The sequence below is a fragment of the Sporosarcina sp. FSL K6-3508 genome, assembly GCF_038615825.1.
Classification (GTDB): Bacteria; Bacillota; Bacilli; order Bacillales_A; family Planococcaceae; genus Sporosarcina; species Sporosarcina newyorkensis.
This window is the reverse complement of the sequence record NZ_CP152016.1, coordinates 1,268,774-1,326,444: the sequence shown is the minus strand read 5'-3', so window position 1 is coordinate 1,326,444 and position 57,671 is coordinate 1,268,774. Positions and strand designations below refer to the sequence as shown.

Genomic DNA, 57,671 nt, shown 5'->3' with positions numbered 1-57,671 from the left:
CTGCTTTCTCTTTTTTTATGTAATTTGCACTTGCTATTACGCAGCTGTAAAATTATTAAGGTTTATGGATTGCCCTATTTCTTCTTTATTACGTACAATAAGATAAGGGAGGGATGTTTATGTTTAGTTTACCAAAAAACGTTACACTAATCGAGGTCGGACCGCGAGATGGTTTACAAAATGAAAAAAACAATATCCCGACAGAAGTGAAATTATCCTTTATCCAGGCGCTGCATGATGCTGGGATAAAGGAAATGGAACTTACCTCATTTGTGTCTCCGAAATGGGTACCGCAGATGAAGGATGCGCAAGAAATAGTACAGCGAGTAAGGAAGAATGGCCGGCAGCTCGTTCTGACTCCCAATAAAAAAGGTATTCACGCTGCAATCAATGCCGGTGCTGAAAGTTTGGCTGTCTTTGTTGGTGTCAGTGATACATTCAATCAGAAGAATATTAATTGCTCCACTAGCGAGAGTGTGACTGCGCTACGACCTTTAATTCAGCAAGTAAAGCAAGATGGGCATTATGTCAGGGCCTGCATCTCGACTGCGTTTCACTGTCCGTATGAGGGCTTCATACGACCTGAACAAACAGTCGCGCTATGTAGACAATTTGTTGAAATGGGTGTCGATGAATTGAGTGTGGCCGATACAGATGGGATGGCGAACCCGTTGGCTAGTCATTCATTATTCAGTAATCTGAAAACGCAGTTCCCTGAAGTACTGATCACTGCTCATTTTCACGATACGCGAAAAATGGGTATCGCGAATATTTATGCTTCTCTACAAGCAGGCGTTGACCGCTTTGATACGTCTGCGGGCGGGCTGGGTGGCTGTCCATTTTCTCCTGGAGCTACAGGTAATGTAGCGACTGAGGATGTTTTATATTTGCTGCAGTCTTTACACATCGAAACAGGGATAGATTTGACTGGAATTTGCTTAGCTGTAGATGAAGTAGCTCCCTATCTTTCACGGCCAATTGAAACGGCTATGTATCAATTATATAAAAGGGAACAGTTAGAAAGAAAGGAGTAATTTTGTTGAAACGGAGAGTCATGTACATTACAGGTATTGTCTCAAGCATTTTCACGGCCATCTTTACTGTTTTTGGCATCTTGGTAACCAACCGGATGATGTATCTCAAAATAAAAGATTCCGAATTCATTTTGCAGCGGGAAACGCTGGCAAAACGTTTTGACCGACAATGGTACGAAACCGTTCGGAAAGATGATATTTGGATCCCTTCGCCGAATGGCTACAATTTACGGGCAGTCTTCTTACGCCCTTTGGACACAACGAGAACTGTCGTAATTTGCCACGGCGTCACTGAAAACAAAGTAAATTCCATAAAATACGCTCGACTTTTTGAGCGTCTCGGTTTTAATTCGGTGATTTTTGATCATCGACGGCATGGCGATTCTGGAGGCAAGACGACTAGCTTTGGCTTTTATGAAAAAATTGATTTAAAGGAAGTAGTAGCTGCTGTACGAAAGCGCGTAGGCAAGCGTGCATTGGTCGGCATCCATGGTGAATCCATGGGTGCGGCAACGACTCTTTTATACGCTGGGACTTATGAGGATGAGGCAGATTTCTATATCTCCGATTGCCCTTTCTCAGATTTCTCTGAACAGCTATTGCATATCATTCGAACGGAATTACCTCTTAAAACAGCGATGAGTTTGCGTATTGCCAACCTATTCTTAAAAATACGCGACGGTTACACATCGGCTGCAGTATCGCCTCGAGAAGTCATGAAGTATATCGATAAACCCGTGTTATTTATACACAGTTTAGAAGATAAATTTATCCTCCCTCATATGACGGAAGAACTGTATGCGTTAAAAAAGGGCGATAAAATGATGAAACTATTTGAGAAAGGTGCACATGCGAAATCTTATAATGACAATCCTGAAGAATACTTGCGTGTTGTCCAGACATTCCTGAATCGTTTCCGACTTTCTTGACCGAACTTGAATCTTTCTCTTCATTCAGCGGTCGTTTGAACATCCACTGAGCAGAATATAAAACTACATTCAGCTCGCAACCTTTTGAGGTGGTCTTCTGCTGAATAAAAATAAAAAAACTCCGTATAAGAGGGCCATAGAGCCAGCAACGGAGTTTTTGCTTATTTTTTTTTATCAGGCTTGTCTTGTACTTTGTTCATTTGAGCCATCATTTGATTAATTTTCTTTTGTGAAGGTTTTTGTCCCATTTGCATCATCATCATACGTAGCATTTGTTCATTGATCGGTGGATTTTCCTTCAAATAATTCATCATATATTTACGAGCGATGAAAAAGCCGAGTGCTACCCCGCCTATCAATGCGACGACGATTAAGACAATCGCTAGTACTAAATTCATTGCTGCTATACCTCCTTCACTAAAAATAGTTCGATTACATACTACCAAGAAGGATTATACAACATAGCAGCAGTGAATAGCAATGACTCTTCATAAATTATGCGGAAATTTTTACATTACGACATCTTCTAAGAGCATACGCTCTGAATATTTAACCGGCTTCAGCCATCCACATTCCTCTTGCTCATTCATTACCGCGAAAAATCGATCCGTCGAACTAGAAAGCGCAACAAATAAATCTAAATCTAACATCCTGGAGCCTTGACAGTAAACCTGTATGCAGTGAGTGCCCATTTTAATGAAAACTTCGCCTTTAATTAGATGTGTCAATCGATATTCATTATGATAGGAGTCCAATTCATCGAAACTTTTTCCCAATTTACGTTGGATCAATTGATCCAGTTCCATTTCATTTAGCCGGTCACATAAATATTCAATCTCTTGATAGTTCGTCGAAGGACCCATGGCTAACAAATCAAACAATAAGCGTTCACGTCCCATTATGAAGGATTGATATTCTGCCTTAATCTTAAAAATTTCATATTTCCTCATAGCGAACACCTCCTAGAACCTATGATAGAGCTTGTCCCTTCAAAATCATGTCACATTGCGGAAAACTTCCTCACTATTATTGTCGGAAAGTTACGAATTGAATTTGGCGATATAAAACAAAAAACACATCTCTCAGTCAGATAACTAAGAGATGTGTGGAGTGCTTTACTTATTGATCTAGCAATTCTTTCATTCGCTTCACAACATTGTCAACAGTAAAGCCATATTTTTCAATAACTAGATCACCAGGTGCACTTGCGCCGAATGTATCGATTGCCAAAACGGAGCCTTCGTCGCCTGTATACTTATGCCATCCAAGGGAAGCTCCCATTTCGATAGCCAATCTTTTCTTCACTTGCTTTGGAAGCACGGAATCTTTATAAGCCTGATCTTGTTTCTCAAACAGATCCCAAGACGGCATGGAGACTACGCTGACGTCAATGTTTTGTTCTTTCAGCGCTTGCTGTGCTTCTGCCGCGAGGCTGACTTCGGAACCGCTCGCAATCAAAATACCGTCCGCTTGTTCTTTAGAAGCTGGCGATACGATGTATGCACCTTTTTGTACAGAGTCCATAGCCAGTTCTTTAGATTTTGGCAACACTTTCAGGTTTTGTCTAGATAGTACTAGAACCGTTGGTGTGTCTTTTGAAGAGACGGCTGCATACCAAGCTGCGGACGTTTCATTACCATCAGCAGGACGAATGATTGATAACCCTGGCATAGCGCGTAATGAAGCCAACTGCTCGACTGGTTCATGTGTAGGACCGTCTTCTCCTACCGCCACACTATCATGTGTGAAAACGTACGTTACGGGCAAGCCCATTAACGCAGACAGTCGAATTGCCGGTCTTACATAGTCACTAAATACGAAGAACGTACCACCAAAAACAGAAACTCCGCCGTGTAAAGCCATACCGTTCAATGCAGTTCCCATTGCAAATTCCCGAACACCAAACCAAATATTGCGACCTTCATAGTTCTCAGAAGAGAAGTCTCCTGCATTTTTGATAGATGTTTTATTTGATCCTGCAAGGTCCGCACTTCCGCCAAATAAAGATGGTAAAGTTGAAGCCAGCGCATTAATGGATTCTCCTGAAGCTGAACGAGTAGCTACGGAAGCTCCTGCCTCATAGATAGGCAAGCTTTCTTTCAAGTCAGCGGGAAGTTCATTGGCAATTGCTTTTTTCAACTGTGTTGCCAATTCCTTATGTTCGTTCTCATATTGATCAATCAATTCATTCCATTGTTGTTCTTGTTTAACACCCAGTTCTTCGGACGCTTCTTTGAAACGGTCATATACTTCTTCCGGAACATGGAAGTCTTGATCAAATGTCCATTTATAGTACTCTTTTGTTAATGCTAATTCATCTTCGCCAAGCGGCGCACCGTGCGCATCTGCTTTACCAGATTTATTCGGTGAACCATAGCCGATGACCGTTTTCACTTCGATAATTGTAGGACCGCCCGTTTTTCCTTTAGCTTCTTTAATGGCTTCAGATAGTGAATCGATGTCATTGCCATCATCCACACGCAAGTAATTCCAACCGTAGGATTCAAAGCGTTTCTTAATATTTTCAGAGAAGGACATACCTAAATCGCCGTCAAGAGAAATATCATTGCTATCATAAAGTACAATCAGCTTGTCTAATTGTAAGTGACCAGCTAATGAGATCGCTTCGGCAGCAACGCCTTCCATTAAATCACCATCTCCGCAAAGCGCATATGTGTAATGGTCAACAATATCAAAACCAGGTTTATTGTAAGTTGCGGCTAGATGTTTTTCCGCCATAGCCATTCCCACAGCCATTCCGATACCTTGACCTAATGGACCAGTAGTCGCTTCCACACCTACTGTATGGCCGTATTCTGGATGTCCAGGTGTTTTAGAATCCCATTGTCTGAAATTCTTAATGTCATTAATCGTTAAGCCATAGCCACTTAAATGCAGTAAACTATACAACAGCATAGAGCCGTGACCAGCAGATAGCACAAAGCGATCTCGGTTAAACCATTGCGGATTTGTTGGATTATGGTGTAAAAACTTTGTCCATAAGGTATAAGCCATTGGAGCCGCACCCATCGGTAATCCCGGGTGACCTGAATTTGCTTTTTCAATCGCATCGATTGATAATGTTCGGATTGTTGTTATTGCCAGTTGATCGATTTTTCCGGTCATTCTGTACATCCTTTCCGTCCTGTCTCATCTGATTATTTTTATAAGTATTCCTTCTATAGTGTAGTCAATTACTTAATGAATTACAATATTAATCAGCAGTTGAGACTTAATTTAACGGCTTTTGGTTCTCTCTTGCTTCCTTAACCTTTTCAGGAGTTACATCATTTCCTTCTGCGTCGATCACTTTTACAGATTCAATTGTTTCACGCATGCTTGAACGGAAAGTTTCCAAGTATTCTTTACGCAATTGAGTTTGTTCTTTTGCCTCTTCAATAGATAACCCTGTAGTCTTGGATTTATTTGCCAACTCATTAATACGCTTAATCTTTTTTTCAGATAACATCTTTACACCCTCCAAAATTTCTTCATTTACTAAAATGTAAACAACCTGAAGGAAAAGTGCAAACGATTAGTGTTCCTGCTCTTGAAACTCTTTATATCTTCTATGGACAGTTGCTTTGCTAACCGAATGGCCAAGTCCGTTCAATACTCTCGAAATCTCATCGAATGTCATTCCTTTGTTGCGCAACGCGACAATTTCTTCAATAGGCAATTCGAGTCGTTCTCTTCCTGGGCCCCGGTCGATATTATGCAAGTTACGGGAAGGGTCGTAACCTCTTTGAACCGCTCTTTTCATTCCTCTTCGTATTTTGGCATTATGGAGTTTCCGTTGGTATTCTTCTACAATCGCTAAAATCTCCAGCAGCATCGTATCCATTTCATTTAACTCCAGTGCTCCATTTGTATGGTTTGAAATAACAGCTGTGTTCGATTTAGCAATGACATGCAGGATGGCCACCCTCGCATTGCCTCTTCCTAATCTTGTCTCATCTTGAATAAAGACAGCATCGATTGGTTCTGCTTGTATACGATCCAATAAATTCAACAGACCTTCACGGTCCATATCATAACCGCTCTGGCGATCAGTGAATATACCTACACATCCATAAAACATTTCTGCCGCCAATATTTCCAGCTCTTCCTGCTGTCTGACAATGGATTGTTCTTGACTCTCCTTTTCGGTACTGACCCGACAATAAATTACACACTTTTTTTTATTCATCCGCTTCCTCCCCCATCTCAGCCACACGATGTTCAGCTTGTGGGTTCATTTTAACAGGAAGGCGTAATAATTCACCCGAATTAATTTGATCAGTCTGCAATTCATTTAATGATTTAACTTGTTCAATCCAATGGTGCGCAGGTGTTCCATCTGAATAGTTGGTTGCAAGCCCCCATAATGTGTCCCCGTCATTGATGACAATTTCTAGATAATTATCTTCTTCAGACAGTTTGTCCAATTGATAAGCTGCAACACTAAGAAAAACGATTAATAGTACGATAAAGTAATAATTTTCTTTAAGAAATTTCATGATAAATCCCCCTAGTAGTCTACTTTTTAGAATGCACGTTCGGAATGCTTGTTCTCTATTATAAGAGAACGTACGATTGGCTGTCAAGCAGAATTCGAACCTTTGTTTGATTACTAATCGAACACATGTTATACTATATTCAAAATACTTGAGCTGTATCTCTATTTATTAGTAAACAATTTGAAGAGGTGAATAGATTGAAGAAAATATCTAAAAGACAAGAAGAAATATTAGCTTTTATTAAAGATGAAGTACGGCTAAAAGGATATCCGCCATCCGTGCGTGAAATCGGGGAAGCAGTAGGACTGGCATCTAGCTCCACTGTACATGGTCACTTATCTCGATTGGAAAACAAGGGGTTTATTCGCCGGGACCCTACTAAGCCGCGTGCAATAGAAGTCTTAGACCCGGAAGGACTAGACGAATTAAAGAGCGGCGTCATGCATGTTCCTTTGATCGGTAAAGTTACAGCAGGGACTCCGATTACAACTGTAGAAAATATTGAAGAATATTTTCCATTACCAGATACGTTCGGTTCTTCAGATGATGAGATCTTCATGTTGGAAATCGTCGGTGACAGTATGATCGAGGCAGGTATTTTGAATGGCGACCGTGTCATCGTCAGACAAACACATACAGCTTCCAATGGAGAAATCGTGGTGGCGATGACAGAGGAAGATGAAGCTACTGTAAAACGTTTTTTTAAAGAGAAAGATTACTTCCGCTTACAGCCTGAAAATTCTTCCATGGATCCTATTATCGTGAATCATGTGTCCATACTTGGTAAAGTCGTCGGTGTTTACCGAATGATCCATTAAAAAAAGTGTATCAAGAACCCCTATAGGTTCTTGATACACTTTTTTCTTTAGATTAATTTTCGCTCTAATAATTGCTCCATGGAAGTGAGTACAGCTGTTTTTACATGCTCATACGTTAAACCGCCTTGAATGTAAGCGGTGTAAGGAGGTCGAATCGGACCGTCAGCTGTCAGCTCAATACTGGAGCCTTGTATAAATGTGCCTGCAGCCATGATGACATCATCCGAATAGCCGGGCATATAAGATGGTTCAGGAGCATAGTGCGCATTGATCGGTGAGTTATCCTGGATCATCTGACAAAACTTGATCATTTGTTCTGCTGATGAGAAGTTGACAGATTGAATGAGATCAGTTCTCCGTTCACTATAATGCGGTGTAGTATCCATTCCAAACTGCTCGAAAAATGCAGCTGTAAACAAAGCTCCTTTAACGGCCTGGCTGACTACGTGCGGCGCTAAAAAGAAACCTTGATACATTTCCAACAGCGTATCCAATGAAGCCCCTGCTTCTGCCCCTAGTCCCGGTGATGTCATGCGATATGCACATTTTTCAACGAGTTCTTTCCTGCCTGCAATATAGCCGCCCGTTCTAGCTAGTCCGCCGCCTGGATTTTTTATTAGTGAACCCGCCATCAGATCCGCCCCTACTTCAGTCGGTTCCTGTTTCTCGACGAATTCACCGTAGCAGTTGTCTACAAATATCACGACGTCTTCTTTTATTTTGCGGATTTCCTTGATGATTTCTTCTATTTCATGTATACGGAAGGATGGATTGCTCGAATAGCCTTTTGAGCGCTGAATCGCAACCACTTTGGTTTTTGATGAAATTGCTTGTTTAGCCTTGACATAGTCAACAGCACCGCCTTCCAGCAAGTCAATATGCTGATAGGAAATTTGATAATCTTCCAGTGATCCAGTATCTTTTCCGTTTCCTGACACGATGGAATCCAACGTGTCATAAGGCTTACCCGTAATATAAATTAACTCATCGCCCGGACGCAGAATCCCGAATAAACTGATCGTGATCGCATGGGTCCCAGAGATGATTTGATTCCTGACCAGACAGTCTTCAGCGCCGAAGACATCTGAGTATACCTGTTCCAGTACGTCACGGCCGCTATCGTCATACCCATAGCCCGTTGATCCAGATAAATGAAAATCACTGACACGGTTTTGCTTGAAAGCCTGAAGAACCTTTCGTTGATTGTAGAACGCAATGTCTTCTACTTCCTTTACATACGGTGCAATCAACTGCTCTGCTTCTTGAGATTTCATGAGTAATTCATCATTAATTGGTGCTATTTGCATTTGTAGTACCTCTTTTCAATTTGTTCATCATCTAGTTTAACAGAAGGACTGCAGTTGACCTACTAAAGACCACAAAAAAACAGGCAAGCGCCTGTTTATTGTTCATCTTTTAAAATTACGGGTTTCGCAGGAGCAAATGTTGAAATTGCATGTTTGTAAATGAGCTGCTGCTTGCCTTCCGATTCAAGTAAGACCGTATAATTATCATAGGATTTAATAAGGCCTTTCAGTTGAAAACCGTTTAACAAAAAAATTGTAACGAATGTATTGTTCTTGCGTAATGCATTCAAAAACGTATCTTGCATATTTCCTTGTGCCATTCAATTGCCTCCCTGTCTCTGTTATCTAGTTATTCCATACTCACTTCTGAAAATCCTCTATTATTTTAGAGGTTCTTCTGAAAATTTCATCATTCGATTGATTCGCTTCGACCCATTGGATAGGTAATTTATTGCGGAAGTATGTCAATTGCCTTTTAGCATAGTTCCGAGTGTTTTTTTTGACGGCTTCAATCGCCTGTTCCTTCGTTAGCTGTCCATTAAAATGCGCGATCAACTCTTTATAACCGATCGCCTGAACCGCTTGTGTATCCCTGATTCCGCGCTCCCATAAAGCATGGACTTCCGCATACAATCCCGCCTCCACCATCAAGTCAACGCGTCGGTCAATCCGTTCGTATAACTGTTCTCGAGGTAAATCCAACCCGATCAGCAACTCACGGTACATTGGCTGATTTCCCTGTTGCTGTTCGTGCTCTTGCTTTGTTCGGCCAGTGACCTCCACTATTTCAAGCGCACGAATTAATCGTCGATGATTATTCGGATGGATACTTTCTGCACTTTTCGGATCCAACATTCGCAGCCTGGCATATAAATCATCTGACCCGGACGATTCCAATTCCTCTTCCAACCTTTGACGAATTACTGGATCGGCTGCCTGCTCCGTGAAACGATAATCAAATAAGACTGCTTGTATATACATTCCGCTGCCACCTACGATAATTGGCAATTTTCCTCGTGACTGGATATCCGCAATCCACTCTCTAACGGCTTCTTGGTATTCCGCTACGGAAAAACTTTCTGTCGGTTCTTTCACATCAAAAAAATGATGTGGTACTCCTCTCATTTCAGAAGGGTGGATCTTTGCGGTTCCGATATTTAATTCTTTATAGACTTGCATCGCATCGCCATTGATGATTTCTCCATTAAGAGCAAGCGCAAGAGCTGTACTCAATGCAGTTTTACCGGATGCGGTCGGGCCTACCACTGCAATTACGTCAATTGATTCATTCATAGTGTTTCATCCATCCAATTATATTCTGGAATACTTCAAGGCGATTCGTTTCCTGAAGCATTTCGTGGCGTCCGCCTTCATATAGCTGAACAGTCACGTATTGCAGCCCCGCCTCGTTGAACTGCTTTGCCACTTTCCAAACACCTTTCGCTCGATCACCTACTGGATCGTCTGTACCGGATACCAATAAAATCGGCAGCTCCTTCGGGATATTTCGTACGGATTCTTGATCTTCAATTGTATTCAAACCTTCCAATAAAACGCGAAACAATTGTGAAGTGGGAACAAAACCACAAGCCTCATCCTGTTCATATCCTCTGACTGTTTCACGATCCCTTGATAACCAAGCAAATGATGAACCGTCTTCAGCGAATGGTTTCGAAAAGTTGCCGAAAACCAATTGATTCAAGAATTCATCCGGTTGTTTATTCGGCAAATGATCTTCTCTCCACTCAGCCAGCAGTTTTCCGGCGTAACTGATGATTTTCGAATTACTTCCAGTTCCGGATAAGATCACTTTATCCACTACATTTCCATACAACTGAATAAAACGTCTGGCTACAAATGACCCCATACTATGTCCAAAAAGAACTACTGGAAGGTCGGGATATTCGTGCTGATAAAACTGGATGACTTCAAACACATCATCAATTAAATGATCAAAAGAGACTTGATCGCCAAGATCACCGTATGGCAGCTTATTTTCTCCAGCTGTTTTGCCGTGGCCTCTTTGATCATGTATCACCACAACATAGCCCTGTTCTACTAAATAATTAATGAACTCTCCATATCGTCCGCTGTGCTCTGCAATTCCATGTATAAGATGTACACGTGCTTTTCCGGATTCAGCAGACTTATGGAAGCTACTATACAGTTTTGTCCCGTCTCTCGCCTCTATCCAATACTCTTCCAATTAGCGCCACTTCCTTTCGCTTCCGCAATTGCATTCATCAGATCATTTACATATACCGTTTTCTCATTATCCGTGTAATGCAGCAAATTTGCCATATAGTCGGTTACTTGCTCCGCAAAAGTCTCCACGACATCGATTTGGAAATACAAATCGCCTTTTCGGCGAATAAAGAAGTCACTTGGTGATGTGACCATTTCATAATGAATGCCATATAGAATTTCTGCCCGCAAACTAATTGGCAAGCTATTCGTTTCCGCAGAAATAGAGTGGGCAAACTGAAATACTTTATCACTATTTCTCCCATAAAATGAAGCAATCCGAGCACCTTGCTGTACAGTTAAACCGTAGTGTGGTGCACTCACCGATTGCTCATCGATATAGTGTTGCAGTGATTGATCGTCCACAAAATCACTTCCTGAGACGGCAATTTTTTTCGTTTGACACGGTAGAATATTAGGATGCTTCAGTTTTTCAGAAACCCTATCGACGACGACTTCTGCCATTTGACGGTATCCCGTCAGCTTCCCTCCAGCAATTGTCAGTAACCCCGGAACCATTTCCCATATTTCATCGCGTCTTGAAATTTCTGAAGCATCCTTTCCTTCTTGCGCAATTAATGGACGTAATCCTGCCCAAGTTGACTCGACAGCCCTACGCGTTAATTGCACGCTAGGAAAGACTTCATTAACTGCTCCAATGATGTATTGAATATCTTCTTCTGTAGCTGTTGGATGCTGTTTGTTCGCTGAATAAAATGTATCCGTCGTACCGACATACGTTTTATTTCCCCTTGGAATCGCGAAAAGCATTCGACCATCCGAATGATCAAAATAGATCGCTTGCTGTAAAGGAAATACAGATTGGTCTACTACAATATGGACACCTTTTGAGATATGAAGCTGTTTTTTCGGTTTGCTGCTGATTTTTTGCTGCAGATCGTCCACCCACGGACCGGTTGCATTGATGACCATAGACGCGGCAACCGAAAATTTTTCACCCGATATTTGATCTTTCAGCACCGCACCGACAACATCATCTTTTTCAAAATTAAACTGCTCGCATTTTGTATAATTAACACAAAGCGCTCCATATTCCGCAGCCTTTTTCAAAACTTCGATTGTCAGACGCGCATCGTCTGTCTGGTATTCCACATAGTGCCCGCCACCTTGTAACCGCTCTTTCTTAAGTAGCGGTTCCAGCTCCAGCGTCTCTTCATTATTCAACATTTCACGGCGTTCCGCATGTTTTACACCAGCCAAAAGATCATATGCCAACAGCCCGGCTGAGGTAGAGTATTTGCCAAATGTACCATCTTTATAAATCGGCAACAGCATCGGTCTCGGCTTCGTGATGTTCCGTGAATTCCGATAGACGATTTCACGTTCCCTCCCAGTTTCCGCGACTATTTTGACATCCAACTGTTTTAAGTAACGCAAACCGCCATGAATTAATTTCGTCGAACGGCTGGATGTTCCCGCCGCGAAATCTTGCATATCAATGAGAGCAACTGAAAATCCCCTAGTCGCTGCATCAAGCGCAATCCCCGCACCTGTTATTCCGCCACCTACTATTAACAGATCAAATGAAAATCTTTTTAAATCCTCAATACTGTCTGCTCTTTCAATAGTTGAAAACATCTGATTGCTCCTCTCTGATTTGCTACATCACTCGTTTAAACATTTTTTCCAATTCATACGTCGTAAAATGAATCAATACAGGACGGCCGTGCGGACATGTATATGGATTGTGACACTTTCCTAAGTCATCGAGTAACCGTTCCATATCGGCTTGAGTTAAATAATAATTCGCTTTAATGGAACGTTTACAACTCATTAGGATGGCACTCTCTTCTCTTAGTTTTTCTACATCTACCTTACGGCTATGCAGCACTTGCTCGATCATTTCCTCAATAATCGCAGTTGCTTGGCCGTCAGGGAACCACGCCGGATATTCTTTGACTGTGTACGTAGCGGGTCCAAATGCTTCTAAAAAAACCCCTACTCGTTCAAGTGCTTCTTTACATTCTTCAATTTTCACCTGCTCATCCGCAGAATAATGGAAAACAAGCGGCAATAAAAGCTGTTGTCGTTCATCCGCACTCACTTGACCTAATTTCTTTTTGAAATACTCATACTTAATACGTTCTTGCGCAGCATGCTGGTCAATCATATAAAAGCCATCCTCGTTTTGAGCAACAATATATGTACCATGTACTTGTCCGATCGGTACGATGGAAGGAAACAAACTGGTTTCCGTCTCTGTTTCATTGTGAATTGGCTCTTCTGTTGGCGGCTCTTCATGTTGTTCGAAAATAGCCTCTGGAAATTCAGGTTCGGTTATTTCTGAAAAAGGATTTTGAACAGGTTTTGCAGGGACGACAGGCTCTTGAACTTGTTGTTGACGAGCGGTAGCTTCTTGGCGACGGAACGAAGGCGACCAAATCGTTTGTTGCTCAGAATCTGTTTTCGTTAGTTTCTCTTTTTTAATTGCATCCGGAATAATCGAAGCTTTTTGGATCGCCTCTCTGATTGCCTCTTTTATTAAAGTAAACAATTCACTCTCCTTACTGATTCGAATATGGCGCTTAGCTGGATGGACGTTGACGTCGGTTAGGATTGGATCCGCCATGATATTTACAACCGCAATTGGAAAGCGGCCTATCGGCAAATACGTATGCAACGCATCGATCACAGCTTGAGTACCGGGGTAACTCTTTATCCACCGTCCATTCATCAGAAGTGAAACATAATTCTTCGATGCTCTGTTCAGTTCAGGTAATGTTATGAAACCATTAACCTTGAAATCTGCGTCTTCTTTTTCAAAAGGAATCATCTTGCGGGCAACCGATACTCCGTAAATATCAGACAGAACTCTCAATAAATCACCTGAACCTGAAGTCCGCAAAATTTGATGTTGATCATGCGTTAATGTAAAGGCGATATCCGGATGACTTAAAGCAAGCCGATTCAGTAAATCAATCGTATGGCCAAGTTCTGTCTGAATCGTCTTCATATACTTTAAGCGAGCCGGTGTATTGAAAAACAATTGTTGGATCGTGAAATCAGTACCTTTACGTAAAGCTCCCGGTTCATGCTTCAATACTTTACCGCCTTCGATTTCTACGACGGTTCCTTGGTCCTCACCATCGGATGTCCATAATGAAACTTTAGATACAGCAGCGATACTTGCCAGCGCTTCCCCACGAAATCCTAGTGTACGGATACGAAACAAATCATGTTCATTGGAAATCTTGCTCGTAGCATGTCGTTCAAAACAGCGAATCGCATCTTCTTCAGACATGCCTTTGCCGTTATCTGTTACACGTATGGATGTCAGTCCCGCTTCTTCAAGAGTCACTTCAATTTGGGTGCTTTGTGCATCGATCGCATTTTCCACTAATTCTTTGACGATGGAAGCAGGCCGCTCGACGACTTCTCCTGCTGCAATTTTATTGGCAAGTGTATCTTCCATAATATGAATGTGATTCATTCGCCTCAACCTTTCATTTCTGCGGATACACGTTCTTTCCATTCCGCAATTTTCTGCATCGCTTGGAGTGGTGTCATATTCAGTACATCTGCAGCTTTGATTTCATCCAGAAGTTTTTGTTGTTCTAAGGACGTCGCTGACTCAATTGAAGTATCAAATAGCGCCAATTGCTCAGACACGCTGGTGGATTCATTGGCAGCACTTTCTTCCTCAAATCGCTGCAATAGTTTTTTCGCCCGCTCTACTAATTCGGCCGGCAATCCTGCGAGTTCTGCCACATGTATTCCATAGCTTCGATCAGCAGCGCCAGGCAATACTTTATGTAGGAATACTACTTTGCCGTTTTGTTCTTTTGCGGCGACATGCACGTTTAATAAGCGTGCGAGTACATCTTCGAGCTTCGTCAATTCATGATAATGTGTAGAGAATAATGTATTCGCTCCGACCTGCTCATGTATATGCTCCATCATTGCCTGCGCAAGAGCCATTCCATCATACGTAGAAGTACCACGGCCAATTTCATCAAACAGCAATAAACTTCGGGATGTCGCATGAGCGAGCGCATATTGTGACTCCATCATTTCCATCATGAACGTACTTTGGCCAGACGCGACATCATCTGCCGCACCGATCCGTGTGAATATTTGGTCTGTAATCGGCAGCACTGCTTTTTCGCATGGTACGAAACAACCGATTTGTGCCATTACGACAGTTAAGGCAACTTGCCTCATAAAGGTGCTTTTCCCCGACATATTCGGTCCTGTGATCAGTAACATATTGCTATAGTCGGCTAATTCACAAGAGTTCGGTATATAAAGCGAGTGATTCATCATCTTTTCAACGACAGGGTGTCTGCCGTTTTGGATATCCAGCGCTCGTCCGTCATGAAATTCTGGACGTATATAACGATTTCTTTCCGATACCACAGCGAATGCCAGCAACACATCCAGTTCACTTACAACAGACGCGAGTTTCTGGATACGCTGTACTTCCTCTTTCACTTGTTCGCGGATCGCCAAAAATAAGTTCGTTTCAAGTATTTGACCATCAGCTTCTGCATTCAATATTAACTCTTCTTTCTCTTTCAATTCCGTCGTTATGTATCTCTCCGCATTTGCCAATGTTTGTTTTCGTTCATATCGTGTTAAATCCGCTAAATGAACATTGGATTTCGTTATCTCGATGTAGTATCCAAATATTCGGTTATACCCGATTTTCAATGTTTTAATCCCAGTTGCTTGGCGCTCTTTTTGCTCAAGTTGCGCCAGCCAGCTCTTGCCGTTACGAGACGCATCACGCAGTTGATCTAATTTTTCGTTGTAACCATCTTTGATCAGACCGCCTTCTTTACTCGTTAAAGGTGGATTTTCGGCAATTGAATCCGCTAGTAATTGATACGTATCTTCGCATGGGTCCATTTTATCCGCAATTTGCTGAAGCATCGGCCGCTTGGATTCGCTTAATATTTTTTGCAATTTCGGAATATGTGTCAATGAATTTCGTAGTTGTGCTAAATCTCGTGCACTTGCACTGCCCATTGAGATTCTACCGGCAAGCCGTTCTAAGTCATAGACATTTTTCAATTCCTCTACTAATTCTTCACGCAAGAAAAATTCATCGACTAAATTACTGACAGTTTCCAATCGATCTTCAATTGCTTTACGCTGTGCCAATGGCTGATGGATCCACATTCTCAGTTTCCTCGCACCCATTGCGGTGACCGTTTCATCCAATACCCAAAATAATGTACCTTCTTTCTTGCCTGAACGAATCGTCTGGACAAGTTCTAGATTCCGCATGGAGTTCGCGTCGATTGACAGTTTCGCGTTCTTTTCAATATAAACAAAAGGACGGATATGGCCGAACACCATTTTTTGCATGCGCATCAAATACGACTGCAGCTTACGGCAAGCTTCTTGTAGTTCATTGGGAAGGTGTCCATACGTGTCTTTTGCAATAGAGGCATTTTGCTCTGCATCTTCAATAGACAGCATAATTTCACGATTCTCAAACATTTCATGGAGAGTTAAATGCAGTGTTTGATCTACGACAATTTCCTTCATTCCGAGAGATTCGATTTCCGCTAGCAGCGAGCGCTCAGTTCCCTCGATTAATTCTACTTTCCCTTCGCCTGTTCCGACGTCTAGATAAGCGAGGGCAAACCGTTGATCTCCTAAGCTGTCGATCGCGCCAATAAAATGGTTCGCTTCCGTATCAATTGTTTTGCCTTCTGTCAGCGTACCAGGTGTGATCACTTTTACCACTTCACGCTTTACGATGCCTTTGACTGATCTTGGATCTTCCATCTGTTCGCAAATCGCAACTTTGTGGCCATTTTGGATAAGTGTTTCAATATAGCCGGTAGCGGAATGATAAGGTATACCACACATCGGAATCCGGTCCTTAGCCCCTGAGTCCCTGCTCGTCAATGTGATCTCTAAAATGGAAGATGCATTCACTGCATCTTCAAAAAACATTTCATAGAAGTCACCTAATCGGAAAAATAAAAAAGCATCGGTGTATTGTTCTTTAATTTGTAAATATTGCTGAATCATCGGTGTATGTTGTGACATGTAAAACCCTCATTTATTCGCTCATTTTCTTTTCATTATAACAAACCTATCCGGAGTTAACGAATCAAAAGGAGCCACCTCTCTAAGAAATTCATTCTTTCCATGATAAGGTCAAAATTAAAAAGCCGGTGAAAAACCGGCTTTTAAAAGGGTGAATCTTTTCTTCTGACTGGATGAGGTGACGGCTCTTTAGCATGCGGTTCATTGGCCTTTTTATCTTCCATCACAACAGAAGATGATTCTGCTTCAGCTATCGGCCACTCTTCTTCATATGGATGAGGATGAATCGTCACGGATACTTTCGTTTCTCCTACCATTTCAACAAGCAATTCCCTTTCAATTGAGATGGAGAAATTCTGGCCACATTCCGAAATACTCGCTTCCGTGCAATTCGGGTGTTGCAATACCGTTACGATCGTCTCTTCTTTGCTTGACGTAGGCTCATCTCGATAATGCAGAGCAATTTTATCTTTGTATGGTATGGACTCAGTAAAGACCGACGTTTTGGAATGATCGTGATGAGAGTACCATACATTTACATCGAAGCTCCCTGTCACTTCTACATGGTTTCCAACCTTCTTCGCTTGATGCGTGTGGTTGATCACCCAGCAACCCAAAATGCTGGAAGGGCGATTTGGCGGCTTTAACGTTACAGTAGAATCCGATCGATGCTTCCCTTTGGCAATAACAGCTTTCGTCACAATTTGTCGTAAGTTTTTCAGTTTTCTTCCTCCTTCTTAGGCTTCTATCCATCCTATGCAACAGCAGCCCAGAAAGTGAAAAAAATCGGCAAGGAATTTCTCCTTAGCCGACATTTTTTATTAGGAAAGTGATTTGCGTGCTGTATTTTCAACGTATGAACCTGTTTCGCCGCGTAATACATCGCCGCCTGTAGATTCGATAATCTCATCTGTTACGCTGTTAGCGATCGTATTTGAAACGAGCTGAAGCAAATCGTTCACTTCAACTTGAGATTGTTTGAATTCCTGAACCAATGGAATTTCATCGATCTCCCCTTGTACTTGTTCGATTTTCTTTTCAATATTCTTTAGTGCACGTTCTTTTTCATAGTGCTGGAAATTCACAGCTTGTGTCTGAAGCGATTTCAGGCTTGCTATTTTTTCACGCACTTTTTGGTTTTCGTTAATTTGTGCTTCTGCACGTTTATAAAATTCCACTTCTTCCGTGTTCGCAAGCATATGTGCCAAGTCTCGTGCTTTAGCAATGATTTCGTCTTTTGTATATAGTTTTTCCATTATGACATCACCTTTTCTTCTTTAACTACTCCGATGAATTCACCATCGAGTGACCATGTTTTCGCTTCTTTGATTCGAACTTCAACAATCTCGCCAATCACAGATCTTGGAGCTCTGAAATTCACCAATTTGCTTTTCTCAGTGTAACCTGCAAGTACATCAGGATTCTTTTTACTTTCGCCTTCCACAAGCACTTTCACAACTTGTCCTTTATAAGGCTTCATTGCTTCTGCAGACATGTCGTTCACAAGCTTATTTAAGCGCTGCAGTCTTTCTTTCTTCACTTCCATCGGTACGTTATCCTGCATTTTCGCAGCCGGCGTCCCTTCACGTGCAGAATAAATATACGTAAAGGCCATGTCAAAACCTACCTCGCGATAAAGCGACATGGTTTCCTCAAATTGCTCATCTGTTTCATTTGGAAATCCTACGATAATATCCGTTGTCAGTGAAGCTGTCGGGATAGCTGTTCTGATTTTATCGACGAGCTCTAAATAACTTTCTCGTGTGTATTTCCGAGCCATAATTTTCAGCATGTCACTAGACCCTGATTGTACAGGCAAATGAATGTGATCAACCAAGTTGCCGCCTTTTGCAAGCACTTCTATCAAATGATCATCAAAGTCTCGCGGGTGACTCGTCGTAAAGCGGATTCTCGGGATATCGATTTTTCGAAGATCATCCATCAAATCGCCTAGACGATACGTAATGTCATCAAAATCTTTACCATACGCGTTGACATTTTGACCGAGTAATGTGATTTCTTTATAGCCTTCCGCTGCTAGCTGTCTGACTTCTTGAATGATATCCTCCGGTCTGCGGCTACGTTCTTTCCCACGGGTATAAGGCACGATACAGTATGTGCAAAACTTGTCACAGCCGTACATAATATTGACCCACGCCTTGATTTTGCCATGACGTACTTTCGGCAAGTTCTCAATGACATCGCCTTCTTTTGACCACACTTCAATGACCATCTCTTTTGACATATACGCTTCGTGCAAGATATGCGGCAGGCGGTGGATATTGTGCGTACCAAAGATCATGTCTACTTGGTCGTAAGTCTTAAGAATCTTGTTCACTACTGATTCTTCTTGTGACATACAACCACAGACGCCAATCAATAAATCGGGGCGTTCCAGTTTCAATGGTTTTAGATGTCCCAACTCACCAAACACTTTATTTTCTGCATTTTCTCGGATAGCGCACGTGTTAAGCAAGATCACATCTGCGTATTTTACGGTATCAGTTGCCTCGTAGCCGAGCGCCATGAAAATACCGGCCATTACTTCTGTATCGTGTTCATTCATTTGACATCCGTACGTACGGATATAAAATTTACGTCCTTGACCCATACCTTTAAAACGTTGCTCTATTTGAAAATTATCGTGATATTCCACTTCTTCTTTCCCGCGTTTTTTTGCATCCTTCAGAGAAGGTGCACTATACACAGATTCAAAATATTTACTATAGTCTTTTTCAGTTGTTTTGCCTGATGGCGCGTCTTCTGTTGCGAGTCCAGCTTGCAAGCGCTGTTCTTCATTCATTATTGCAGTAGCCCCTTTCTATTACTTATCGGGAAATAAGCATACATGATGTTATTATACTGAACTTTTGGCGGATATGACAGTAAAGGGCCAAATTGTTGCTTGTTTGTCATGAAAAAAAGACCATGGCGACTTAGCCATGATCTTCTGGAAATTCTATTAACGAGTCTTTTTTTCAACGAGAAGTTTAAGCGCAGTCCGCCCTTCCCCATTGATTTCGATATCAGTAAAGGCAGGGGCGCAAATTAGATCCCCACCGCTTGGCGCGACAAATCCTCTTGCAATAGCAACTGCTTTGATTGCTTGGTTTAATGCACCTGCTCCTACTGCCTGGATTTCTGCATAGCCTTGTTCACGAATCACAGCAACTAACGCACCTGCTACAGAGTTCGGATTTGATCGGGAAGATACTTTCAAGGGACTCACGATATTTCCTCCTTATTTTGCAATGTCTATGGAAAGAGTGTATTCCATAAGTCATCCTATGATAGGTAAAGAGGATTTAGACACCATTCAGATTAGTTTATGAATGGATGGTCTTCGTTAATCCGGATTCGTTTGATTTTAAGAGCTTTTCCTGTCTTGTCATCCAGTTCCACAAATAAGCCATTGAGTTGCGGTCTTCCTTTTTTCGGAACTTCGAATCGAGTAGGTAAATTTGTATGGAAGCGATAGAGTACGTCTTCTTTTCTCATGCCCAGTATTTCATCATATGGTCCAGTCATCCCTGCATCTGTCAAATACGCTGTGCCACCTGGCAAGATTCGGTCATCTGCAGTTTGCACATGGGTATGTGTGCCGACTACAACAGATGCTTTGCCATCCAGATGCCACCCCATAGCAATTTTCTCACTTGTAGCTTCCGCATGGAAATCGACGAAGACTAATGGAGATAAATTTAGAGCTTCTTCTACCAATTCATCCGCTTTGGTAAACGGATCGTCATGGGGAGGTAAAAATGTTCGGCCATGTAAATTAATAACCGAAAGCGTTACACCATTCTTGGTTATTGTGGTCATGCCTTTGCCGGGTGCTTGCTCCGAAAAGTTAGCGGGGCGTATCAAATAATCGACCTCATCAATAAAATCAAAAATCTCTTTTTGATCCCATGTATGGTTACCCATCGTGATCACATCCACGCCTGCATGCAATAGATCATGATAGATTGCTTTCGTAATCCCTCTTCCGGAAGCTGCGTTCTCACCATTTGCAATAATCACATCTGCTTGGTATTTTCTTTTCAGGCGAGATAAATAATCTATTACCATTTCTCGCCCCATCGACCCTACAATATCCCCAATAAAAATTACTTTCATCAAAAAAACCTCTTTCCAAAATGAAAACAGCTTCCAATCGAACCGGAAGCTGTTTACTTAGTTATTCTTTATTTCGCATACTCTACTGCACGGGTCTCCCGAATGACCGTTACTTTAATATGCCCAGGATAGTTCAATTCTTCTTCGATCTGTTTTCGAATATCTCGCGCCAGACGATGTGCTGTAATATCATCGATTTGCTCCGGACGGACAATGATACGAACCTCACGTCCCGCTTGGATTGCAAATGACTTTTCAACGCCTTCATACGATTCGGAGATTTCTTCAAGCTTTTGCAGACGTTTAATATAATTCTCCAATGTCTCACTTCTAGCACCCGGTCTTGCGGCTGAAAGTGCATCTGCTGCAGCGACAAGTACGGCAATGACAGAAGTCGCTTCTTCATCACCATGATGTGAGGCAATACTGTTGATAACCACTGGATGTTCTTTATATTTCGTTGCCAGCTCCACGCCAATTTGAACGTGGCTGCCTTCTACTTCATGATCGATTGCTTTACCGATATCATGCAGCAAGCCTGCTCGTCTTGCGAGGGTTACGTCTTCTCCGAGTTCTGCCGCTAGTAAGCCTGATAAATAAGCTACTTCAATCGAGTGTTTCAAGACGTTCTGGCCATAACTTGTACGGAAATGCAGACGTCCCAGTATTTTGATAAGATCCGGATGTAAGTTGTGGATGCCTACGTCAAAAGTAGTTTGTTCACCTTTTTCACGAATTAGCTCGTCCACTTCTCTTCTAGACTTATCTACCATTTCTTCGATACGCGCAGGATGTATTCTTCCATCCTGTACAAGTTTCTCGAGCGCTAATCTAGCAGTTTCCCTCCGTATCGGATCAAATCCTGATAAAATGACTGCTTCCGGTGTATCATCGATGATTAAATCGATGCCCGTCAAAGTCTCAAGTGTACGGATATTTCTTCCTTCTCTGCCGATAATGCGGCCTTTCATTTCGTCATTTGGTAAATTGACGACCGAAACTGTAGTTTCTGCAACATGATCTGCTGCAAATCGTTGCAATGCTAGGGACAGAATTTCCCGCGCTTTACGTTCGGATTCTTCTTTTGCCCGCTGTTCGGATTCTTTGGTCATGACCGCAATATCAGTGGATAGTTCATCCTCCACATCTTCCAAGATGATACGTTTCGCCTCATCTCTTGTAAGGGAAGAAATTCTTTCAAGCTCGGTCTTCTGAACGGTAACAAGTTCTTCCGCTTTGCGTTCCATTCGTTCAATATGCTGTTGTCTTTCTAAAAGCGCATCTTCTTTGCGTTCTAGACTCGCTTCTCGTTTATTGAGCGCATCATCCTTGCGATCAAGGTTTTCTTCCCGCTGTAAGAGACGGTTTTCTTGTTTCTGTAATTCCGCTCTTCTCTCACGGACTTCATTTTCCGCTTCAATTCGCAGTTCGTGAGTTTCATCTTTCGCTTCTAATAGTGCCTCTTTTTTCACTGACTCCGCTTCACGCTTCGCCTCTTCGACGATTTGATTCGCTGTTTGCTTGGCACCAGTCACTTTTGAATCGTTCACATTTTTCAATATAAAAAAGCTAACAACTGCACCGACGATGAGACTTAGCAAAACGGAGATGAGTATTTCAACACCCATTGAGGTCACCTCCTCCTGCTTATTCTTTTCTTTTCAGTCGGCTCGTATTATCAATTTTGCCATGGCGGCTGTGTTCACATCACCAATTTTACTGGATAAGTAATGTCCCTATTAACTGTGAAAACGCCGAAGGCACTAACTTAATCCAACAGGTTTAAGCCTGCTGTTTCGGGACTGTTTGGCATTCAGTTTACTGCTTTTTAGATGAGCAAAGTGTTTGCTGAATTAAGTTAAAATCAACATACTGCCAAAAAAACAATTCATTGGTTTGATCAATGTAGGGCATATATAATACGCCACTTTAATTGTATAGTTGTATTTTTATTGTGTCAAGGAATGATGAAGGAAATTGAAGGGGGGTTCTGAACTATTTTGCAATAGTTGCGCCGCGATGCTTCTTTCATTTCATATGAATCTAGGGAATAGGCTAGATAATGGAGCGGAAAAAATCCGCCAATTTTCATTGGCGGACCCTAGCTGCAAAATTATTTTTCGTCAGGAATCAAGAGAAGCTCTTCTAGCTCGTCCTCTTCATCATGAGCCGCAATAACATAATCGGTTTTGTCCAAGCCGTATGTTTCCCGAATCTTACTCGCGATTTCCGAACGCATTTGTGGATTTTCTTTCAAAAATATTTTCGCATTCTCTCGTCCTTGGCCTAGTCGCTCGCCTTCGTAAGAGTACCAAGCACCACTTTTTTGGACAACTTCTAATTCTGCACCTAGATCTAGAATTTCACCTTCTTTTGAAATTCCTTCACCGTACATAATATCGACTTCTGCTGTTCTGAAAGGCGGTGCTACTTTGTTTTTCACTACCCGGATTCTAGTCTTATTCCCCATAATGTCGTTTCCTTGCTTAATCGCTTCTCCTCGTCGCACTTCAAGGCGCACAGAAGAATAGAATTTAAGCGCTCTACCGCCAGGAGTCACCTCAGGGTTACCGAACATGACACCGACTTTTTCACGAATCTGGTTAATAAATACTGCAATCGTATTGGACTTATTGATTGCACCGGAAAGTTTACGCAATGCTTGAGACATCAAACGTGCCTGCAAACCGACATGCGCGTCTCCCATTTCACCCTCAATTTCAGCTTTAGGAACCAACGCAGCAACCGAGTCTACTACGATAATATCTACAGCGCCACTGCGTACTAAAGCTTCCGCGATTTCCAAGGCTTGCTCGCCCGTATCTGGTTGAGACAATAGCAATTCGTCAATATTGACGCCTAGTTTTTGCGCGTACACAGGGTCAAGGGCGTGCTCTGCATCAATGAAAGCCGCTTGTCCGCCATTCGCTTGAACTTCTGCGATAGCGTGCAAAGCAACTGTCGTTTTACCTGAACTTTCAGGTCCGTAGACTTCAATCACCCGTCCGCGTGGATAGCCACCTATTCCGAGTGCTGCATCCAATGCCAATGACCCGGAAGATGAAGTGTCAATTTGACGGTCAGTTTTCTCTCCAAGTTTCATAACAGAACCTTTACCAAATTGTTTCTCTATTTGTTTTAATGCCATATCTAAAGCCGCTTTACGATCGCTCAATTAAAATTCCTCCTCAACTCTTTTTCTATTTCTATTATACCTTTTTTCGTTAGAATACACAACAAATAAACGAACGCGTATTCGATAATTTGTTGCCGGAAATTGAAAAACAGTCTGTATAACCGAGGCAAAATTAATTTTCAACAGAGAAATCGACCTCAAAAATCAATACTTCAATTCTTTTTTCTCTTTCATTTTCTGTATTAAATAATGCAATGCAAACTGCACGGAACGCTTACGATTTGAATTACGCGAGCCGGATAATTGCAGCTTATAAGATTCAGTCGCCATACCTTCAGTTGCAATGCCGATCCAGACAGTTCCTGGCGGCTCACCGTCATGTGGTTCTGGTCCGGCTGCACCTGTCAGTCCGACACCAAATGTAGTAGCAAATCGTTCTCTAACGCTTTCAGCCAAAGCTTCTGCACATTCCGAACTGACGATTCCGTGGTATTCGAGTAGAGACGGTAAAATACCGAGCTGTTCAATTTTCATCTCTTTATTATAAACTACAACACCGCCTTTTAAAGCATTGCCAATTCCAGGCTCTGATCCCAGTTCTGCCATAAACATACCCGAAGTTAAGCTTTCAGCAGCAGAAATAGACCAATCGTTTTGCAGTAAAAGTTCAGTAGTTTTCGATGCCAATGTATCCTCATCGACTCCGTATATATACTCGCCCACGATAGAACGTATTTGGTGTTCTACCGGCAAGATCAATTGCTCAGCCTCTTCTTCCGATGTCGCTTTTGCAGTGATTCGCAACTTGACCATGCCCGGTGAAGCAAGCGGAGCAATAGTAGGATTCGTTTGATTTTCCAGTAATGATTGAATACGAACTTCTAATTCAGATTCTCCAATCCCCTGCAGTTTCAAAACTTTAGAAAAGATAATATCTTGTTTGCCATAGACACCTAATAAATAAGGTATGGCTTCATTCTCAAACATCGGCTCCAACTCATGAGGAGGACCAGGCAATAAAACATATTGCTTGCCATCTTTTTCAATTCCCATTCCCGGTGCCATGCCATGACGATTCGGCAAAACTGTCGCGCCAGCTAGAACAAGAGCTTGCTTCTTATTATTTTCAGTCATCGTTTTTCCGACTTGTTTGAAATACTGCTTAATCGTCTTCAGTGCTTCTTCATCAGAAACTAGTTCTCGCCCCAGTTCACGAGCAATCGTTTCTTTTGTTAAATCATCTTTCGTTGGTCCCAGCCCACCGCTGAAAATGAGGATATCTGCTCGTTGTTGTGCAAGTCTTATGGATTGAGCCAGACGTTCTGGATTATCCCCTACGACGGTATGATAATATACATCGATACCCGCTTCAGCCAATCTAGCAGAGATGAACTTTGCATTGGTATTCGTAATTTGTCCTAATAAAAGCTCTGAACCTACTGCAATGATTTCAGCTTTCATGAATACACTCCACTCCTCACATTGACTCCACTAACACTTTACGATTCTTAATAAAATAATCTACGCCAGACCAAATGGTAAATAGCAGCGCGATATACAGCATAATTGTACCGAATGGAACGCCGATCGCTTCAAAGAATATATTGTGTAATAGTAGAAATGAAATAGCCAATATCTGTGTAACCGTCTTTATTTTCCCTAACTGATTCGCAGCTACAACTTCGCCACCGCCAGCCAAGATTAATCGAAGACCGGTCACTGCAAACTCCCTGCTTATAATGATAATTACAACCCATGCAGGTGCTGTTCCCATCTCAACCAACAAAATAAATGCTGCGGAAACGAGTAACTTGTCCGCAAGCGGATCTAAAAACTTCCCCATATTGGTTACTAAGTTATTTTTTCTTGCTAAATAACCGTCGAGCCAATCTGTCGTTGAGGCTATAATAAAAATAATCGCGCCCACTAAATGTTCAATCGGTAGTTCTACTCCGCCGATTTTAATAATTCCCCACCCAAAATCAACTGCCATGAAAACGATAAAAATCGGTATCATCAATACTCTTGATAACGTGATTTTATTAGGTAAATTCATAAAAATTCCACCTTTCCAGCTGTAGCGTCATAATTTCTTGTGAATAACAAAATAGTCATCTCTAGGGATGACTATTTTGCTACGGTTTTTTAATAATAATATTTTGAGTAAGACGTTCATTCGGATATTTGAGCACTTGATCATTCACGATCAGTTCTGTAGAATTTGTCCGTCCTACCCGGATTCGCACACTCACCGCTTCAGTTGCATCAATTTCAATGGTTTCGCCGGCAGTCATAATTCTACCTCCAGGCGCTGGCATTCTTTCTGTACCGGACTGATCGGTAACGGAAATCCAAGAATCGCCCGTTGTTTTAATGACCAACTTCAACTCAGCAGAATTAGATAACGTAAAAGTGGAAGTTTCTCCGGCGCTGGACTCCAATTCCAGCTGCTGTTCTGTTTCTTCTATCGGCTCTTCCGGCTCCTCTGGTGTTTCCTCAGAAGCATTCTTATCTTCGTCAACCGGTTTCTCAGTATCTGGCTGCCCTGGTGTTTCTTTGATCAGTGGAACATTTTGCGTTGGTGTATCTTTTTCTAATGGTGTTTCTGCAGCTTTTTCTCTAAATAAAATGTACACAATGACGATAATCATCACAATGAACAAAGCTACAATCACTTTAGGCATGATTTCTTTTAACTTGCTGTTACTCTTTAGTCCGCCGCTGCGCTGAAGTGTCGGCGGCGCAATATTTTCTTGCTCTTCTTCTGGAGTATCGCCTGACTCCTCTTTATAGAGAGCCAGCATTTCATCCGCATCCAAATCAACTGCTTCCGCATATTGTTTGATAAAAGCACGGATATAGAATGTACCGGGCATCATACTATAATCTTCACTTTCAATTCCCGAAAGATAACGTTTTTGGATTTTTGTGATTCCCTGTAAATCATCCAACGTATACCCTTTCGCTACTCTCGCTTCTTTCAAGCGAGCACCTAATCCGGTCAATTTTAACACCTACCTAATTCGTCAAGTCATTTTACTTTAGTTGAACATATTAAATCCGCCCATTGAACCGCGATCAGACATCTGGTCGTTTTTCTCCAGAATCTCATATGTAATTTCTTGATCTACACTAGACCGCAATTCAATAATGATATCAAAGTCATCAATTGTGTACTCGGATTGCTTCACGAACATATCTGGATGTTCTACCACTTTTATCGTAGGTAAACTCATCATTTCACGCACTAATTGCATATGACGTTCATCCGATGATTTTCGAGTCACAATTCCATCCAGGATAAAGATATTATCGCTTGAAAATTCTTCGCCCATCATACTCGTTCTCACGGTTTGTTTGATCATAGTGGAAGATAAAAACACCCACTTTTTATTCGCACACACACTAGCCGCAACCACTGATTCCGTTTTACCTACACGTGGCATCCCGCGTACACCGATTAGCTTGTGACCTTCTTGCTTAAAAATTTCGGCTAAAAAGTCCACTAAAATCCCAAGTTCACTTCGAATGAACCGAAACGTTTTCCGATCATCCGTGCCGCGCTGGATATAATGTCCGTGACGCACAGCCAACACATCTCTCAATTTAGGTTCCCTGATTTTATGGATTACAATCGTATCCATAGTGGAAGCAATTAATTCAAAGCGTTTAATTTGCTGGTCGTGATCCGTTTGTACAAGCATACCGCGATATCTGCCATCTACTCCATTGATGGTGACAATATCCACTCGCAACATGCCGAGCAGGGAAGCAATATCTCCAAGCAAGCCGGGCCGATTGACTTGAATCTCATATTCGACATACCATTCTCCCATTCGACACTCTCCTCGTTTGACTTCTTTATATAGGACGCATAAGTCTGCACTTAGTTCTATAATAACGGATAGCCGGAGTGAAGAAAAGAAAAAAAGAAAAGGACTTCACGAACCGTCCTTCTCTCTCGAGATCACATATACCAGCCACCGTTGATCTGAACGATTTCTCCCGTCATATAATCGGCTTTTCCACTGAGCAAGAATTCGACCATATTTGCTATTTCTTGCGGAGTACCAACCGACAGCAAGGGAATTTGTTCCAAGACCATTTGCCGTTCTTCTGATGAAAATTCCTGATTCATCCGTGTATCGATCCAGCCGGGTGCGATGGCGTTAACCCTGACACCTGAATAAGCGGCTTCTTTGGCGTACGCTTTAACAAAAGCATGTTGTGCACCTTTGACCGCTGAATACATCACTTCTCCCGCAGCACCTGCGCTGCCCCAGATCGACCCAATAAACAGCACATAAGAGACCGTATGTTTACGCAACTTAGCAGATAATAAGGAAACGAGCCGAGCGGGATTTTGCATATGCACCCTCCATAACTCAGCCATTTCCACATCCGTCGTATCGGACAATAACTTAACGACCGCTTGCCCATTTGCCACGACAATTGCTTGTAATCCTTGTATTTTCGAGGCTAGCTCAGCAGCCGCCTGCTCTGATCTAAAATCAGCCTGCACACTGAGAAACTCTAGGTTAGGATAGTCCTTTTGCAAATCCTTCAACAATAAAGCCAGTTGTTGCTTATTGGAATTATAATGTAAGTAAAGAGACCAACCAGCGGCCGCCAACTGTCGGCAAACCGCTTCCCCTATCCCACCTGATGCCCCTAAGACGAGTGCAAAACGCGCTTCGTTCATTTGTTGTCTGCTGGCTTTACTTCAAATACTGTATAGCTGCTGTCATCCGAAAACATAGAAAAGGCTTGCTTTAATTTATCCATAGAGAGCTTTTCCAACGTCGGCACTACATCGAATAAATTCATTTCGTTAAACTCATAGCGAGTATATTGGTTCGCAATAAATTCTATAGAATTCAGTGAACGCATAAACTGTCCGATTTTCTTTTTACGCATTCTCTCTAAATCTTCCTCTTTGACAGGCCAGTTTTCCTTCGAATCTTGAATCGTTTGATGAATTAACTTCTCTAATCGTTCTGGCTCCTCCGTATCTGATCCGACCATTGCAAATCCATAGCCCTCTTCCATTGAAAACTCATAAGAGAATGATTCATCAATCAAACCTTCTTCATATGCCTTTTCATAAAACGGAGAAGTACGCCCAAATAAACTGTCTAACACTAAATTGGCAGATAGCTCAGACTCAAGCATCTCTTGACCCTGCTGGTCTGTAGATGTACATTTCATGCCTACATTGAGCTTTGGCTTTGATACATCCATCGTAAGCGTGCGTTTCGGAATATCGGCTCCTTTTGTTTCAGTTGGAAATTGGCGTTCGATCGGCTCAGGCTGATCAAAGGATTTCTTAGATTGGTTTTCTTTAACGAAAGCCATCATTTCTTCAGGATCAACTGCCCCTACAATGAATAGCAACATGTTGGACGGATGGTAGAAGGTTTCATAGCACGTATATAAATGCTCTGCCGTAATATCTTGAATCGATTCTACTGTTCCTGCAATATCAATTTTCACTGGATGCTCTTTATAGAGATTTTCTATTGTACCGAAGTATAAACGCCAATCCGGTTGATCGTCATACATCGTAATTTCCTGGGCAATAATCCCCTTCTCTTTATCCACGGTCTCCTTAGTGAAATAAGGTTCTTGGACAAAATCTAAAAGCACTTCAGTATTTTCCTTGATTTTATTCGTTGCTGAAAATAGATATGCAGTCCTTCCAAAGGTCGTGTAAGCATTTGCAGATGCTCCATTTAGACCAAACTTCTGGAACACATCGCCATCTTCTTTTTCAAACATTTTATGCTCAAGAAAATGTGCAATCCCGTCAGGCACTGTTATGAATTCGTTTTTGCCATGCGGTTTGAACGTTCTATCAATTGAACCGTATTTTGTTGTGAACGTCACAAATGTTTTAGAATAACCCCGTTTCGGTAGAATGACCACTTTCAAACCATTTTCTAATGTTTCTGTATAAATTTTTTCTTGTAATTCATCAAATACTACTTCTTTCATTTGGAATCATCCTCCTTGCCTGACAACAGATAGACCACTTCTAACTGGATCGTGTTCGCCATTTCTTTCACGTCTTCCAATGTAACGGAATGCCATTTGCTGATCAGTTCGTCTGCAGTGAAATTCTCGTCTAACTCTTTATATTGGTCATATATTTCAATTTGACTGCGTGCAGAATCATTGGAGCTGCGAATACTATTCTCTAGCAATGCAACCGTTTGGTCCAATTCCAACTCTGTTATATCACCTTGCTGCATCACCTTTAACTGCTCAACAATTAATTGAACTGCTTTTTCTTCAAGTTCTGCATCAATTCCTGCTGTCACGTAGACAATACCATATTGGGAAGCAAACGCACTATTTGCGTAATACGCCATACTTTCTTTTTCACGTACATTCATAAATAATTTACTATGCGCAAAGCCGCCAAAAATTCCGTTCATCACTTGCATTTTATTGTAATCCGGATGACGGAATGTCACTGGCGTACTAAAGCCTAAATGCAGCTTACCTTGTTTCATATCCTGACGTTCTCTGACAGTTTTTACGACTTCAGAAGTATTTGCATGCTTTTCTTCAAGCCGTTCATTCACCTTACGAGCCTTGAACGGCAAGGATTCTTTAATTTTCGTGACAATATCTTGCTCTTCCACGTCTCCGACTACATAAATATCGATCAAGTCATGCTGAATCATGTCTTCATACGCTTGATGAAGACTTTTATTGGTGATAGCAGAAACAGCTTCTTCTGTACCGTAGGCGGAGATAGAAGCCGGTTGATCCGGTCTCATGATTTCCAGCATACGCTTTTGAGCATATCTTGTCTTGTCATCGTAAACTGAACGAATTCGATCACGTACTGTACGCTTTTCTCTTTCTACAACCGTTTGATCAAAAGCACCTTCTGAAGCTTTTGGCTCAAAAACGACCGCACGGATAAGTTCGAAAAGCTGTTTAAGAACGTCTTCACCTGCAAAAAACTCATCGTTCACACATTCAGCAAACAAAGAAACGATGTGCTGAGAGCTTCTTTTGGAAACGTCTGTATACAACACAGTACCGTATAGCTCATCTAACGCTTTACGCATCGCAATTTGCGTAGGATATTTCTCATTAGACTCTTCCAATACATTCGCAAGCACTGTCCTTTCTGAAGCAGCACTCTGTTCTAACGGAGCCTTCCATTTAATCGTGACATTCACTGTTTTAAATTGTTCAGTTTTTCGTATATACAAATTAACGCCGTCTTGTAACTTTATTTTATTGAACATACAAACACCTCTCGTTTACCTTATTATATGAATTCCTATCCTCACTATACATTTTAGCTTTTGAAATAGAAAATAAAACGCAACCCCAAGTGCTGAGAGCGCCGGTTAGCCTCGACAGGCGTTGGAAGAAATGACAGAAAGGCGCTCCTTGCCTTTTGGCAGTTCTGAAACGACCCAGAGGCTGGCGCTCGAAGCCGGATGAACCAAGTGCTGAGAGCGCCGGTTAGCCTCGACAGGCGTTGGAAGAAATGACAGAAAGGCGCTCCTTGCCTTTTTGGCAGTTCTGAAACGACCCCGAGAGACTGGCGCTCGAAGCCGGATGAACCAAGTGCTGAGAGCGCCGTCCAGCCTCGACAAACCTAGAAAAGCTATCTGAAGAGTGACTTCCCCAGATAGCTTTTCGTAACTATTATCGATTACCTTTAATGTACGGATTACCAAGCGATTTCGGTGCGCTAGATTTCCCAAGAAATCCAGCAAGCGCCAAGATCGTCAAGACGTAAGGGAATATGTGGAAATAAACAGCTGGTATATCAGCTAAAATCTTAATACTCGACGAACTGATTGCCAATGCTTGTGCAAAACCAAAGAATAAAGCGGCTCCCATAGCACCAAGCGGATGCCATTTACCAAAAATCATTGCGGCAAGCGCCATGAAGCCTTGTCCATTTATCGTAGCATGCCCGAAATCATTTGTGATAGTCTGTGAATAGACTGCACCGCCGATTCCCGCAAGTCCACCCGAAATAATCACTGCAATATAGCGAATTTTCGTCACCTTGATTCCCATCGTATCTGCTGCCATAGGGTGCTCACCTACAGAACGCAAACGCAAGCCGAATGGTGTTTTGTAAATAACGAACCAAGCAATAAATGCTACAGCAATCGCTATGATCGAAGAACCATATACCAGTTTAAAAAACATCGGTCCGATGATTGGTATATCTTGCAAATACGGAATGTTAAATCTCGGAATTTTCTCCTGAATGAAATCCGTCTGTCCTTTACCGAAAATCATTTTAACTGAAAATAAGGCAATTGCGAGACCAAGCATGTTAATCGCTACACCTGATACTACTTGATCTGCACGGAATGAAATAGACGCTACAGCATGTAATGTAGCAAATAAAGCGGATACCAGCATGGCTACCAGCAAGGCGATCCATGGGGTCCAAGCACCTAAAGACTCTGCAAAAAATAAGTTAAATAGAATCCCGATGAACGCGCCCATAACCATAAGACCTTCCAATCCGATGTTAATTACACCAGAACGTTCAGAAAACACACCGCCAATTGCTGTAAATATAAGAGGGGCGGCAGAAGCAATCGTTATAGGTACGATGAAATATAACACATCTAACATCTTACTTCGCCTCCTTCTTATTACGTAAACGAATTAATCCGATACGGATAATATACCCGCAGGCAACAAAGAAAATAACTAGTGCTATGATGATCGAAACAATTTCTACTGGAATCCCTGCAGCATTCGGCATGTTGTTTGCTCCGTATTTCAATGAACCAAACAATGTAGCTCCGAAAATAACTCCAAGCGGCGTATTCGCACCTAAAAGCGCTACGGCAATTCCGTCAAAACCGATGCCCGTAAAGCCACCCATAGAGGACATGTTACCGAATGTTCCAAGTGCTTCCATCGCACCACCTAAACCGGCAAATGCACCTGAAATAACCATCGCTAAAATGATGTTTTTGTTAACATTCATCCCCGCGTATTGAGAGGCATTTTCGTTAAACCCAACTGACTTCAATTCATATCCAGACTTTGTCTTCTCTAAAATAAACCACATGACGACAACCATCGCTAAGGCCACAAAAATTCCATAATGCAATGTAGAGTAATCGGTCAGGTTGGACAAAAATTCAGATCGCAGTGATGCTGTTTCATGGATCCTTTCCGTTTTGAACCCGCCGCCGGAAATGGTTTTTATCAATGCATTGACTACATGCAGCGCTATATAGTTCATCATGATCGTCACAATAACTTCATGCACTTTCAAAGTTGCTTTTAAAATACCCGGGATCAGCCCCCATAACGCTCCTGCAACTGCAGCCGCTAATAACGCAAGCGGTAAGTGAATGATTTTAGGTAGTTCAAACGCCATTCCGACATAGGCAGCCGCAAACCAGCCGACAATCAACTGTCCTTCTACTCCGATATTAAAAAGACCTGTCCGGAATGCGAAAGCGACTGCCAATCCGGCAAGAATATAAGGACTGATCTGACGGATCGTTTCACCGATTACATAAGAATCCCCGAAGATCCCATTCCACAATGCTATATAGCCTGTAACTGGGTTGTAATCACTGATGAGCATCACAACAGCGCCAACTAACAGTCCTAAAATAATAGATATCACTGGAACCAATATATTTATCATTTTATTCGACATGATGTTCATCACCATCTTTCCGAGCAGCTATCTGTTCTTTCGATACCGCATCTTTCGAATGGCCCGCCATCATTAAGCCTAACGCCTGTTCATTTGTTTCTTGCGGTGTCACAGTGCCCACAATTGTTCCATCGTAGATGACAGAAATTCGATCTGACACATTCATTACTTCATCAAGCTCGAAGGTTATGAGAAGAACGGCTTTACCACTGTCACGCTGTTCAATCAGACGTCTGTGAATAAACTCAATGGCTCCGACATCCAGGCCTCTTGTAGGCAGAGCAGCGATCAGCAAGTCTGGGTTACGCAAAATTTCACGACCAATGATCAATTTCTGCTGGTTTCCACCGGACAACGCTCTTGCCAATTCGTCTACGCCTTGAGTTCTTACGTCAAATTCTTCAATTAGACTTTTAGCCTTTTCATTCACTTCTTTATAATTCATTATTCCTTTTTTTGAAAATGGCTCATGATAATAGGATTGTAATGCGGCATTATAACCGACTGAGAAATCCAGTATCAGGCCATGTTTATGACGATCCTGCGGAATATGACCAATTCCTGTTTCTGTAATTTTTCTTGGTTTTTTGTTCGTAACATCTACAGAATTTATAAAGACTTTACCACTCTTCACTTTCGTTAACCCTGTAATAGCTTCGATTAATTCAGACTGTCCATTGCCATCAATCCCGGCAATACCGACAATTTCACCTCGGCGTACGGAGAGGTTGAGCCCTTTTAGCTTGGCAACCCCGCGATAATCATTGACAACCAAGTCCTCCACTTTCAATACTTCTTCCGTTGGATTAGAAGGTCCTTTTTCAGTCTTGAAAGTCACTTGACGACCGACCATCAGCGTCGCCAATTCTTCCGGATTCGTTTCTGCTGTAATGACAGTCCCAATTCCTTTTCCTTTACGAATGACGGTTACTTTGTTTGAGACACTCATGATTTCCTGCAATTTATGAGTGATTATAATGATGGATTTACCTTCCGCAACGAGCTTGCGCATAATATTGAGAAGCTCTTCAATTTCCTGAGGAGTCAGTGAAGCTGTCGGCTCATCAAAAATTAAAATATCCGCTCCCCGATAAAGAGTTTTTAAGATCTCCACCCGTTGTTGCATACCAACCGATATATCTTCTATTTTCGCATGAGGATCTACATCCAGCCCATATGCCTTTGAAATCTCCGCTACCTTTTTGGCGGAATCTTTAATATTGAGCATACCGGATTTAGTCGGTTCGCTTCCCAAAATAATGTTTTCTGTGACCGTTAAGTTTTCAACGAGCATAAAATGCTGGTGAACCATTCCAATCCCAAGATCATTGGCCACGTTCGGATCGGTAATCGCTACTTTTTCTCCTCTTACACGAATTTCACCACCGTCTGGCTGATACAAACCGAACAACACATTCATTAACGTGGATTTACCAGCTCCATTCTCTCCTAAGAGTGCATGGATCTCACCTTTTTCAAGTTGCAGTGTAATGCGGTCATTAGCATAGAAGTTTCCGAATTTTTTCGAGACATCCAGCATTTCAATTACATAATCCAATCCAATCACTTCCTTGCCAGTAATAGAGTTTAAGAGCACAAAGCAGAATGTTCATTAGCTTCTTCCTAAGATTTAACTTCACGTATAAGGCGATTGCAGAACAATGAATCTGTAAGCGTTACCACTACTACTATTCGTACAAGTCGTCTTTTCGCCAAACTGTATGCAAATTCAATTCAATATAAAATTAATAAAATAAAAGCTCCAGCACAATAATCAAGGAGCCTTTATTTCACAAACTTTAATCAAATAAAGGCCGGACAATAAACCGGCCTCTATCTTATTCAGAAGATTATTTCTTCTTTTCTACGAACTCAGGTACTTCTACTTCGCCATCAGCAATCTTTTGTGCATATTCATCAATCTGATCTAGCACATCTTGTGGAATGGCACCGCGTGAATCAGCAAGTGACACACCGTTGTCATGGAGACCGTAAACTTTCGTTTCGCCACCAGGGAATTTACCATCCATAGATTGTTGAGCAATATCTTTAACTGCGACATCAACACGTTTCAGCATTGAAGTTAAAGTGATGTTATCATCGCCAACTTTACCTTCGTCATACTGATCGGAGTCCACTCCAATTACCCAAACATATGCATCTTTATCTGCTTGTTTACGTTCTTTCGCTTCAGAGAATACACCGTTACCTGTACCGCCGGCAGCGTGGAAAATGATATCAACGCCTGAAGAATACATACGGCTAGCTTCTGCTTTACCAAGTTCTGCTTTATCAAATGCCCCAGTGTATTTAGTATCTACTTTGATCTCTGGTTTTACTGCTGCAACTCCAGCCAAGAAACCAGCTTCAAAGCGCTCAATTACTGGAATATCCATACCGCCGATAAATCCAATTTTATCTGATTTTGTCATCAATGCAGCCGCAACTCCAGCAAGGTATCCGCCCTCTTGTTCCTTAAAAAGAATGCTTGTGACGTTTGGAGCGTCTACTTCACCATCGATAATAGCAAATTCAGTATCCTTTTGCTGTGCTGCAATGTCAGCGATTGCATCCTCCATCAAGAAACCTACACCAAATATTAAATTAAAGTCACGACGAGCCAAGTTGTTCAAATTAGTTGTGTAATCCGCTGGGTCTGTAGACTGAAGATAATCAAATCCGCCAGTTCCCTTTGCCCAACCTTGTTCTTCCCCAAATTCTTTGACGCCTTTCCAAGCTGACTGGTTAAACGATTTATCATCTACCCCGCCAACGTCTGTAACCATGGCAATCGAGAATTCACTCTTTTCGGTATCATTTCCCGCTGCAGGTTTCTCCCCTGCGTCATTATTGTCCTTATCGTTTGAACCGCATGCTGCCAACATCGTACCTGCGGCTAAAACCAAAGACATGGCCAAACCAAATTTTCTTTTCTTCATCAATAATGACCTCCCCTTTGATAATTTTGGTATGAAATCAGGACGTTATACGTCTTATACCCTTCTTCGCACTACATGGAACTTGAATTTATCTGCACGAAAATAGTTCTCAGAATAAAGAACCATTTTCCCTTCCTCGCTGAAATGCTCTTGGGAAAGCGATAAAAGGGATTGAGAGGTATCACAAGATAGCGCTTTAAACGCTTCCGGATGATAGCTAATCGGCTCTATTTCAGCTACAGCCTGTCCAATCCGGGTCATTCCGGACCGCTCAATTGTATCGAATAATGATGCGTCAAGCTGACTTTCTAAACCGTCCGGCAAACATTCCAGCAGCACGTGATCCACACAATATACAACAGGTTCACCATCTGCTGTTCGAATTCGTTTGATTTGGACAATCTTTTTATCATTTGTTTTAAAACGTTCAGTTAACTCTTCAGTCAATGGGATGATAGACAAATTTTGAACAATGGTGCCAGGCTCCATATTCGCATTGTGGATCATCGTCGTTATACTTGAAAGCTGCTCAATTCCTGACAACACCATAGGCTGTGAAGTGACGAATGTGCCGACTCCATGCTTTCTGAAGATCACTTTCTCTTCTTCCAGTACCCTTAGCGCTTCGCGCAGTGTCGCACGGCTAACCCCCAGTAACTCTGATAATTTCGCTTCTGAGGGAAGCCGTTCATGTTCCTGAAATAGCCCAGATTCTATATCTTTTTTTAATCGCTCGATGACCTGAACATATAAATGTCGCGGATCTTTCTTCACGAACATTTAGCCACCTCCCCAGACGTCAGACATCTGATTACGTTCTGTCCTAACTATATCATCTTCTTAAGAAGAAGGAAATATCTAGTTAAGCTTACGAATAAAATTCTATATTTCAGTCGATTTCAACAATTTTACGTCAAGATTCTAGATCTGATTTTCCAATCATGACTTGTCTTGGCTTACTGCCTTCAGGCGGTCCTACTACTCCTCGCGCTTCCATTTGATCCACTATACGAGCAGCACGCGCATAGCCTACCCGGAAACGGCGCTGGATCATTGAAACAGAAGCTGTTTGCATCTCTACAACCATCTGGACCGCTTCATCATATAAATCATCTGTTTCTTCATGCGGTGGAACAATTTCCACTTCCGTAGGGATCATTTCTTCTTGATATTGCGCTTTTTGCTGTTCGATAATGAAGTCCACAACTGCTTCGACTTCTTCGTCCGATACAAAAGCGCCTTGCACACGGGTCGGTTTGGATGCACCCGCCGGAAGAAATAACATATCGCCTCGCCCTAACAACTTTTCTGCTCCGCTGCCATCCAAAATAGTACGTGAATCAATTGCAGACGAAACGGCAAATGCAATTCTTGAAGGAATGTTTGCTTTAATTATTCCTGTAATAACATCCACACTCGGCCTTTGCGTGGCAATGATCAAATGAATACCCGCTGCTCTAGCCATTTGCGCCAAGCGTGTGATGGCATCTTCCACTTCATTGGAAGCGACCATCATCAAGTCCGCCAACTCATCTACAATGACTACGATATACGGCATGCGTGGATGTTTTTCATTATGCTCTTCATTCCATTGTTCAATATGGTTATTGTATCCTTCAATATTCCTGGTACCTGTGTGAGAGAACAACTCATATCGTCTCTCCATCTCAGAGACCACCCTCTGCAATGCCTGTGCTGCTTTCCGAGGATCCGTGACAACCGGTGCCAATAAATGAGGGATGCCATTAAAGACATTGAGCTCCACCATTTTCGGGTCAATCATCATCATTTTCACTTCATGCGGTTTTGCACGCATGATAATGCTCATGATGATTCCATTGACGCAGACACTTTTCCCGCTTCCTGTCGCACCGGCAATAAGTACGTGTGGCATTTTATTCAGTTCCGTCATCATCGCTTGTCCGGTTACATCCCGGCCTAGACCGACAAGTAATTTGGACTGAGCACGATTGTTTTCTTTAGATTCCAACACTTCCCGCAAACTGACCATTGCGACCGCATTATTCGGCACTTCAATCCCTACGGCTGATTTTCCGGGGATCGGTGCTTCAATACGAATTCCATTAGCCGCTAAAGCTAATGCAATATCATCAGCTAAACTGACAATACGGCTTACTTTCACACCGGAGTCCGGCAAAATTTCATATTTTGTCACAGCGGGACCTAAATGGACTTGTGTCACACGTGCTTTCACACCAAAACTGAGAAAGGTCTTTTCTAACTTTTTAGCATTTGCTTGAATCAGGTCATAGTCACCTGACTGATCACTCGCAACGGGAGGTTCAAGCAGACTGGTGGACGGAAGAATATATGATTCATTTTCCTGTTCTCCGCCCATCACCGGATAATCAGCAGTTCCTTCCGGTTGTTCATTCGCTGCTGATGCTGAAGCTTTTGCGTCCGCCGCTTTTGTTTCCACTCTCTCTGGTACAGGTGCCTGTTCGATTTTCGAAGTGAAGGTTGAAATGATTGGTTGTTCGTCCGGCTCTTCACTGTGTATCATTTCGTCAGCAAGTTCCACAGTTTCGGCTTTGGGCTTTTGCTTACGGTTTCTTCGTGACAATTCTTTTCTGTTTTCTTCGGGTGACGGAACGACTTTTTTCTCTCGTGCTGTCCACTTTTCTTTCATTTTCTCCATCAATAAAGGAGTTTGCTCGACTAAGTAAGGAATCAGTGCTTTTCCTGTTAACAGAATTATCCCGATCAGCAATAAAAGAATTCCCGCCACTGTCGCACCTGCAGAGTCCACTAACGAATGGAACATCGCAAATAGTACAGCTCCGATCATACCGCCACCAAGCGTTCCTGATTGATTGAAGATTCCACCGCTTGTCACCAGGACTTTCCACGTCTCTTTCAAGGCCGAATTGGACATCAGTACCTTACTTTCATAGAGCGTTTGAAAAAGGTGGATATGACTGAATAACAGCATGCTGCTTAAAATGAACAAACAGCCTAACACGATTCGATGTTTATATCCCCCCACTTGCCTTTTTATCATAAATATTAGTGCCTGCATGATGATTAAGAATGGCAGGGCGGCATGCCAATTACCTAATAAAAATCGGGCAAATGCTGCTAATCCTCTGCCGATAACGCCATATTCAAATATCATGATGATGGCGATGCCAATCAATACCACACCCAGAATTTCGAACCAGAGCGGCTGCGTTGAACTTTGCTGCTTTTGCTGCTGTTTTTTCTTGACTGTGGTCTTTTTCTTCCCTTTCTTTTTCGCCATAAGCTTACCCCCTTTCTGAAAAAAAGATTTCCAGCCTGTGCGGCATGGAAATCCTGTAGATTTTTAAGGAAGCTTTTCGAGCGTACTCAAAAAATCCGGAAACAATCGATCAGTATTCCATAATGATTGGAATAATCATTGGACGTCTTTTCGTTTGTTGATATAAATAAGAACTTAACGTCTCACGAATCTCTTGTTTAATGTTTGTCCATTCGAATGTTTCCTTACTAACGTATTTCTCCACAATCTTGCGAATTAATTTCGTCGCTTCTTCAAACAACTCTTCCGACTCACGGACATAGACAAAGCCCCGCGAAACGACTTCAGGTCCTGCAGCGATACGTTTTTGTTTTCTGTTCAACGTCACGACGACAGTGAAAATTCCATCTTGAGATAACAGTTTACGATCTCGCAACACGATATTCCCTACGTCGCCTACACCGATGCCATCGATAAGGACATTGCCCGCCTGCACTCTTCCGCTCATTCGCAGTTTATCGTTTTTAAATTCGACAATATCGCCTTTGTCCGCGATAAAGATTCGGTTTTTCGGCAAACCTACCTCTTGCGCTAATTTTGAATGCGCAATGAGCATACGGTATTCTCCTTGAATCGGAATAAAGTATTTAGGACGCATCAAATTTAGCATCATCTTCAAGTCTTCCTGCGATCCATGACCCGAAACATGAACATTTCTAGTTGAAGTTAAAACTGTTGCGCCTGCTTTCGCCAATTCATTCATCATCTGGTACATGGAAATTTCCATGACAGGTGACGGAGTAAATGTGATCAATACTGTATCTGTCTCTTTAATATTAATTTCTTTGTGATGCTTACGGACGATTTTCTCCAACGCTTCAAGAGGCTCGCCCTGGTTACCTGTTATGATGAGCACGATATCTTGGTCGTCATAACGATCCAAATCTTTTACAGGAACGACGATGTCTTCTTTTACTTGCAAATATCCTAGACGCAAGCCCACTTCAAAATAACTTTCCAAGCTCTTGCCGATGACAGCGACCTTTTTATCCTTTGCAGCAGCTTGGTCCAGAACTTGTTGAATCCGGATGAAATTCGATGCATATAATGCCACCAAAATTCGCCCTTCCGCTTCATGGAACGTTTTGGATAGTCTTTTTTCGATAACAGATTCAGATGTCGTATAACCAGGACGTTCTGCTTCCGTCGAATCCGACATTAAAATGAAGACACCTTCTTCACCTAGCGTCGCCATCTTCGCAATATCAGGACGGTATTTGCCCTTTGCTGCCTGATCGAACTTAAATTCACCCGTATTGACAATTGCTCCTTCACTCGTGTGGAAGACGATCCCTAATGAGTCGGGAATGCTGTGCGTCGTATAAAAGAATGTTACATGTGTACGCTTGAAATTCATTCGGCTTCGATTGGTCACTTCAAAGAATCGCACATTTGAAGGTGCCGGCATCTTTTTCAAATGCTCTTTTGCGAGAGCTAACGTTAATTTTGTTCCATAGACAGGCGCTTGTACTTTTTGTAACAAGTACGCAATGGAACCAATCGCATCTTCATGACCGTGAGTCAAGAAGATTCCTTTAACTCGATCTTTATTTTCTTCTAAGTAGGTCATATCCGGAATAACGATGTCGATACCGAGCATTTCGTTTTCAGGGAACATCAGCCCTGAATCCATTATAAATAGTTCGTCGTCAATTTCAACGACGTACATGGATTTACCAACTTCTCCTACCCCGCCCAGCGGGATTACTCTAATTAATTCATTTTGTATTTTGGTCACATTGTTTCCTCCTAATGATCTATAAATAATGAGATAAAATCTACATACAACGTACAGATATGCTCCGTTGATATCCGTTGAAGGCGGACCACTCCTCATTTACTTCGCTCCCTGTACGGTTCTCTAACGCTAATCAATGAGAATAAGTTGTAGCAGAGAGCCACTATTACTGGCATAAGCGAAGCATTTTGAGCACTTCTTTGTATTTTACCGCGTTCCATTCCAATCAACTAAGTTTTCTTTTGCTCTTAGCGAGCTGTCTAGTATTGATATGAAAACTTTAACTCATCTTATAATATATTCCCGTCCACAACGACTAAAATCCATTATACGAGATAGTGGGCTTCTAGTACAAACAAAAAAAGCCGGATTCATCATCCGGCTTTACTTTATTCCGCAACAGATTGTGTTTTACTGAAATTTTCAAGTGCCAAATCGATCAGCTCAGATTGACTTGCGTCCATTGCTATGAGTGGTAAACGTACGCCGCCTATTGGGATACCCAACCTTTCAAGTGCATATTTAACAGGGATTGGATTCGGTGAAGAAAACAAGGCGCTGAATACAGGCAATAGAGCACGGTGTAGCTTTGCAGCTTCTTTCGTCTGTCCGTTTTGAAATGCTTTGATCATCTTTTGCATTTCATTTCCTACTACATGAGCCGAAACAGAGACAATTCCTCTTCCGCCGATCGCGAGAAGTGGCAGCGTCATACTGTCGTCCCCGCTGTACACTTGGAAATCATCATCTGTTCCTTCAATGATCGCAGCCATTTGTTCAAGACTTCCACTCGCTTCTTTAATGGCCTTAATGTTAGCAATTTCTGATAACGCAATGACCGTTTCCGGCAACAGATTGACGATCGATCTGCTCGGAATATTGTAGAGTAAAATAGGTAAAAATGTTTCTTTTGCTATAGCTGAAAAATGCGCATACATACCTTTTTGATCCGGTTTATTATAATAAGGAGTCACCAGCATGATGCCATCAGCACCAGATAACTCAGCAGCCTTCGTCAATTCAATCGATTCCGCTGTATTGTTTGTACCTGTTCCTGCAATTACAGGTACCCGTTTATTCACAACTTTCACGACAAAATCCAATAATTCTCTTTTCTCCGTAACTGTGAGTGTGGGCGATTCGCCTGTCGTACCACTGACAATTATAGAATCTGTCCCATTTGCGATTAGATGTTCAAGTAATTTTCCGGTGTTTTCATAATTGATGGTACCATCTGGAGAAAAAGGAGTAACCATTGCTGTACCTATATTTCCTAGTTCCACGTTGATCATCCCTTTTCTTATTCATTCATAACACACGACAAATCAGTTGATCAATTCTTCGGCAATCTGCACAGAGTTCAATGCAGCGCCTTTTAACAAGTTATCCGACACAACCCACAAGTGGAAGCCCTTTGGATGATTTAAATCTTTGCGAATTCTCCCGACAAACACTTCGTCCCTGCCCTCTGCGTATAGCGGCATAGGATAGAGCTGTGCAGTCGGATCATCTTGTAGAACGATTCCAGGAGCCTTTTCCAAGAGAGCTTGGATTTCGCTTGTCGTGATATTGTCCTGATCGATTTCAATATATACAGATTCTGAATGACCGGATACGACAGGCAGTCTCACACAAGTCGCCGCTACCGACATTTCATAATCATTAAATATTTTCTTTGTTTCATTGATCATTTTTAATTCTTCAAGAGTATATCCAGATTCATCAAACGAATCGATTTGTGGGATTGCATTAAATGCGATGGGATAATGACGTTTTGCAGAAGCAGAAGGCAATACTTCCGCTTGGATTTCACTACGGTCAGAGAATTGCTTGCTTTGTTCAGACAACTCATCAATCGCTTCCACGCCTGCACCAGAAACTGCTTGGTAGGTTGATACGATTATTCGATTCAAGCCGTATTGATCCTTTATTGGTTTCAACGCCGCCACCATTTGAATTGTAGAGCAGTTTGGGTTGGCAATTATTCCGGAATGCTTTGTTAATTCTTTTGGATTTACTTCTGGTACGACAAGCGGTGTGTTTTTATCCATACGGAAGGCACTTGTGTTGTCAATAACGACCGCGCCTCTTTTCACTGCTTCATGGGCAAACATTTCAGAGATACTTCCACCCGCACTAAAGAATGCAATGTCGATACCTTCAAAAGCTTCAGGTGTTGTTTCCTGTACAATGTACGTGTTGCCGCCAGCTTTGATTTCGTTGCCTGCAGAACGTTTAGATGCAAGTAACTTGATGGATTTGGCTGGGAAGTTTCTTTCCACCAATTTTTCAAGTATTTTTGTTCCTACCGCCCCGGTGGCTCCGACAATTGCAACATTTACATTCTTCATTTCTCTCTTCCTTTCAATGATTAACAAGTAATTATTTGGAGCCATCTAGATTGCTCCGAACTCGTTAATTGTTATTGAACGAATTATAACATATTTTGCGATATTTAAAAATCTATTTTTATGCATCTTTATGAAGGATTAATAAAGGTTGCAATTGTTTGCCTTGTATAGCGGACGCTGTCGTTTCTGGCAGTAAAGAGAAATCAGCGATTAATGAGTTCGGTTTTTTTATACAGTCATCCTGTCCGAATGGTATAAAATAAACATTTTTCATATTTAATAACTTCATTAAATTCATGCCATTCAACCCTAAGGCGTCATTTGTTGATACGCCAAGCACAACTGGTTTTTCATTGCGCAGTGTAGCTTTTGCTGCCATCAATACAGGTGAATCTGTAGATGCATTTGCAAATCTGCTCATGGAATTACCAGTAAGCGGTGAAATAACCATGCAGTCTAGCGGATTTGTTGGGCCGAATGGCTCAGCTTCAACAATACTAGACACAACTTTTTCACCTGTCGCCTCTTCAATTCGCTTAATCCATTCTTCTCCAGTACCAAAACGCGTGGCTGCATGGAGTACGGAATGCGTAATTATCGGTACTACTGTCGCTCCCTCTTTTTGCAGAGAGCTAATCATCGGAAGCAATTGGTCATAAGTGCAATGTGAAGCCGTAATTCCTAATCCGATTCGTTTTCCTTCAAGCATGTAACTCCCCTTTCTTCTATGTCCATTCTCAAAATCGCCTCAACCAGAGCTGCTGCTGCGTCCACTGGAAAATGAATTCCGGGCAATTTGAGGTGTATCGTATAGTATTCAGAAGAATAAGAGGGCTTTAGGCAGCCTGGAGCAGAAGCAAGGTCAAAAATACGTGTTTCACCGCTTTTTTCGGGGTCAAGCCATTGTGAGGGTATGGTGTTTACTAAGTAACCGTTCGAGAATACTGTACGTTCTGTTAATCGTAAAGGTTCATAACCCGCAATGGCCGCTTCCGCCAGCTGTTCATCAGATCTGGCGGCAATGGTTACGGTAGCTTGTAAGTTTCGTAAGACTTGTGCCACAGCCTTTCCTACTCTGCCAAAGCCAGCTACATAAAAATGCTTCCCTGCAATTTGCCGCTTCGTTTGTTCATAAAACACTTGGACAAAAGCCTCCGCTGTCAATCGGGCATTTTGCCAAATAAACGGTTCATAGTGCAAATAATTTGCGTGTTGTACTTTTTTTTCATCCAACTGATTCAGCCACTCTTGTGAAGCCTGGCCAGTAAATACTTTCATTGATGGTCCAAGTAATTCAGGAGGAATGGGGTCTTTCATCGGTAATAACGGAAGTATGATTTGATCTGGCTGCCATTCAGTCAACACCTGTTTCAGTTCTTCATTGAATGCATCCGCAGCAACATATCGGCTGCTATAATTTTGTTCAAGCAATATATCATTGGCCATCTTCAGCCGCTGATCCTTCCCCACTACAAGCCATTTAGTCATCTTCAGACACATCCTTCCTGTCCAGTTCATGTGTTTTGCCGAATAAAATTCGATCCTCTCCTACGAGCACAATTTCATGCCATGGAATATATTCGACAATGTCATGATCTTTTTGACGGAACAGATTTTTTCCAAGCTTTTTCCGGATTTCAAATCCAATGATCTCACCCGTTTTGTGATTGAAAAGGAGATCGGTATCCGCAAGAAATCCATAGCGCATACCTTCCTCCACTTGAATCAGCTCTTTTTGTGCCAGCTCTGATAACAACATAACAATCCACCCTCTCTTATGATCTTCTATCATCATATGTATAGAAAGAGAGAAGTCGACTACTTAATTGAGCAGGTTTTTAAATTGGAGAATGTTTTTTTCAGGGGCAACAATTGATGTGGAGCGAGCACTCGCCAAAACTTGCTGGCCAAGACGATAAACACTTCTTTTCTCCACTAAATCAATACGCTCCACAACTTCTTCAATTGTTTGATGCATACCCAGTACTAATTCATTGCGGCCATTTCGGTACATGCGGGACTCTGAGTTTTCCAGTCCTAGAACAAAACTGCCTTTTAGCTGTTCTTTTGCATTGCGCAATTCTTTATCCGTCAAGCCATCATGCAATAGTTCCGCGATGACCTGTTCGATCGTTTGATACGTCTCTTGAAAATTCTCAGGGGAGGTTCCGCAATATATGACAAAGCCGCCTGCATTCTCATATGCGGAGTAATACGTATAGACAGAGTAGGCCAATCCCCGATTTTCCCGTACTTCTTGGAATAGTCTTGAAGACATTGTCCCGCCAAGTATACTGTCGAACAAACTTAATTCATAAATTCGGTCATGCGTTGCTGGAAGAGATGGGTAACCAAAGGCAATATGGGCTTGTTCAATATCTTTTGTTTTGATCGTCTGTTTTGCTGCAAAATTTGGCAAATACATTTCATTTGGTCCAATTGTTGAATTTTTACTCTGATACGTACCAAAATGCGCTTCGATTAGCTTAATAAGCCGAACATCATAATTACCCGCGATGGAGATGACCAACTTATCGGGCCCATAATTTTGCGCCATAAATTCGTCTACCATTTCCTTGGTGAAACGCTTGATCGTCTCGCTTCGTCCACCTACTGGTTTACCGATTGAATCATCTGGGAACATCGCAGCCCAAAGTCTTTCATCGACGTCTTCATCCGGCATATCTTCTACTGAAGAGATTTCATCTAGAATAACGGATTTTTCTTTCTCCATTTCTTCTTCATCAAATACTGAGTGGAAAAACATATCCGATAAAATCGTCAACGCGTATGACGCGTGATGACTTAAAACTGTTGTGTAGTAACACGTCATTTCTTTCGATGTAAACGCATTAAGATCTCCGCCAATTTGATCGAATTGTTCAGCAATCATCCTGGCATTTCGGCTTTCTGTTCCCTTAAACAACATATGCTCAATAAAATGAGCAATTCCCTCTTGTTCTGCTGTTTCATCTGCAGATCCTGCATGCACCCATAATCCTACAGCTACTGACTTTACATAGGGCATCTTTTCATGAACGATCCGTACACCATTTGAACAAATATATTTTTGAATCATCGACTTCACTCCTTCTAAAAGTACAAAAAGCCTCCTTCGCCGCAACTTGTGCAGGAAGAGGCTCGTTCGCTTTTACATTACTCTTTGTTTGCTTTTTCTTGTGCTTCTTTTTCTTCTTGGATCACTACTTTTCTGGAAAGGTTCACTCGACCCTGCTTATCAATTTCAATGACCTTGACAAATAGTTCGTCACCAAGTTTCAATTCATCTTCAACCGCTTTTGTGCGGCCTTCTTGAATTTCAGAAATATGAAGCAATCCATCTTTGCCAGGGAAGATTTCCAAGAACGCACCAAACTTTTCAATGCGTTTCACTTTTGCTAAGTAGTATTCACCAGCTTTCGCTTCTCGAACGATGTCTTCGATCATCTTCTTAGCTTTCGCATTCATTTCAGAATTCGGTGATGCGATGTAAATCGTACCATCTTGTTCTGTATCAATTTTAACTTGAGTTTCCTCAATGATTTTATTGATAACTTTTCCTCCAGGTCCAATGACATCACGGATCTTATCTGGATTAATATGAATTACAACAATTTTCGGAGCGTATTCAGACAGTTCCTCACGTGTTGTAGAAATTGTAGTCATCATATGTTCAAGGATTTTAATACGGCCAATTTTGGCTTGTGCGAGTGACTCTTCAAGAATTTGACGAGAAAGTCCGTCAATTTTGATATCCATTTGAAGGGCTGTGATTCCTTTTTCGGTACCAGCTACTTTAAAGTCCATATCGCCTAAATGGTCTTCCATTCCTTGAATATCCGTTAGAATAGAGTAATCTTCTTCTTTTTTGATCAATCCCATTGCAATACCTGCTACAGGAGACTTGATTGGAACACCAGCATCCATCATAGCCATTGTAGACGCACAGATCGATGCTTGTGAAGAAGAACCGTTTGATTCTAATACTTCCGCTACAAGGCGCATTGTGTACGGGAATTCATCTTCATTCGGAAGGACTGGCAGCAATGCACGTTCACCCAATGCCCCATGTCCGATTTCACGGCGTCCCGGTCCTCGGATCGGTCCTGTTTCACCGACACTGAAGTTCGGGAAATTATAATGATGCATGAAGCGCTTAGATTCGTCTAAGCCTAATCCATCAATGATTTGAACTTCGCCGAGCGCACCCAATGTACAGACACTCAACACTTGTGTTTGTCCACGTGTAAACAGGGATGAACCGTGAGCACGTTGCAACAGACCTGTTTCTGATGACAATGGACGAATTTCATCCAACGCACGGCCGTCTGGACGCACCTTATCCACCGTAATCAATCGACGAACTTCATCTTTCACCATTTGCTCCAAAACAGCCTTCACTTGTTTCATCGTATCTTCATCAGCTTCATTCGCGATATAACGATCAAGCACAGCAGTCTTTACTTCATTGATTGCTTCTTCACGAGCGTGCTTTTCTTCAGTTTGAATCGCTGAAATCAAGTCGTTTTCACAGAAGTTTTTCACTTCTGCACTGATTTCTGGGTCTAGTTCGAATAGTTCAATTTCAAACTTTTCCTTGCCAATTTCTTGAGCAATTTTTTCTTGGAACGCAATCAATTTCTTGATTTCATCATGACCGAACATGATCGCTTCAAGCATGATCTCTTCAGAAACTTCTTTCGCTCCTGCTTCTACCATGTTAATGGCATCTTTAGTACCGGCTACGACTAAATCGATCTCTGATGTTTCCAGTTGCTCAGGTGTTGGATTGACGATAAACTCTCCATCAATGCGTCCAACTTGCACACCTGCGATTGGTCCATCAAACGGAATATCTGAAATAGACAGTGCTAAAGAAGAGCCGATCATAGCAGCAATTTCAGATGAACAGTTTTGATCAACTGACATAACAAGTGAAATTACTTGTACATCATTACGGAAGCCATCTGGAAATAACGGGCGAATCGGACGGTCAATTAACCGGCTTGTCAATACCGCTTTTTCTGACGGTCGGCCTTCACGCTTGATGAATCCACCAGGAATTTTACCGACTGCATATAAACGTTCTTCATAGTTGACTGTAAGTGGGAAAAAATCCAGAGGTTTTGGTTTCTTAGAAGCGGTTACTGTGGATAATACTGTTGTGTCGCCGTAACGAACCAATACAGCGCCGTTTGCTTGCTTTGCAAGTTGTCCTGCTTCGATTGTCAGCGGACGTCCTGCCCAATCGAGTGTATAAACATTTTTCTGTTCTGACATTGTAGAACTCCTCTCTAATGTGAAACTTGGTACATCATAGTTGTATGTAATTAGTAGTAGTGTATCAAACCAGATACATTTATGCGAAAGTTTTCATCTTAATTCCATAGAAAAAAGCGGGCAATGCCCGCTTTTTAGTCTTATTAACGGCGTAAGCCAAGTTTTGCAATAAGATCACGGTAACGTTGAACGTTAGTTTCACGTAAATATCTCAAAAGACGACGACGTGTACCAACCATTTTGTAAAGACCGCGACGTGAGTGGTGGTCTTTCTTGTGCGTACGCAAGTGGTTGTTCAAGTTATTGATCTCTTCAGTAAGGATAGCAATCTGAACATCAGCAGATCCAGTATCATTTTCATGAGTCTTGAATTCGTTGATCAATTCAGCTTTTCGCTCTTGTGTAATAGCCATCCTTTTCACCTCCTAATTAAAAGTATCCCCATCTCCCGAGCAATCGTTGGTGATTCGCATTGCCAAGAAGCGGTTTGTGTCATTAACACTACTTTATCATATCACGCCATTCTGTCAGTTGCAACATTCAACTCTAGCCATTTAACAAGTCCATGGCGGTTTGTTTGTCTTTGCCGATTTGTTCTTTTAACGCCTCAAGCGACTCAAATTTCCGCTCTGCCCGAATCCGATGCAGCCATTCAATCGCCACCTGCTTACCGTAGAGATCCATGTTCGCATTTAGGAGATGAACTTCTGCTGTGGCCACGCGGTGTTCCGGGTTATGAAAAGTCGGTTTGACACCCAGATTGCAAACGCCTGGATGCCACTTCCCGTCTACCAAACAATATACTGCGTAGACACCGTTGGCAGGCACGATATTCTCCTCATCTGTTTGAATATTGGCGGTCGGAAAACCTAACTGACGACCGCGTTTCTCTCCATGTACAACTTCACCAAACGTACGGAAAGGTCGTCCGAGTAACAGCGCAGCTTCCTCGACATCACCTTCTGACAGCAGTTGACGCACTTTAGTGGAGGATACTTTGCCATCATGATCATATGTGACTTTTTGAATCGTCGTCGTACCGTACAAACCTTCAGAAAGGTCATGCATCTCTTTCATCGTACCGGAACCTTTCATACCAAAAGTAAAGTCAAATCCAGCGGTCACGTGCTTGACACCTAATCCTTTAACAAAAATATCGATAAACTGCTGTGGGGATAAGCTGGCTAAATCCCAATCAAAACTAACGATGAAAAGAGTATCGACTTGAAGCGCTTCCAGGAGCCGAACCTTTTCCTCTAACGGCGTAATGTAGCCTACATTTCTACCGGAAAAAAGTTGTGACGGATGAGGATCAAATGTCATGACAGCTGTTTGTATTCCTAACTCATCCGCCTTTTTCTTTGCGGAATCGATAACTTCCTGATGCCCTTTATGTACGCCATCAAAAAACCCAATAGCCATGGAATAGGCATGATGCAATTGGATGTTCAGTTGATCAGGATATCGTAATCTGTAGATTTCCATTTCTATCTCTCCTTACTCATTAGGCAGTAGCATTTTTTCAGGTTTCATCAACCCTGGCTTCGTTGGATGGTTTTGATAGATAGCCAACACACGGCCTTCATGCGTCATACTAATTGACGGATAGGTTATCAGCAATGGATCTGCCGGCAGTACTTGTCCATTTTGGATCTTCTCCAATAAATCCGGAGCAATCTCCACTCTAGGGAAATCGGTCAAGACCTCTTCAATTGGACGTAAGATTGAATCAATATTGCCTTCTTCCATCAACTCAGCCACTTCGGATAATGTTTTACACTGTGCTTGTTGAAAGTTACCGGACACAGTACGAACCAATGATTCCATATGTGCAGGGAAACCGAGTTGCTCGCCAATTTGAACTGCCAGAGTTCGAATATATGTACCTTTCCCACAACGTACTCGAATAGAAAAAGTAACTTCTTCACCACAAAAAGTTTCTCCTTCATTTAAGAGCTCAATTTGCTCGATCAGTACTTTACGAGCTGGTCTTTCAACTTCCTGGCCTTTCCTCGCATATTCATACAATCGCTTCCCATTTACTTTAACTGCAGAATACATGGGTGGGATTTGAATAATTTCTCCTGTCAGCTTTTCCAGCGCCTCCAGGATCTGTGATCTGCTAAATTCTTTATATGTGTCGTCACTAGTTACTGTATCGCCTTGGGCGTCTTCCGTCTCAGTGGAGCGACCGATCGACACTTTCGCGATATATTCTTTTCCTGCATCGGTCACATATGAAGCGACTTTCGTAGCCTTGCCAATACAGATCGGAAGAACTCCTTCTACTTCAGGATCCAGCGTTCCTGTATGACCAACTTTTTTTGTGCGTAAAATCTTTCGCAATTTAAAGACACAGTCATGGGAGGTCATCCCCTTCTCTTTCCATAAAGGAAGAATGCCGTTCATCTTACTCCTCTTTTCTATAAGTCCATTCAAAATTAGTGATATATGTAAGAAGAGAGGAAGTCATTACGCCAAAGCGACAATGAACTTCCTCCTCATTTTTACTGCTCGTTCTCATCATTTACTTGACGGATTAAGCTCTCAATATGATTACCATACGCAACCGATTCATCCATCTCAAATTCGATTTCTGGTGTTTTACGTAAACGAATTCGCTGACCGATTTCCGTACGGATAAACCCTTTTGCTTTTGAGAGGCCAATTAACGTGTCTTCGCGTTCCTTAGCTGTACCTAGAACAGAGATAAATACTTTCGCCTGCTGTAGGTCTCCTGTTACATCTATACCGGTAACAGTAACAAATCCGATCCGCGGATCTTTTAATTTTTGGCCGATGATATCGCCCAGTTCTTTCTTCATTTGTTCGGCTATTCGATTTGCACGCACTGACATGGAAATTCACCTCTATCCATTATTAACTATTTGATCATCTCATAGATAATCGACTGTACACGCGGTCATTTCCCAATCTGGATTGGATTCGAACAGACGGATCGCTCTTCTCACTTCGCGTTCAGCAGCATCATTAGAAGATGCCACCGCCACTAATGCGAAAGTAGTTCTTTGCCATAAATCCTGGTGATCAATTTCCGCTACCGAGACATTATAGGAGTTTTTCACCCGATCTCTCATCCGGTTTAAAACGGCACGTTTCTCTTTCAAGGAAGCGGCTGTCGGTATGAAAAACGAACATTCCGCGTATACAATCATACTCGCTTAATCTCTTCCATTACATACGCTTCAATAATATCTCCTTCTTTGATATCATTGAATTTTTTAATCGTGATACCACATTCATAACCTTTTGCTACTTCTTTTGCATCATCTTTGAATCGCTTCAACGTATCAAGCTCTCCTTCAAAGATGACAATATTGTCACGCAGCACCCGTACTCCGGATTCTCGAGTAATCTTACCATCTATCACATAGCATCCCGCAATCGTACCAATTTTAGACACTTTAAATGTCTCACGAACTTCAGCCTGACCGATTACTTTCTCTTCATACTCAGGATCCAGTAATCCTTTCATAGCAGATTCGATTTCTTCAATCACTTTATAAATGACGCGGTGCAGACGGATATCGACACCTTCTGCTTCAGCAGCACGTTTCGCATTGGTATCTGGACGTACGTTAAATCCAATCACAATCGCATTTGAAGCAGCTGCCAATGAAATGTCGGATTCATTGATTGCTCCTGCTCCCGTATGGATGATCTTAACGTTAACGCCTTCCACTTCAATTTTCATCAGGGATGCCGCCATTGCTTCTACAGCACCTTGAACGTCTGCTTTAACGATCAAGTTCAATTCTTTCATTTCGCCTTGCTTCATTTGATCAAACAAATTGTCGAGGGTTACACGTGTTTTTTCTACGCGCTGCTCTTGAAGAGCTTCCCCTGCCCGTGCTTCACCAATTTGACGTGCGGTCTTTTCGTCCTTAAAGACGACAAAACGGTCGCCAGCTTGCGGTACGTCGCTTAAACCAGTGATTTCTACAGGTGTAGATGGACCCGCTTCCTTCACTCGGCGTCCCAGGTCACTGACCATAGCACGTACACGACCGTACGTGTTCCCGACTACTATAGGGTCTCCAACATGCAATGTACCATTTTGTACAAGCAGTGTTGCAGCTGATCCTTTACCTTTGTCGAGCTGTGCCTCAATTACAGTACCTCTTGCTCTGATCGAAGAGTCTGCCTTTAATTCTCCGACTTCAGCAACTAACAGCACCATTTCCAGAAGCTGGTCGATCCCTTCGCCTTTCAAGGCAGAAATCGGAACAAAGATCGTGTCGCCGCCCCAGTCTTCAGATACTAAACCGTGTTCAGTCAATTCCTGCATCACACGATCCGGATTTGCTGTTGGTTTATCCATCTTATTAACTGCAACGATGATCGGTACTTCGGCTGCTTTTGCATGATTGATTGCTTCAATCGTCTGAGGCATGACGCCATCGTCTGCTGCTACAACCAAAATCGTCAAGTCAGTGATTTTAGCTCCGCGTGCTCTCATTGTAGTGAATGCTTCGTGGCCTGGTGTATCCAAGAAAGTGATTTTCTTACCTTTTTCTTTGATTTGATAAGCCCCGATATGCTGGGTAATCCCGCCTGCTTCACCCTGCGTAACTTTCGTATCGCGAATGGAGTCAAGCAAAGTCGTTTTACCATGGTCAACGTGACCCATGATTGTAACAACTGGAGGTCTTTCTTCTAAATTGACCGGCTGCTGTTCTTCTTCATCCGGATCTTCAAAGTAAATCTCCAAATCCGTAACATCAATTCTGATTTCTTCTTCCACTTCTACGCCGTATTCAGCACAGATTAACTCGATTGCATCTTTATCAAGCTCTTGGTTAATTGTCGCCATGACACCAAGCATGAATAGTTTTTTAATGATTTCAGAAGGTTCCTTGCCCAGTTTTTGAGCTAATTCGCCAACTGATAGCGACTCATAGAAAGTGATTTTCTCTGGTAGTGGCTTCTCAATCTTTTGAGCTGGAACTGCCGGACGATATCTGCGGCGTCCTTGGTTAATTCCACGTGCAGGTGGTCTTCCTCCACGACCGCGAGCTCCGCCGCCTGAACGTGCTTGATTCGCACCTTGACCTTGTTTTGGCTGTTGGTTTGTGCCTGCTTGCTGACCGCCTTGTGTTCGGTTACCAGCTCCTACCGGGCGTTTCGCTCCTGTGTTGTTGCTTTGATTCGAATTTTGGTTCGAACGGTTCGCAGGCTGTTGTGTACGGTTCGCACCGCCTTTCGCTGCTGTCTGTCCTGAATTCGATTGCTGTGGTGCACTTTTACCTGCGTTATTTCCACCTTGACGATTTCCAGCAGGACGTTGTGCCGGACGGTCGGATTTTTGGTTGTTGTTTGTCTTATTTGTCGTTCCAGTCGTGTTTCTGGAGTTGCCAGAGAACTTCTTGTCCAGCTTCGTAACTGTTTCTGGATCAATTACGGACATATGATTGGTGACTTCCACTTTCATATTCCCTAATTCATTAATAATATCTTTACTCGATTTATTTACCTTTTTGGCATATTCATGTACTCGTATTTTCGTCATTAGCCCACCCCCGGTTATATTCGTTGAGGAGCTCGGATAATTTTTTGGCGAATCCTTTATCCGTTAGCGCCAAGACCACTCGCGCTTCTTTACCAATCGCATGCCCAAGGTCTTCACGACTCCCGAAATCATGCTTCTCAACGTTGTAAGTATTACATTTATTCGTTAGTTTCTTCATTGTATTAGCAGATGCATCTTTTGACAGGATGACAAGTTCTGCATGTCCCGAACGGACTTCCCGTACGACTAAGTCTTCACCCGTCACAATTTTCCGTGCCCGGGCTGCCATACCGAGCAGCTGATAGATCTTCGTTGGATCTGTCATTTGATCGCCTCTCGCCGAATGGCATGTAAGAGGTCATCGTACACTTGCTCAGGAATTTTCGCACCCAATTGATGTTCAATTGAGTGGTGTTTTCGTGCTTTTTCTACCGCATCTTCCGTTTTGGATACGTATGTACCACGGCCTGACTTTTTTCCGGTCAGATCAACGGAAACTTCTCCTTCTTTCGTACGGACAATCCGGATCATTTCTTTTTTAGGTAGCATTTCACCTGTAGCTGCACATTTACGCAAAGGGATTTTCCGATTGTTCGACATGAGCATGCAATCCTTTCCAATCAATCTTCTTTGGTATCTACATCTGCGTATAAATCATAGTCTTCTGTCTCTTCGACAGGTGTTTCTTCTTCATACTCATATGCTTCCAGATAGTCACCTGTATCTTCAGTGTCCCCGTCTGGCTCCTCTACACTGTATGCGTTCAATTCTTCTTCAGTGCGAGGATAGACCCCCAACTCTCTTGCATCTGTTTCACTCTTAATATCAATTTTCCAGCCAGTCAATTTTGCGGCCAATCTTGCGTTTTGACCTCTTTTACCGATGGCTAAAGATAATTGATAATCCGGAACAACAACAGTTGTGGAACGCTCTTCCTCATCTACTTGAACATCGAGTACTTTTGATGGGCTTAATGCATTCGCTACAAACACTACAGGGTCTTCAGACCATTCTACAATGTCGACTTTTTCGCCATTCAATTCATTGGATATAGATTGTACCCGAGCACCTCTAGTACCTACACAAGAACCGACTGGATCTACTTCTTCATTTGTCGTGTACACCGAAATTTTAGAACGGTCGCCAGCTTCTCTAGCAATGGATTTGATCTCTACAGTTCCATCATAAATCTCTGGTACTTCCAATTCAAATAAACGACGCAGCAAGCCGGGATGTGTTCTGGATACAAATACTTGAGGTCCTCTTGCTGTTCTCTCAACTTTTGTAATATATACTTTAATCCGATCGTGCGGTGCATACGTTTCTGTCTGGATTTGCTCGCTAGAAGGCAGGACTGCTTCTACTTTACCTAAACCAACAAATAGGTTCTTGGCATCCATTCGCTCTACAATTCCGTTCACGATGTCTTCTTCTCGATCGATATACTCTTCGTATATCAAGCCGCGTTCTGCTTCACGCACACGTTGGGTGACGACTTGCTTCGCTGTTTGTGCAGCAATCCGTCCGAAGTCGCGCGGGGTGACTTCTTCTTCTACAATGTCTCCGATTTCATATACGGGATTGATGACTTGTGCATCTTCCAATGAAATTTGCAGACGTTCATCTTCCACATCTTCTACAACATCTTTTCGTGAATAGACTTTCATCGTACCTTTATCTAAATTCAAATCAACACGGACATTTTGTGCCTGATTAAAATTCCGCTTATACGCTGTTACAAGCGCCGCTTCAATCGCATCCACCAACACATCTCTTGAAATACCTTTTTGCTGTTCAAGAGCTGTCAGTGCTTCGAGTAGATCACTACTCATGTTCATCACTCCTACATTCTATTATCATCCCGCCACTTTATAGTGATGGAACTCTTTGAAAAATCTTAGTTCCGATTCTTAACGGGGCTAAACGGCGTCTTCCACTTTTAAGTTAAAAGTCAATTGCCAGACGGGCTAGTGCAATTTTGGTTTTATCAATTTCTACTAAGACTTTTCGTGTTTTGATTCGTATTTCCACTTTTGCGAAGTCTGGCCCGTATCCAAGTAAATACCCTTCGAATTCTTTCATACCATCTATGGGTTCATAAGTTTTGATGAATACATATTGGCCGACTGCTTTTTCAAAATCTTCATCTTTTTTCAATGGTCTTTCCGCTCCGGGAGAAGACACTTCAAGGAAGTAATTCTGTGTTATCGGGTCTACGCGATCTAGTTCCTCGCTCAATTTTTCACTGACCGCCGCACATTGATCGATGTCAATATTTCCTTCTGGCGTATCAATATAAACACGTAAAAACCAATCTCGACCCTCTTTTACGAACTCAACGTCTACTAGTTCAAGGCCCAATTCTTCTACAATCGGACTTGTCAACTGTTCGACTTCCTCTGTAATTTTACTCAAATGTATCCCTCCCGAAATTAAAATCAATCACGCCTCGGCGTGATTGTGTCCGGACTTTGAATTGTGCTTGCACAATTAACTCCTTACAAAATCCGTGACATCCAGCTGCAACGGCTAGACCCTCGGGACGTTTCAGACTAGCAGTAAAGGCAATAAGCGCCTTTATTGCTAGCCTTCCAACGCCTGTCGGGGCTAAACAGCCGTCTCCGCCTTTGATGACATCCAGCTACAACGGCTAGACCCTCGGGACGTTTCAGACTAGCAGTAAAGGCAATAAGCGCCTTTATTGCTAGCCTTCCAACGCCTGTCGGGGCTAAACAGCCGTCTCCGC

General features: G+C 42.3%; 54 protein-coding genes. 3 read left to right on the top strand and 51 right to left on the bottom strand.

Annotated features, from left to right (window positions below; all coding sequences use genetic code 11):
• Positions 1–119: 119 nt before the first annotated feature.
• Positions 120–1,034 carry a hydroxymethylglutaryl-CoA lyase gene (locus MKX97_RS06160; protein ID WP_176132545.1) on the top strand — a complete coding sequence of 305 codons (915 nt, stop codon included), beginning with the start codon at positions 120–122 and terminating at the stop codon, positions 1,032–1,034.
• A gap of 5 nt (positions 1,035–1,039) precedes the next feature.
• Complete coding sequence (locus MKX97_RS06155; protein WP_040758220.1) at positions 1,040–1,963, top strand: alpha/beta hydrolase; 924 nt, start codon at positions 1,040–1,042, stop codon at positions 1,961–1,963.
• 161 nt (positions 1,964–2,124) lie between these two features.
• On the opposite strand, the gene MKX97_RS06150 is transcribed toward MKX97_RS06155, so the two are convergent.
• From MKX97_RS06150 to MKX97_RS06125, 6 genes are all read right to left on the bottom strand, one after another.
• A complete protein-coding gene (locus MKX97_RS06150; protein ID WP_009497271.1) occupies positions 2,125–2,361 on the bottom strand; it encodes a YneF family protein in 237 nt (78 codons plus the stop codon).
• A gap of 111 nt (positions 2,362–2,472) precedes the next feature.
• Positions 2,473–2,913: a sporulation inhibitor of replication protein SirA gene (sirA, locus tag MKX97_RS06145; RefSeq protein WP_009497273.1), complete on the bottom strand. Its 441-nt coding sequence runs from the start codon at positions 2,911–2,913 to the stop codon at positions 2,473–2,475.
• A 169-nt stretch (positions 2,914–3,082) separates the two neighbouring features.
• Complete coding sequence (gene tkt / locus MKX97_RS06140; protein WP_342537191.1) at positions 3,083–5,089, bottom strand: transketolase; 2,007 nt, start codon at positions 5,087–5,089, stop codon at positions 3,083–3,085.
• A 106-nt stretch (positions 5,090–5,195) separates the two neighbouring features.
• Positions 5,196–5,432, bottom strand: a complete 237-nt coding sequence (locus tag MKX97_RS06135) for a DUF896 domain-containing protein (RefSeq protein WP_009497277.1) — start codon at positions 5,430–5,432, stop codon at positions 5,196–5,198.
• A gap of 66 nt (positions 5,433–5,498) precedes the next feature.
• Complete coding sequence (locus MKX97_RS06130) at positions 5,499–6,152, bottom strand: recombinase family protein (protein WP_342537190.1); 654 nt, start codon at positions 6,150–6,152, stop codon at positions 5,499–5,501.
• Entirely contained in the window at positions 6,145–6,462 is a 318-nt protein-coding gene (locus MKX97_RS06125; protein WP_009497280.1) for a LysM peptidoglycan-binding domain-containing protein, read from the bottom strand. Before MKX97_RS06125 ends, MKX97_RS06130 begins: the two co-directional genes overlap by 8 nt.
• A gap of 197 nt (positions 6,463–6,659) precedes the next feature.
• On the opposite strand from MKX97_RS06125, the gene lexA reads away from it, so the two are divergent.
• Positions 6,660–7,280, top strand: coding sequence for a transcriptional repressor LexA (lexA, locus tag MKX97_RS06120; protein WP_040758222.1), 621 nt, complete (start codon positions 6,660–6,662; stop codon positions 7,278–7,280).
• 47 nt (positions 7,281–7,327) lie between these two features.
• On the opposite strand, the gene MKX97_RS06115 is transcribed toward lexA, so the two are convergent.
• The 45 genes from MKX97_RS06115 to rimP all read right to left on the bottom strand — a co-directional run bounded on the left by MKX97_RS06115 (position 7,328) and on the right by rimP (position 57,340).
• Positions 7,328–8,587, bottom strand: coding sequence for an aminotransferase class I/II-fold pyridoxal phosphate-dependent enzyme (locus tag MKX97_RS06115; protein ID WP_009497284.1), 1,260 nt, complete (start codon positions 8,585–8,587; stop codon positions 7,328–7,330).
• 95 nt (positions 8,588–8,682) lie between these two features.
• The gene (hfq, locus tag MKX97_RS06110) at positions 8,683–8,907 is read right to left on the bottom strand and encodes an RNA chaperone Hfq (protein ID WP_009497286.1); all 225 of its coding nucleotides are present in this window, start codon (positions 8,905–8,907) and stop codon (positions 8,683–8,685) included.
• A 40-nt stretch (positions 8,908–8,947) separates the two neighbouring features.
• On the bottom strand, positions 8,948–9,880 hold the full coding sequence (gene miaA / locus MKX97_RS06105) for a tRNA (adenosine(37)-N6)-dimethylallyltransferase MiaA (RefSeq protein ID WP_342537189.1): 933 nt from the start codon (positions 9,878–9,880) through the stop codon (positions 8,948–8,950).
• The gene (locus MKX97_RS06100; RefSeq protein WP_342537188.1) at positions 9,873–10,793 is read right to left on the bottom strand and encodes a lysophospholipase; all 921 of its coding nucleotides are present in this window, start codon (positions 10,791–10,793) and stop codon (positions 9,873–9,875) included. The genes miaA and MKX97_RS06100 overlap by 8 nt, the downstream gene beginning before the upstream one ends.
• A complete protein-coding gene (locus MKX97_RS06095) occupies positions 10,775–12,430 on the bottom strand; it encodes a glycerol-3-phosphate dehydrogenase/oxidase (RefSeq protein WP_342537187.1) in 1,656 nt (551 codons plus the stop codon). Before MKX97_RS06095 ends, MKX97_RS06100 begins: the two co-directional genes overlap by 19 nt.
• A gap of 22 nt (positions 12,431–12,452) precedes the next feature.
• Entirely contained in the window at positions 12,453–14,282 is a 1,830-nt protein-coding gene (gene mutL, locus MKX97_RS06090) for a DNA mismatch repair endonuclease MutL (RefSeq protein WP_342537186.1), read from the bottom strand.
• A 5-nt stretch (positions 14,283–14,287) separates the two neighbouring features.
• On the bottom strand, positions 14,288–16,855 hold the full coding sequence (gene mutS / locus MKX97_RS06085; RefSeq protein ID WP_342537185.1) for a DNA mismatch repair protein MutS: 2,568 nt from the start codon (positions 16,853–16,855) through the stop codon (positions 14,288–14,290).
• A gap of 143 nt (positions 16,856–16,998) precedes the next feature.
• Positions 16,999–17,556, bottom strand: coding sequence for an outer spore coat protein CotE (gene cotE, locus MKX97_RS06080; RefSeq protein WP_009497298.1), 558 nt, complete (start codon positions 17,554–17,556; stop codon positions 16,999–17,001).
• 120 nt (positions 17,557–17,676) lie between these two features.
• Positions 17,677–18,111 carry a RicAFT regulatory complex protein RicA family protein gene (locus MKX97_RS06075; RefSeq protein ID WP_009497300.1) on the bottom strand — a complete coding sequence of 145 codons (435 nt, stop codon included), beginning with the start codon at positions 18,109–18,111 and terminating at the stop codon, positions 17,677–17,679.
• Entirely contained in the window at positions 18,111–19,658 is a 1,548-nt protein-coding gene (gene miaB / locus MKX97_RS06070) for a tRNA (N6-isopentenyl adenosine(37)-C2)-methylthiotransferase MiaB (RefSeq protein ID WP_342537184.1), read from the bottom strand. Before miaB ends, MKX97_RS06075 begins: the two co-directional genes overlap by 1 nt.
• 159 nt (positions 19,659–19,817) lie before the next feature.
• Positions 19,818–20,084, bottom strand: a complete 267-nt coding sequence (locus tag MKX97_RS06065) for a stage V sporulation protein S (protein ID WP_009497304.1) — start codon at positions 20,082–20,084, stop codon at positions 19,818–19,820.
• A 92-nt stretch (positions 20,085–20,176) separates the two neighbouring features.
• Positions 20,177–20,974 (bottom strand): TIGR00282 family metallophosphoesterase, encoded by a 798-nt coding sequence (locus MKX97_RS06060; protein WP_342537183.1) that lies wholly within the window; start codon positions 20,972–20,974, stop codon positions 20,177–20,179.
• 68 nt (positions 20,975–21,042) lie between these two features.
• Complete coding sequence (gene rny / locus MKX97_RS06055) at positions 21,043–22,602, bottom strand: ribonuclease Y (RefSeq protein WP_078817724.1); 1,560 nt, start codon at positions 22,600–22,602, stop codon at positions 21,043–21,045.
• A gap of 485 nt (positions 22,603–23,087) precedes the next feature.
• Positions 23,088–24,149, bottom strand: a complete 1,062-nt coding sequence (recA, locus tag MKX97_RS06050) for a recombinase RecA (RefSeq protein WP_009497310.1) — start codon at positions 24,147–24,149, stop codon at positions 23,088–23,090.
• A 165-nt stretch (positions 24,150–24,314) separates the two neighbouring features.
• The gene (locus MKX97_RS06045; protein WP_342537182.1) at positions 24,315–25,571 is read right to left on the bottom strand and encodes a competence/damage-inducible protein A; all 1,257 of its coding nucleotides are present in this window, start codon (positions 25,569–25,571) and stop codon (positions 24,315–24,317) included.
• 16 nt (positions 25,572–25,587) lie between these two features.
• Complete coding sequence (pgsA, locus tag MKX97_RS06040; protein WP_009497314.1) at positions 25,588–26,166, bottom strand: CDP-diacylglycerol--glycerol-3-phosphate 3-phosphatidyltransferase; 579 nt, start codon at positions 26,164–26,166, stop codon at positions 25,588–25,590.
• A gap of 79 nt (positions 26,167–26,245) precedes the next feature.
• Positions 26,246–27,115, bottom strand: a complete 870-nt coding sequence (locus MKX97_RS06035) for a RodZ domain-containing protein (protein ID WP_342537181.1) — start codon at positions 27,113–27,115, stop codon at positions 26,246–26,248.
• Positions 27,116–27,151: 36 nt separating this feature from the next.
• On the bottom strand, positions 27,152–27,946 hold the full coding sequence (locus tag MKX97_RS06030; RefSeq protein WP_009497318.1) for a DUF3388 domain-containing protein: 795 nt from the start codon (positions 27,944–27,946) through the stop codon (positions 27,152–27,154).
• 131 nt (positions 27,947–28,077) lie between these two features.
• Positions 28,078–28,812, bottom strand: coding sequence for an SDR family oxidoreductase (locus MKX97_RS06025; RefSeq protein WP_009497321.1), 735 nt, complete (start codon positions 28,810–28,812; stop codon positions 28,078–28,080).
• On the bottom strand, positions 28,809–30,104 hold the full coding sequence (locus MKX97_RS06020) for a pitrilysin family protein (protein ID WP_009497323.1): 1,296 nt from the start codon (positions 30,102–30,104) through the stop codon (positions 28,809–28,811). Before MKX97_RS06020 ends, MKX97_RS06025 begins: the two co-directional genes overlap by 4 nt.
• Positions 30,101–31,375, bottom strand: coding sequence for a pitrilysin family protein (locus MKX97_RS06015; RefSeq protein WP_342537180.1), 1,275 nt, complete (start codon positions 31,373–31,375; stop codon positions 30,101–30,103). The genes MKX97_RS06020 and MKX97_RS06015 overlap by 4 nt, the downstream gene beginning before the upstream one ends.
• 409 nt (positions 31,376–31,784) lie before the next feature.
• Positions 31,785–32,738 carry an ABC transporter permease gene (locus MKX97_RS06010; protein WP_009497329.1) on the bottom strand — a complete coding sequence of 318 codons (954 nt, stop codon included), beginning with the start codon at positions 32,736–32,738 and terminating at the stop codon, positions 31,785–31,787.
• A gap of 1 nt (position 32,739) precedes the next feature.
• Positions 32,740–33,786 (bottom strand): ABC transporter permease, encoded by a 1,047-nt coding sequence (locus MKX97_RS06005; RefSeq protein ID WP_342537179.1) that lies wholly within the window; start codon positions 33,784–33,786, stop codon positions 32,740–32,742.
• Positions 33,776–35,344 (bottom strand): ABC transporter ATP-binding protein, encoded by a 1,569-nt coding sequence (locus MKX97_RS06000; protein WP_342537178.1) that lies wholly within the window; start codon positions 35,342–35,344, stop codon positions 33,776–33,778. The genes MKX97_RS06005 and MKX97_RS06000 overlap by 11 nt, the downstream gene beginning before the upstream one ends.
• A gap of 292 nt (positions 35,345–35,636) precedes the next feature.
• On the bottom strand, positions 35,637–36,725 hold the full coding sequence (locus MKX97_RS05995) for a BMP family protein (RefSeq protein WP_009497335.1): 1,089 nt from the start codon (positions 36,723–36,725) through the stop codon (positions 35,637–35,639).
• A 54-nt stretch (positions 36,726–36,779) separates the two neighbouring features.
• Complete coding sequence (locus MKX97_RS05990; RefSeq protein ID WP_009497337.1) at positions 36,780–37,505, bottom strand: GntR family transcriptional regulator; 726 nt, start codon at positions 37,503–37,505, stop codon at positions 36,780–36,782.
• Between the two features lie 133 nt (positions 37,506–37,638).
• Positions 37,639–39,987, bottom strand: a complete 2,349-nt coding sequence (locus tag MKX97_RS05985) for a DNA translocase FtsK (protein ID WP_342537177.1) — start codon at positions 39,985–39,987, stop codon at positions 37,639–37,641.
• 109 nt (positions 39,988–40,096) lie between these two features.
• A complete protein-coding gene (locus tag MKX97_RS05980; protein ID WP_040758229.1) occupies positions 40,097–41,764 on the bottom strand; it encodes a ribonuclease J in 1,668 nt (555 codons plus the stop codon).
• 389 nt (positions 41,765–42,153) lie between these two features.
• Positions 42,154–43,047 (bottom strand): 4-hydroxy-tetrahydrodipicolinate synthase, encoded by an 894-nt coding sequence (gene dapA / locus MKX97_RS05975; protein ID WP_245799494.1) that lies wholly within the window; start codon positions 43,045–43,047, stop codon positions 42,154–42,156.
• Between the two features lie 42 nt (positions 43,048–43,089).
• Complete coding sequence (locus tag MKX97_RS05970; protein WP_342537176.1) at positions 43,090–44,115, bottom strand: aspartate-semialdehyde dehydrogenase; 1,026 nt, start codon at positions 44,113–44,115, stop codon at positions 43,090–43,092.
• Between the two features lie 118 nt (positions 44,116–44,233).
• Positions 44,234–44,824 (bottom strand): dipicolinate synthase subunit B, encoded by a 591-nt coding sequence (locus MKX97_RS05965; protein ID WP_009497345.1) that lies wholly within the window; start codon positions 44,822–44,824, stop codon positions 44,234–44,236.
• The gene (locus MKX97_RS05960; RefSeq protein ID WP_340758567.1) at positions 44,797–45,603 is read right to left on the bottom strand and encodes a dipicolinate synthase subunit A; all 807 of its coding nucleotides are present in this window, start codon (positions 45,601–45,603) and stop codon (positions 44,797–44,799) included. Before MKX97_RS05960 ends, MKX97_RS05965 begins: the two co-directional genes overlap by 28 nt.
• Complete coding sequence (locus MKX97_RS05955; RefSeq protein ID WP_040758235.1) at positions 45,596–45,874, bottom strand: YlmC/YmxH family sporulation protein; 279 nt, start codon at positions 45,872–45,874, stop codon at positions 45,596–45,598. Before MKX97_RS05955 ends, MKX97_RS05960 begins: the two co-directional genes overlap by 8 nt.
• A 63-nt stretch (positions 45,875–45,937) precedes the next feature.
• Positions 45,938–47,194 (bottom strand): pitrilysin family protein, encoded by a 1,257-nt coding sequence (locus MKX97_RS05950; RefSeq protein ID WP_342537175.1) that lies wholly within the window; start codon positions 47,192–47,194, stop codon positions 45,938–45,940.
• A 77-nt stretch (positions 47,195–47,271) separates the two neighbouring features.
• A complete protein-coding gene (gene pnp, locus MKX97_RS05945; protein WP_009497349.1) occupies positions 47,272–49,395 on the bottom strand; it encodes a polyribonucleotide nucleotidyltransferase in 2,124 nt (707 codons plus the stop codon).
• A gap of 143 nt (positions 49,396–49,538) precedes the next feature.
• Positions 49,539–49,808 carry a 30S ribosomal protein S15 gene (gene rpsO / locus MKX97_RS05940; protein WP_009497350.1) on the bottom strand — a complete coding sequence of 90 codons (270 nt, stop codon included), beginning with the start codon at positions 49,806–49,808 and terminating at the stop codon, positions 49,539–49,541.
• Between the two features lie 133 nt (positions 49,809–49,941).
• Entirely contained in the window at positions 49,942–50,880 is a 939-nt protein-coding gene (gene ribF / locus MKX97_RS05935) for a riboflavin biosynthesis protein RibF (protein ID WP_078817732.1), read from the bottom strand.
• A gap of 12 nt (positions 50,881–50,892) precedes the next feature.
• Complete coding sequence (gene truB, locus MKX97_RS05930; protein ID WP_342537174.1) at positions 50,893–51,804, bottom strand: tRNA pseudouridine(55) synthase TruB; 912 nt, start codon at positions 51,802–51,804, stop codon at positions 50,893–50,895.
• 98 nt (positions 51,805–51,902) lie between these two features.
• Positions 51,903–52,253, bottom strand: coding sequence for a 30S ribosome-binding factor RbfA (rbfA, locus tag MKX97_RS05925; RefSeq protein ID WP_009497353.1), 351 nt, complete (start codon positions 52,251–52,253; stop codon positions 51,903–51,905).
• Between the two features lie 39 nt (positions 52,254–52,292).
• Positions 52,293–52,571 (bottom strand): DUF503 domain-containing protein, encoded by a 279-nt coding sequence (locus MKX97_RS05920; protein WP_009497354.1) that lies wholly within the window; start codon positions 52,569–52,571, stop codon positions 52,293–52,295.
• Positions 52,568–54,925, bottom strand: coding sequence for a translation initiation factor IF-2 (gene infB / locus MKX97_RS05915; protein WP_342537173.1), 2,358 nt, complete (start codon positions 54,923–54,925; stop codon positions 52,568–52,570). The genes MKX97_RS05920 and infB overlap by 4 nt, the downstream gene beginning before the upstream one ends.
• Positions 54,903–55,250, bottom strand: coding sequence for a YlxQ family RNA-binding protein (locus MKX97_RS05910; protein WP_009497356.1), 348 nt, complete (start codon positions 55,248–55,250; stop codon positions 54,903–54,905). Before MKX97_RS05910 ends, infB begins: the two co-directional genes overlap by 23 nt.
• The gene (locus MKX97_RS05905) at positions 55,247–55,525 is read right to left on the bottom strand and encodes a YlxR family protein (RefSeq protein ID WP_342537172.1); all 279 of its coding nucleotides are present in this window, start codon (positions 55,523–55,525) and stop codon (positions 55,247–55,249) included. The genes MKX97_RS05910 and MKX97_RS05905 overlap by 4 nt, the downstream gene beginning before the upstream one ends.
• A gap of 20 nt (positions 55,526–55,545) precedes the next feature.
• Positions 55,546–56,757, bottom strand: a complete 1,212-nt coding sequence (nusA, locus tag MKX97_RS05900) for a transcription termination factor NusA (RefSeq protein WP_040758240.1) — start codon at positions 56,755–56,757, stop codon at positions 55,546–55,548.
• Between the two features lie 112 nt (positions 56,758–56,869).
• Positions 56,870–57,340: a ribosome maturation factor RimP gene (rimP, locus tag MKX97_RS05895; RefSeq protein WP_009497359.1), complete on the bottom strand. Its 471-nt coding sequence runs from the start codon at positions 57,338–57,340 to the stop codon at positions 56,870–56,872.
• Between the last annotated feature and the right edge of the window lie 331 nt (positions 57,341–57,671).

Coding starts and splice junctions, on each gene's coding strand:
- MKX97_RS06160 (WP_176132545.1), top strand. CDS start 120: ATGTTTAGTTTACCAAAAAACGTTACACTAATCGAGGTCGGACCGCGA.
- MKX97_RS06150 (WP_009497271.1), bottom strand. CDS start 2,361: ATGAATTTAGTACTAGCGATTGTCTTAATCGTCGTCGCATTGATAGGC.
- sirA (WP_009497273.1), bottom strand. CDS start 2,913: ATGAGGAAATATGAAATTTTTAAGATTAAGGCAGAATATCAATCCTTC.
- tkt (WP_342537191.1), bottom strand. CDS start 5,089: ATGACCGGAAAAATCGATCAACTGGCAATAACAACAATCCGAACATTA.
- MKX97_RS06135 (WP_009497277.1), bottom strand. CDS start 5,432: ATGTTATCTGAAAAAAAGATTAAGCGTATTAATGAGTTGGCAAATAAA.
- MKX97_RS06130 (WP_342537190.1), bottom strand. CDS start 6,152: ATGAATAAAAAAAAGTGTGTAATTTATTGTCGGGTCAGTACCGAAAAG.
- MKX97_RS06125 (WP_009497280.1), bottom strand. CDS start 6,462: ATGAAATTTCTTAAAGAAAATTATTACTTTATCGTACTATTAATCGTT.
- MKX97_RS06115 (WP_009497284.1), bottom strand. CDS start 8,587: ATGCAAATAGCACCAATTAATGATGAATTACTCATGAAATCTCAAGAA.
- hfq (WP_009497286.1), bottom strand. CDS start 8,907: ATGGCACAAGGAAATATGCAAGATACGTTTTTGAATGCATTACGCAAG.
- miaA (WP_342537189.1), bottom strand. CDS start 9,880: ATGAATGAATCAATTGACGTAATTGCAGTGGTAGGCCCGACCGCATCC.
- MKX97_RS06095 (WP_342537187.1), bottom strand. CDS start 12,430: ATGTTTTCAACTATTGAAAGAGCAGACAGTATTGAGGATTTAAAAAGA.
- mutL (WP_342537186.1), bottom strand. CDS start 14,282: ATGAATCACATTCATATTATGGAAGATACACTTGCCAATAAAATTGCA.
- mutS (WP_342537185.1), bottom strand. CDS start 16,855: ATGTCACAACATACACCGATGATTCAGCAATATTTACAAATTAAAGAA.
- MKX97_RS06075 (WP_009497300.1), bottom strand. CDS start 18,111: ATGGAAAAACTATATACAAAAGACGAAATCATTGCTAAAGCACGAGAC.
- miaB (WP_342537184.1), bottom strand. CDS start 19,658: ATGAATGAAGAACAGCGCTTGCAAGCTGGACTCGCAACAGAAGACGCG.
- MKX97_RS06060 (WP_342537183.1), bottom strand. CDS start 20,974: ATGAAAGTAATTTTTATTGGGGATATTGTAGGGTCGATGGGGCGAGAA.
- rny (WP_078817724.1), bottom strand. CDS start 22,602: ATGGGTGTTGAAATACTCATCTCCGTTTTGCTAAGTCTCATCGTCGGT.
- MKX97_RS06045 (WP_342537182.1), bottom strand. CDS start 25,571: ATGAAAGCTGAAATCATTGCAGTAGGTTCAGAGCTTTTATTAGGACAA.
- pgsA (WP_009497314.1), bottom strand. CDS start 26,166: ATGAATTTACCTAATAAAATCACGTTATCAAGAGTATTGATGATACCG.
- MKX97_RS06030 (WP_009497318.1), bottom strand. CDS start 27,946: ATGGGAGAATGGTATGTCGAATATGAGATTCAAGTCAATCGGCCCGGC.
- MKX97_RS06025 (WP_009497321.1), bottom strand. CDS start 28,812: ATGAACGAAGCGCGTTTTGCACTCGTCTTAGGGGCATCAGGTGGGATA.
- MKX97_RS06020 (WP_009497323.1), bottom strand. CDS start 30,104: ATGAAAGAAGTAGTATTTGATGAATTACAAGAAAAAATTTATACAGAA.
- MKX97_RS06015 (WP_342537180.1), bottom strand. CDS start 31,375: ATGTTCAATAAAATAAAGTTACAAGACGGCGTTAATTTGTATATACGA.
- MKX97_RS06010 (WP_009497329.1), bottom strand. CDS start 32,738: ATGTTAGATGTGTTATATTTCATCGTACCTATAACGATTGCTTCTGCC.
- MKX97_RS06005 (WP_342537179.1), bottom strand. CDS start 33,786: ATGTCGAATAAAATGATAAATATATTGGTTCCAGTGATATCTATTATT.
- MKX97_RS05995 (WP_009497335.1), bottom strand. CDS start 36,725: ATGAAGAAAAGAAAATTTGGTTTGGCCATGTCTTTGGTTTTAGCCGCA.
- MKX97_RS05990 (WP_009497337.1), bottom strand. CDS start 37,505: ATGTTCGTGAAGAAAGATCCGCGACATTTATATGTTCAGGTCATCGAG.
- MKX97_RS05985 (WP_342537177.1), bottom strand. CDS start 39,987: ATGGCGAAAAAGAAAGGGAAGAAAAAGACCACAGTCAAGAAAAAACAG.
- MKX97_RS05970 (WP_342537176.1), bottom strand. CDS start 44,115: ATGAAGAATGTAAATGTTGCAATTGTCGGAGCCACCGGGGCGGTAGGA.
- MKX97_RS05965 (WP_009497345.1), bottom strand. CDS start 44,824: ATGCTTGAAGGAAAACGAATCGGATTAGGAATTACGGCTTCACATTGC.
- MKX97_RS05960 (WP_340758567.1), bottom strand. CDS start 45,603: ATGACTAAATGGCTTGTAGTGGGGAAGGATCAGCGGCTGAAGATGGCC.
- MKX97_RS05955 (WP_040758235.1), bottom strand. CDS start 45,874: ATGTTGTTATCAGAGCTGGCACAAAAAGAGCTGATTCAAGTGGAGGAA.
- MKX97_RS05950 (WP_342537175.1), bottom strand. CDS start 47,194: ATGATTCAAAAATATATTTGTTCAAATGGTGTACGGATCGTTCATGAA.
- pnp (WP_009497349.1), bottom strand. CDS start 49,395: ATGTCAGAACAGAAAAATGTTTATACACTCGATTGGGCAGGACGTCCG.
- rpsO (WP_009497350.1), bottom strand. CDS start 49,808: ATGGCTATTACACAAGAGCGAAAAGCTGAATTGATCAACGAATTCAAG.
- ribF (WP_078817732.1), bottom strand. CDS start 50,880: ATGGAAATCTACAGATTACGATATCCTGATCAACTGAACATCCAATTG.
- truB (WP_342537174.1), bottom strand. CDS start 51,804: ATGAACGGCATTCTTCCTTTATGGAAAGAGAAGGGGATGACCTCCCAT.
- rbfA (WP_009497353.1), bottom strand. CDS start 52,253: ATGTCAGTGCGTGCAAATCGAATAGCCGAACAAATGAAGAAAGAACTG.
- MKX97_RS05920 (WP_009497354.1), bottom strand. CDS start 52,571: ATGATTGTATACGCGGAATGTTCGTTTTTCATACCGACAGCCGCTTCC.
- infB (WP_342537173.1), bottom strand. CDS start 54,925: ATGACGAAAATACGAGTACATGAATATGCCAAAAAGGTAAATAAATCG.
- MKX97_RS05910 (WP_009497356.1), bottom strand. CDS start 55,250: ATGACAGATCCAACGAAGATCTATCAGCTGCTCGGTATGGCAGCCCGG.
- MKX97_RS05905 (WP_342537172.1), bottom strand. CDS start 55,525: ATGTCGAACAATCGGAAAATCCCTTTGCGTAAATGTGCAGCTACAGGT.
- nusA (WP_040758240.1), bottom strand. CDS start 56,757: ATGAGTAGTGATCTACTCGAAGCACTGACAGCTCTTGAACAGCAAAAA.